The sequence below is a fragment of the Kitasatospora aureofaciens genome, from assembly GCF_019192735.1.
Lineage (GTDB): Bacteria > Actinomycetota > Actinomycetes > Streptomycetales > Streptomycetaceae > Kitasatospora > Kitasatospora aureofaciens_A.
Window position 1 is genome coordinate 1 of the sequence record NZ_JAHTKP010000055.1, and the last position, 51,966, is coordinate 51,966.

A 51,966-nucleotide genomic window follows, 5' to 3' on the forward strand; every position below is an offset into this window, starting at 1 on the left:
CACAGCCACCACCCGGAAATGATCACTGGAGAGCCGTGTGCGGGGAAAGCTCGCCAGCACGGTTCGGGAAGGGGCCGTCGGAAAAGGACCCGAACCACGGGCACCTCGTCGGCGGCCTACTTCACTCGGCGGGAGGCCGCGCGGAAAAGGACCTGCTCAGTCAGGCACCTCGCCGCGCGGCCGACCCAACTGCCTGGCAGAACGCCTTCCACCGCCTTGCCCGTTGCTTCGAGCGCCGCGCCACCGTGATCGATGCCTTCTTCGACCTCGCGGACTCGATCCTCATCATCCGCAGTCTTGTCCGACGGGCCTGGACCACCTACCGCTGGCAGAGCCGTCCCCGCCGCCGCCCGTGAACACCGGCACCCATCCCTGTGGACGTTCGGTCAACAGCGGGTCAGCACCGCAATCTCGTGGCCGAAGCCGACCACCAGCTGGCCATCCGGTGCCATGGCCAGGGCCCGGACCGGTGACGGGAACATCAACGGTCGGCCGACTTGCTCACCCGTGGTCAGGTCCCATACCCGCACCAGTCCGTCCCGGCTGCCGGTGACAACATGAGGCCGTCCGTCGAGCACCGCCGTCACCACCGCTGTCACCGTCTTCTGGTGGCCTTCGGGCAGGGGCGCGTGCACCTGCTCACCCGTGGTCAGGTCCCACAGCCGCGCCCCGCCGTCGCAGAGGTAGTCACCGCCGTAGCCACCGCCGGTGACGGCGTGGGGACGGCCTTCGACCAGCGCCGTCGCCACCGACCTCACCCCGCCCCGGTGTCCGGTCAGGGGCTCGCGGACCTGCTCTCCGGTGGTCAGGTCCCACACTCGCACCGTGCCGTCTGCGCCGCCGGTGATAGCGCACGTGCGGCCGTCGACCACGGCTGTCGCCACCGCGCCCACCCGCCCGTCGTGACCGGTGTGGGATTGACCGAGCGGTTCGCCAGTGGTCGGGTCCCACACCCGCACCCTTCCGTCCTCGCCGCCGGTGACCACCACGGGACGGCCGTCGAGGACTGCCGTCGCCACCGCGCTCACCCTGTTGGTGCGATGGGTGAGGAACTCACAGACCTGCTGGCCAGTCGTCAGGTCCCACACCCGCACCCTGTCATCGTCGCCGCCGGTGACAGCGCATGCGCGGCCGCCGAACACCGCCGTCGCCACCTCCCAGACGCCGCCCACCTCGTCGGCCAGGGGCTCGCCGGCCTGCTGGCCGGTGGCCAGGTCCCACACCAGCACCGAACGGTCCCAGTCGTCACTGCCGGTGACGACGCACGCGCGGCCGTCGACCACCGTCGTGGCCACCGCACGCACCTCCCCGCCGGGGCCGGTGAGGGGCCGTGCGACCTGCTCCTCGACCGTCAGGTCCCACACCCGGATCGTCCCGTCGTCCTCGCCGCGCAGGAGGGCGTACGTGCGGCCGTCGGCCACAGTTGCCGCCACCACGTGCACCTCCCCGTCGTGGCCGCCGGTAAGGGGACGGCCGACCTGCTCGCCGGTGGTCAGGTCACACACCAGCACCGTCCCGTCCGAGCCGCCCGTGATTGCGTGGGGCCGGTCGCCGATCACCGCCGTCGCAAGCGTCCGCACCCCGTCGTCATGACCGTCCATGGGCCGGCCGACCTGCTGACCGGTGACCAGGTCCCACACCCGCACCTCGTCATCGGCGCTGCCGATGACAGCACAGGGGCGGCCCTCGACCACCGCCGTGGACACCATTGCCAGCGCGTCATCGTGGTCACTCGGGAGCTCGCTCACCTGCTCGCCGGTGGTCAGGTCCCACACCCGGACCCTCCCGTCCCAACCGCCGATGACAACATGAGGCCGTCCGTCGAGCACCGCCGTCGCCACCGCACGCGCCTTGTCGCTGTAACCGGTGAAGAACCCGCCGATACGCCGGCCGGTGGTCAGGTCCCACAGTCGCACCGTCCCGCCCATGCCGATCGTGACAGTGTGCGGGCGACCGTCGACCACCACCGTCACCAGCGACGCAACACCGCCGTCGTGGCCGTTCAGGAACCGGCTCACCTGCTCGTTGGTAGTCAGGTCCCACACCCGCACGGTGTCGTCCGCGCCGCCGGTGACAGCGTGAGGCCGGCCGTCGAGCACCACCGTCGCGACCACGTACACCGCGCCGTCGTGTCCGCCGAGGGACCCACCGACCAGCTCACCGGTGGCCAGGTCCCACACCCACACCCTCCCGTCGTCACCGCCCGCGACGGCACAGGAACGGCCGTCGACCACCGTCGTCGTCGCCTCCCACAGCCTGCCGTCATGGCCGGCCAGGGTGAAACGGAACCGAGGGTCGACCGATGAACCGGTGGCCCACCGAACGTGCCACTCAGCGGCGGGTTCGCCCTCCACCGGTATCGCGAGGATCCGCGCCGCCAGCGCCCGATCCCCGTACCGGGCCGCGTCCAGGGCCAGCAGCTGCCGCCGCACCCCCGCACCAGCGTCACGATGCAGATGCGCCGACGCCCGGTACACCGCCGCCCCCAACCGTGCCCCGGGGCCCGAGGCCGCGTCCAGCAATCGCACCACTCGCCCCGGATCCCCGCTCACCAGGAACCCCGGATCCGCCAACCACCCGTCCACCACGGTGGATCCCTCGTATGAGCTACCGTCCTGCAGGTCACCAGACATGACCAGCACCGTAGCCGCCCCTGCCGACACGCAACCCGCGCGACCACCGGCCCCCTGCCCTACAGCACGGCAGGACACGAACACCGCCCCCACGCTTACAAGGCGCCACAACTCAACACCTCAAAAACCGGGACCGCGCCTGCAACCCCGTAAGGACCCCCCTCTGCCTATCCGCGCGAGTTCGTAAGTAGGAATCTCCCGGCCTCGGCCGGGAGAGCACTTCAAGAGCACCCGCTCGGCGACTGGCCCGCCGACCGCACCGGGCTGGTGGACCTGTCCACCATCGAGATCCCGGCCGGCGCCACCGCCTACCTGTGCGGGCCGCTGCCCTTCCTCCGCGCCGTGCGCGGCCAGCTGCTCGCCGCGGGCGTGCCGGCGGCGGACATCCACTACGAGGTCTTCGGGCCGGACCTCTGGCTCGGCGCCTGATCTCCTTCGGTGACGCCGGTCCGCTCGGTACGATCGCGGGCGGGCCGGCCGGTCCTGCCGACGAAGGGAGTGCCGATGCGGGTCGCGCTGTTCGCCACCTGCGTCAACGACGCGCTGTTCCCCGCCACGGCGGTCGCCACCGTCCGGCTGCTGGAACGGCTCGGCGTCGACGTGGACTTCCCGCCGGAGCAGAGCTGCTGCGGGCAGCCGCAGTACAACACCGGCTACCGGCGGGCCTGCGAGCCGCTCGTCCGCCGGACCGCGCGGGCCTTCGCCGGGTACGACCACGTGGTGACGCCCTCCGGTTCGTGCGTGGCGATGGTCCGCGACAACTACCCCCGGATCGGCGCGAAGGCCGCCACCGAGGGACGCGGCACCGGACTCGCCGACGCCGCCCTCGGCCTGGCGCCCCGGGTGTACGAGCTCACCGAGTTCCTCACCGACGTGCTGGGCGTCGAGGACGTCGGCGCGTACTTCCCGCACACCGTCACCTACCACCCGTCCTGCCACGGCCTGCGCGTCCTCGGCCTCGGCGACCGGCCGCTCCGGCTGCTGCGCGCCGTCAAGGGGCTGGAGCTGCGGGAGCTGCCCGGGGCCGACGAGTGCTGCGGCTTTGGCGGTACCTTCGCGGTGAAGAACGCGGCGGTGTCGGCCGCCATGGCCGAGGACAAGCTCGCGAACGCCCTCGGCACCGGCGCCCAAGTGCTGTGCGGCGCCGACAACTCGTGCCTGATGCACCTCGGCGGCACGCTGCGCCGCCGGGGCGAAGCGCTGCGCCCCTTGCACCTGGCCGAGATCCTGGCCAGCACCGAGGACGACCCTTGGAGGGCGGCATGAGCGAGCGAATCATCGAAATCAGCGCATGGGCGAATGCCCATGCCGAGCGGTGGGGGCACCTCCCAGCCGCCAAGGCTGGGGGAGAGGTGGGCGCATGACCGGCACCTTCCTCGGCATGCCCGCTTTCCCACAGGCCGCCGAACGCGCCGTCCGGGACGGGCAGTTGCGCGCCAACCTCCGGCACGCCACGCACACCATCCGCGACAAGCGCGCCCGCGCCGTCGCCGAACTCCCCGACTGGGCCGAGCTGCGCGCCGCCGGCAAGGCGATCAAGGACCACACGCTGCGCCATCTCGACCGGTATCTCGTGCAGTTGGAGGAGTCCGTCACGGCGGCGGGCGGCACCGTGCACTGGGCGGCCGACGCCGAAGAGGCCAACCGGATCGTCGCCGATCTCGTCCATGCGACAGCTGAGACCGAAGTCGTCAAGGTCAAGTCCATGGCCACCCAGGAGATCGGGCTCAACGAGGCACTCGCCGCCGAGGGCATCACCGCGTACGAGACCGATCTCGCGGAGCTCATCGTGCAGTTGGGCGACGACCGGCCCTCGCACATCCTGGTGCCCGCGATCCACCGCAACCGGGCCGAGATCCGCGAGATCTTCGCCGAACGGATGGCCGACTGGGGCCGCCCCGCGCCCGAAGGCCTCACCGACAGCCCCGCCGAACTCGCCGAGGCGGCCCGGCTGCACCTGCGGGAGAAGTTCCTGCGCGCCCAAGTCGCCGTCTCCGGCGCCAACTTCATGGTGGCCGAGACCGGCACCCTGGTCGTCGTCGAGTCCGAGGGCAACGGCCGGATGTGCCTCACCCTCCCCCGCACCCTGATCTCCGTGGTCGGCATCGAGAAGGTCGTCCCCACCTGGCGGGACCTGGAGGTCTTCCTCCAGCTGCTCCCCCGCTCGTCCACCGCCGAGCGGATGAACCCGTACACCTCGCTCTGGACGGGCACCACAGCGGGCGACGGCCCGTCCGAGTTCCACCTCGTCCTGCTCGACAACGGCCGCACGGCCGTGCTCGCCGACCAGGTCGGCCGCCAGGCGCTGCGCTGCATCCGCTGCTCGGCCTGCCTCAACGTCTGCCCGGTGTACGAGCGGGCCGGCGGCCACGCGTACGGCTCGGTGTACCCCGGACCGATCGGCGCCATCCTGACGCCCCAACTGCGCGGCACCACAAGCCCGGTGGATGCCTCGCTGCCCTACGCCTCCTCGCTCTGCGGGGCCTGCTACGACGTGTGCCCGGTGGCGATCGACATCCCCGAGGTGCTGGTCCACCTGCGCGAACGGGTCACCGAGCAGGGCGGGCACCCGATGGAGCGGGCCGCGATCGCCGCCGCCGGGTACGTGCTCGACCACCCGGCGCTGCTCACCGCCGCCGAGCGGCTGGCCGGACGGACCCGGGCCCTGCACCCGCGCCGGCTGCCCGGCCCCGGGCGGGCCTGGACCGACACCCGGGACCTGCCGGAGGTGCCCGCCGAGCCGTTCCGCGACTGGTGGAGGAAGAACCGCCCGTGACCTCACGAGACTTGATCCTCGGCCGGATCCGCGCCGCCCTCGGCGAGCCCGCACCGCCGGAGGAACAGCCGCTGCCCCGGCACTACTTGACCACCCACGCCCCGGACGAACCGGCGGCGCTGCTCGACCTCCTGCACCGCAACCTCGCCGACTACCGGGCCCGAGTGCACCGCTGCACCGACGTCGAACTTCCTGCACGAATCGCGGAGTTGCTCGCCACGCGCGGCACCCGCACGGTCGCCGTGCCGCCGGACCTGCCGCCCGACTGGCTCGGCGCCGTCACCGCCGAACGGCTGGCCGACGACGGCACGCTCACCGCCGCCCGCCTCGACGCCGTCGACAGCGTGGTGACCGGCTGCGCGCTCGCGATCGCCGAGACCGGCACGATCGTGCTGGACGCCGGCCCGGGGCAGGGCCGCCGGCTGCTGACCCTCGTCCCGGACCACCACGTGTGCGTCGTCCGCGCCCCCGAGCAGGTCGTCGCGTCCGTCCCGCTCGCGCTGCCCCGGCTCGACCCGGCCCGGCCGCAGACCTGGATCTCCGGACCGTCCGCGACCAGCGACATCGAACTCGACCGCGTGGAGGGCGTGCACGGCCCGCGGACGCTGGAGGTGCTGCTCGTCACGCCGGCCTGAGCTCCAGCGTGCAGCACTTCGCCCCGCCGCCGCCCTTGAGCAGTTCGGACACGTCCACCGGGATCGGCTCGTACCCGTACTCGGCGAGCCGCCCGGCCAGGCTCTTCGCCGCCTCCGGCAGCAGCACCCGGCGCCCGTCCGAGACCACGTTCAGACCGAACACCTCGGCGTCGGCCCGGTCGGCCAGGATCGCGTCCGGGTAGAGGCCGCGCAGCACGGCCCGGCTGTCCGCGTCGAAGGCCTCCGGGTAGTACATGACGTGGTCGTCGTCGAGCACGGCCAGCGCGGTGTCCAGGTGGTAGAAGCGCGGGTCGACCAGGGTCAGGGTGACCACCGGCACGCCGAACAGCTCGCCCGCCTCGGCGTGCGCGGCCCGCGAGGTCCGGAAGCCCGTCCCGGCCAGCACGCGGCGGCCGGCCACCAGGTGGTCGCCCTCGCCCTCGTTGACGTACCCGGCCCGGCGCACCTCGCGGTACCCGCGCGCCCGGAACCACGCCTGGTACGCGTCGGACTCGGCGGCCCGCTCCGGGTACCGGAAGGTGGCGACGAGCGCCCGGCCGTCCAGGACGGTCGCGCCGTTCGCCGCGTACACCATGTCGGGCAGACCCGGCACCGGCTCGATCAGCTCGACGGTGTGCCCGAGGCGGCGGTACAGCCAGTACAGCCGCTCCCACTGCCGGACGGCCAGCGCGGTGTCGGTGGGCTGTGCCGGGTCCATCCACGGGTTGATCGCGTAGTCCACGGTGAAGTACGTCGGTCGGCACATCAGGTAGCGCCGCGGCCGCGCGGTGCGCTCCGGAGTCTTGGTTGGCATTTCTCCACCGTCCTTGAACTGCAAGGGTGTTCGGGTCCAGTTGCGGTTGCCCCGGCGGCGCCCTTCGCACACCCGCGCAGGCGCCCCCACCGGGCGCAACCCCCCGCGCACCCGGCGCGAGCCCCGGCGCACGGGGTGCCCCTGCCGACGGCACGTGGCCCATCTCACGTGCTGCCGAGGTCACCTACGGTGGCGTAGGTCACTTGATTCAGTGAAGTATTTTCTTCATGCCGAACCTCCAGGAGACCCTTGACCTCAGTTCGTACGCCGCCCTCGGCGACAGTTTCACCGAGGGCCTGAACGACCCCGGGCTCGACGGCGCCTTCTTCGGCTGGGCCGACCGCCTGGCCGGGATGCTCGCGCAGGGCCGGCCGCCAGGGCGGTTCCGGTACGCCAACCTCGCGGTGCGCGGGCGGCTGCTGGACCAGATCGCGGCCGAGCAGGTGCCCGAAGTACGGCGGCTCCAGCCCGACCTCGTCACCTTCTGCGCCGGCGGCAACGACATCCTGCGGCCCGGCAGCGACCCGGACGAGGTCGCGGAGCGCTTCGAGGCCGCCGTCGCCCAACTCGCCGACTCCGCCGGGACGGTGCTGATCTGCACCGGCTTCGACACCAAGGACGTGCCGCTGCTCAAGCACCTGCGCGGCAAGATCGCCACCTACAACGGGCACATGCGGGCGGTCGCCGACCGCAACGGCTGCAAGGTGGCCGACCTGTGGTCGCTGCGCTCGGTGCACGACCGCCGGGCGTGGAGCGAGGACCGCCTGCACCTGTCCCCCGACGGGCACCAGCGGGTCGCGCTGCTGGCCGCGCGCTCGCTGGGCCTGCGCACCGAGGAGGACCCGGAGGCGCCGTGGCCGGCGGCGCCGGTGCTCTCCGCCGCCGACCAGCGGCGCGAGAACATCCAGTGGGCCCGCGAGTTCCTGCTCCCGTGGGTCGGCCGGCGACTGCGCGGCGAGTCCTCGGGCGACCACATCGAGCCCAAGCGGCCGGACCTGATGCCACTCTGATGGATAGTCAGTGCGCGCGTGCAGCGGCTTCGAGACCTTCACCTGCTGCCAGGACCTCGGTGAGAGCAACGCGAGCTGGCTGGAGACGCTGCCGCACATGGCCGGGTACGTCGAGTCCCGGCGCGGCTGGATGCTCATCGACTTCCCGGTCGACAGCGGCCTCGCCTTCCTCGCGGCTGTGGCGAACTCCGGCCCGCGCGACGCCTTCTACGTCCGGATGACGCACTGGGCGGCTCCGGACGCGTGGGACGTCAACGTCAAGCCCATGGACGTCGCGATGCGTCATGAGCAGGTGGAGTCGCAGTTCCACCTGCGGCTGCTCCAGGTGAGCTTCCCCGCGTACGACCTGCCGGAACTGGTCCGACGCCTCGGCGAGCACGCTGCGGGCCGTTCGGTGGCACCCGCGCCGGCCGACTGGAGCACCGTCGGCCGGTAGTTCAGCCGGCCAGGAACGGCGCCACCGCTGCCACGTACTCGGCCGGCCTGGCGCTGTGCACCAGGTGGCCGGCCTCGATGGTGACCGTGCGGCAGTCCGGGATCAGGCGGGCGAGTTCGGCGATCCGGTCCTGCGGGACGTGGCTCGTCGGGCCGCCCGCCACCACCAGGGTGGGGGCGGTGATGGCCGCGAGGCCGTTCCGCCAGGCCGCATCGGGGGTGTCCAGCTGGGCCTTGAGCGGCCGGACCGCCGCCCAGTCGAAGTCCACCGGCTCGTCCGGCGCGTCCGGCACGACGCTCGCCGGGCGCGGGTGCAGCGCCGGGATCTCCTCCAGCACCAGCCGGGCGACGCGCTCCGGCCGGGCCTGGGCGACCAGGTAGGCGACCGCGCCGCCCAGCGAGTGGCCGACCAGGTCGATGCGGGCGAGCCCGAGCGCGTCGAGGAAGGCGAGCACGTCGTCGCGCATGGCCTCCAGGCTGTACTCGGCGGTGCGACCGCTGTCGCCGTGGCCGCGCAGGTCGAGCGCGTACACGTGGTGGCCCGGTGCGAGGGCGGGCAGCACGACGTCCCAGTCGGCGGCGCGCTCGCCGAGGGCGTGCAGGAGCACCAGCGGCGGGCCGTCGGGCCGGCCGCTCTCGCGGTAGGCGATCGCCACGTCGGGCAGGTCCACGATCCGAACGTCCGTCATAACGATCACCGTACGCCCCACCACCCCGCTACCGGACGCCTGTTCGCCCACGGCTCACCGCCGTCGCCTCGGCCGCCTCCGCCGGCACCGCGCGCGCCGTCGCCCGGCCCGCGCAGACCGAGGCCAGCACCGCCAGCCCGGCCAGGGCCGCGCACACCAGGCTCGCGTACAGGTACGCCGAGCGGTGCCCGCCGCCCCCGGCCGTCGACCGCAGGTAGACGCCGGACAGCGCCGAGACGCCGACCGCCGCCGCGATCCGCTGGGCCATCTGCAGGATCGCCCCGCTGACCCCGGCCGCCTCGGCGGGCGCGTGGCGCAGCACGAACGCTTGGTTGGTGGCGCCCATCAGACCGACCGAGGCGCCGCCGAAGAGCTGCAGCAGCGCCAGCAGCCACGGCAGGACGGCGGACGGCGCCCAGTGCGCGACCAGTCCGCTGGTCAGCATCACCAGCGCCGAGCCGGTCATGCCCGCCGTGACGGTCCGCCGGCCGAAGCGCTGCACCACCCGCCACGCGAGCGCGGAGGCGACCCCCATGGCGACGGCCGAGGGCAGCGCCACCAGGGCCGCGCCCATCGGCGAGAGCCCGAGGCCGTCCTGCAGGAACATCGTCAGCACCAGCCCGGCGGCGAGCGAGGAGCCGAACTGGGCCATCGCGGTCGCCGTGCCGAGCGCGTACGGCGCGGAGCGGGTGAGCGCGGGGTGGATCAGCGGGTGGCCGCCGGAACGGGCGTAGCGGCGCTGCCACCAGACGAGGGCGCCGAGCAGGGTCGCGGCGACGGCGGCGAAGGCGAGCCAGCCCGTCCACCCGGGCGGCTGGACGAACGGCAGCATCAGCGCCAGCGTGAGCGCGCCGACCAGCAGCAGCCCGACGAGGTCGAGGTCGGCGTGCCGGGCGCTCGGGCGGGGCCGGGGCAGGTGACGCACCGCCAGTGCGACGGTGGCCAGGCCGAACGGCACGTTGAGCAGGAAGGTCAGCCGCCAGCCCTGTTCGGGGCCCACGGCGGCCAGCACCGCGCCGCCGATCGGCGGGCCGAGCGCGAAGGCCAGTCCGCCGGTCACCGCGTACATGCCGAGCGCCCGGGCGCGCAGCTGGCCGTCGAAGACGTCCTGGAGGGTGCCGATCATCTGGGAGTTGACGAGCCCGGCGCCCGCGCCCTGGAGCAGCCGGGCGGCGATCAGCACCCCGGGGTCGGTGGCGGTCGCGGAGACCAGGCTGACCGGGGAGAACAGCGCGAGGCCGGTGACGAAGAACCACTTGCGGCCCTTGACGTCGCCGAGCCGGCCGCCGGGGATCAGCGCCAGGCCGAAGGCGAGCGAGTACCCGGCGACGATCCACTGCAGGTGGGCGGGCTGGGCGTGCAGGCTCTCGCGCAGGGCGGGGATGGAGGTGTTGAGGACGGACTGGTCGAGCAGCGTGGTGAAGCCGCCCGCGACACAGACCAGCAGGACGCGGCGCCCGGCGGCGTCGAAGCGCTCGCGGGGCGCGCCGGATATGCCCGATATACCGGAACTCACGACTCCACCACCACCAGCGCGTACCGGGCCTCGCCCGGGCCGAGGCTGCGGAAGCGGGAGGTCGAGGTGACGTAGCGCAGGCAGTCGCCGGGATGGAGCCGGTGCGGTTCGCCGTCGACGGTCAGCTCCAACTCCCCCTCCAGCACCCATAGATGGTGCTCCATGCCGGGCACGCACGGGCGGTCGTACGCGATGTCCGCGCCGGCCGGGAGGCGGCCCTCGATGATCTCGGCGCGCAGCGAGTTGTGCGGAGGGGACACCGAGCGGCGGACGAACCCGCTGGACTCGTCCCGCCAGATCCGCTGCTCCCCGGCCCGGACCAGCCGCGCCGGGGCGGACTCGACCTCGGCGAGCAGCCGGGACATGGTGCGCCCGTACACGCCGCAGAGCCGCCCGAGCAGCGCGGCGGTCGGGCTGACCTCGGCGCGCTCGACCCGGGAGAGGGTGGAGCGGCTGACGTCCGCGCGCTGCGCCAACTCCTCCAGGGTCCAGCCGCGTTCGACCCGCAGTTCGGCGAGCCGGGTGGCGAGCCGCTCGTCGGCGGCCGATTCGATTCCCATATTCGCGATGCTATCCCGGAAATGAGATCACTCCCAGAGGCAGAACGAGGCATCGATCGACCCCTCGGCCGAAGACGGCCGCTGATCATATGATGTGCGCCGAATCAGGGCCGGTCAGCGGCCCGCAAGGCGCGATGGGGGATCATGTTCGGCATCATCAGACCGTGCAAGCACCGGCTGTCCGAGCGGCTCCAGACCTCCTGGATGGCGCACCTGTGCGGACTCTGCCTCGCGCTGCGCGACGACCACGGGCAGCTCGCCCGCACCGCCACCAACTACGACGGTCTGATCATCTCGGTTCTGGTCGAGGCCCAGACCGCCCGCGACGACGCCTCCTGGCGGCGCACCGCCGGGCCGTGTCCGCTGCGCGGCATGCGCACCGCCTCCGTCGCCAAGGGCGAGGGCGCCCGGCTCGCCGCCGCCGTCTCGCTCGCGCTCGCCTCGGTCAAGATCCGCGACCACGTCGAGGACCGGGACGGCGTCTTCGCCCGCCGCCCGGTCGCCGCCGGGGCCCGTGCCGTCACGCGGCGCTGGGACCGGCAGAGCGCGGGCACCGCCTCTGCGGTCGGCTTCGACACGGCCGTGCTGCTCGACGCCGCCTCCCGCCAGGGCGAGTTGGAGCGTTCGCTGCGGCCCGGCGGCTCCGTCCTGCTGGTCACCGAGCCCACCGAGAGCGCCACCTCGGCCGCCTTCGCCCACACCGCCGTGCTCGCCGGACGCCCCGGCAACGCCGCCCCGCTCGCCGAGGCCGGACGGCTGTTCGGCCGGCTCGCCCACCTCCTCGACGCCGCCGAGGACCAGGCGGCCGACGCCGCGAGCGGCGCCTGGAACCCGCTCACCGCCACCGGCACCGACCGCGCCGAGGCCGAACGCCTCTGCCGCGACGCCGTCCGCGGCATCCGGCTCGCCCTGCGCGAGGTCGAACTCACCGACCGGGCACTCGTCCACGTCCTGCTCGCGCACGAGACCGAGCGCGCCGTCGAACGGGTCTTCGGCCCGGCCGCCCACGCCGCCACCTGCCGCACCCGGACACCGTCCGGCGACCACCCCCACGACGCGCCCCCGCGTCAGGCGCCGGACGGAACCCCGGTTTCCCCGTGGATCCCGCAGGGTCCCGGCTTCGAGCCGATCGGCCCGAAGCCGCCGCGCCCGCGCAACCTGCCGGCCGGCTGCGCGGTGTGGGCACTGATGGCCTGCACGTGCCAGCTGCTGTGCTGCGACCACAACGACCCGTTCAGCCGGGAGCGCCGCAAGGGCTTCTGCGAGCGGCACGACTGCGACTGCGGCGATTGCGACTGCGGGTGCGGCGGCTGTGGGTGCATCGACTGCAGCGGGTGTGGCGACTGCTGCCAGTGCTGCGACGGTTGCGACTGCTGTGACGGGTGCGACTGCGGCTGCGACTGCTGATCACCCGTCCCGGCGCGCGACCGCCGGGACGTCCCGCTCGACCACGACCGCCGGCACGACCACCGGCACGACCACCAGCCTTTCCACCGGCCCGGGTTGCTCCAGCAGCAGCCCGGGCCGTTCTGCGCACGCGTTGAGGTGATCTCGCCAATCCTCTTGGCCTGTCGGTGGGTTGATGGTTCAATACCCACCTGTTAGGAAAGTTTCCTAACGAGATAGGAAGCCACTCCCCGATGTCCCCCCACGGAGAGGACGACTCCCCCATGAGTCGTAGCACCATCAGGACCTTCATCGCCGGGGCCGCGGTCGCCGCCCTCCTGCCCCTCGCCGGGGCGCCCGCCGGAGCGAGCACAGCGGGCAGCGCCGCAAGCATCACCGCGGGCAGCCACGCCGCCGCCCGTCCGTCGGATGCCGCGTTCCAGCACCCCGGCGTCCTCGTCGGCAACCAGCAACTCGCCTTCCTCAAGGGCCAGCTGGACGCCGGGGCCGAGCCCTGGAAGTCGGCGTTCGCGGACCTGCAGTCCAGCAAGTTCGCGTCGCTGGACTGGCAGCCCCAGCCCCGCGCGACCGTCGAGTGCGGCTCCAGCTCCCACCCCAACAACGGCTGCTCCGACGAGCGCGACGACGCGATGGCCGCCTACGCGCACGCCCTCCAGTGGGTCCTCACCAAGGACCAGCGCCACGCCGAAAAGGCCATCCAGATCATGGACGCCTGGTCGGGCGTGATCCAGGAGCACACCAACAGCAACGCCCCGCTCCAGACCGGCTGGTCGGGCAACAACTGGTCGCGCGCGGCGGAGCTGATCCGCTACTCCGGCGCCGGCTGGTCCGCCGCCTCGATCGACCGCTTCTCGACCATGCTGCGCACCGTCTACGTGCCGCTGCTGACCCCTGGCAGCCCGCGCAAGAACGGCAACTGGGAGCTGATCGAGACCGACGCGCTGATGGGCATCGCGGTCTTCCTCGACGACCACGACCTCTTCAACCAGGCCGCCACCATGTGGCGCAACCGCCTGCCCGCCTACATCTACCTGTCCTCCGACGGCCCGCTGCCGGTGCCCCCGCCGAACGCCGGGATCGACGGCCAGGACGCCATCGTCAAGTACTGGCAGGGCCAGTCCACCTTCGTCGACGGGCTCTCGCAGGAGACCTGCCGCGACTTCGGCCACACCGGCTGGGGCCTGGAGGCCGCCGCCCAGACCGCCGAGACCGCCCGCCTCCAGGGGCTCGACCTGTGGAGCGAGGGGCGCGAACGCCTCGTCAAGGCACTGGAGTTCCACGCCGCGTACGACAACGGCGCGAGCATGCCGGACTGGCTGTGCGACGGCTCGGTGAAGACCGGCCTCGGCCCGACCGTGCAGATCGCGTTCAACGAGTACCACGGCCGGGAGGGCATCGCGATGCCGCAGACCGAGCAGTTCGTGGGCGCGCACAGCCCGTTCGGGGCGAACTACTTCATCGGCTGGGAGACGCTGACGCACACCAGTGCGCCACTGGCCGCCGGCCCGGCCTGGGTCGCCACCTCGGCGCACGCGGCCCCGGCCCTCGGCGCGGTGTCCGCGACCGCCGCGCAGGCGCTGGACGCCGGCGGCATGACCGCCGACCAGCGGCGCCGGGCCGACCAGTTGATCAGCATCTTCGAGAACAGCACCACCGTGATCCAGTACGGCTATGCGGAGAACATCAACGACGGCCGCGGCGTCACCGCGGGCCGGGCCGGGTTCACGACCAACGACGGCGACGCGCTCAAGGTCGTCCGCGCCTACACCGCGGTCTCCCCCGACAACCCGCTCGCCCGCTTCATCCCCGAGCTGGAGCGCCTCGCCTCCTCCGGCAGCGGCGACACCAGCGGCCTGCCCGAGAGCGACTACATCGCGGCGTGGAAGCAGGCCGCCGACGACCCGGCCTTCCGTCAGGTCCAGGACGACCAGGTCGACCAGCGCTACTTCTCCCCCGCCATGAGCCAGGCCGACCAGCTCGGGCTCACCGGTGCGCTCGCCCGCGCCGAGCTGTACGACGCCTCCATCCAGCACGGCAACGGCAGCGAGTACGACGCCCTGCCCGCGCTGATCAGCCGCACCAACGCCAAGGTGGGCTCGCCCGCCGGCGCCGGCGAGAACGCCTGGCTGGAGGCGTTCTTCGACGTGCGGATCGATGACCTGAACAACCCGGCCAATGGCTCCACCGCCGACGAGTGGCGCAAGTCCGTCGACCGCGTCGAGTGCCTGCGCCGGATCGCCGCCACCGGCAACCACAACCTGGACGGCCCGCTCAGCGTCACCGCGTACGGCTCCGGTTACACGATCAGCTGACACCGCGCACACCGCCGGTGGCGGCGGGGACCCCGGACTCCCCGCCGCCACCGGCGTTTCCCGCCCCGGTCAGCACGCGTCCCACCGCGCCGCCCCGTCTCGTTCGTCGCCTGACCGTGCCATACCATCGGCCGAATGAACGCAGCAGGACGGAGAACGGCCACCGGCGCCCCACCCGACCCCGCCTCACCCACGGCGGTGTCGGTCCACGGGCAACAGCCCTGGAACCGCCAGCGGTTGCGCAGCAACAACGAGTGGCTGCTGCTGGAGCGGCTGCGCCTGCACGGACCGCTCTCCCGCGCCCAACTCGCCCGCGACACCGGCCTGTCCAAGCCCACCGTGTCCGCCGCCCTGGCCGCCCTGGAACTTGCCGGACTGGCCCGCGAGGCCGGCCGCTTCGCCCCCGACCGGGGCCGCACCGCCGTCCTGTACGAGGCCGACCCGGCCGCCGGGCACGTACTCGGCCTCGACATCGGCCGGGCCCGGCTGCGAGTCGCCGTCGCCGACCTGTCCGGGCGGATCGTCGCCCGCCGCGACCTGCCCAACCGGGGCCGCTCCGCCAACGCGGTGGCCGACGCCGTCGTCGCGGCGGCCCGGGAGACCATCGCCGAGGCCGGGCTCACCGCCGCCGGCATCGCCCGCACCGTGGCGGGCTCGCCCGGCGTCTGGGACGAGCAGCGGCGCAGCGTCCAACTCGCCGCCAACCTGCCCGGCTGGGGCCGCCCCGGCCTGTTCGACCGGATCGCCGAGAGCCTCGGCACCGGCGTCGCGGTGGCCAACGACGCCAACCTCGCGGCCGTCGGCGAGTACACCTACGGCGCCGGCGCGAGCAGCCGCCTCTTCGTCTACCTCCTCGTCGGCACCGGGCTCGGCGTCGGCGTCGTCAAGGACGGCGAACTCCTCACCGGCGCCCACGGCGCGGCCGGCGAACTCGGCCTGCTCCGCCTCCCGGGCTGCGACGCCACCCTCGAACAGACCGCCTCCGCCGACGCCGTGGTCCGCACCGCCCTCGGGCTCGGCATGCGGCGGCCGCTGACGGCGGAGAAGGTGTTCGCCAGGGCCCGCTCCGGCGATCCGCTCGCGACGGAGACCGTCCGGCAGGAGGTGGACCGCCTCGGCACCGCGCTCGCCGTGGTGTCGGCGCTGCTCGACCCGGACGTGGTCGTCCTCGGCGGCGGCATCGGCCGCAGCGCGGACCTGCTGCTCCGTCCCCTGGAGGAGGCCCTGCACGAGCGCTCGCCGCTGCGCCCCCGCCTGGAGGCCGGGCGCCTGGGCCAGGACGCCGTCCTGCTCGGGGCCGTCGCCACCGCCCTGGAGACCGCCCGCCTCGACGTCTTCGAGCGGCGGACGGCCGCGATCGCCTGAGCACGCGTCAACGGGCCTGGTCGGCAGCGGCTGACCAGGCCCGTTGCGTTACGTCAGACCGCGGTGGGCGCCAGCAGCACGCGGGCGGCCTCCTTGGCCTCGGCGGCGGGGGTGCTGTCGCCGCGGATGGCCGCGGTGGTGATGGCGCCCTCGGCAAGGAGGGCGAGGTGGACGGCGGTGGCGGGTGGGGCGCCGGCGGCCGTGGTGAGGCGGGCGAGGTAGGCGGCGAACTCGGCCTTGTGGTGGCGGGCGGCGGAGGCCACGGCCAGGGAGGATGCGCCGAGTTCGCCGAAGGCGTTGACGAACGCGCATCCCCGGAACGCGGGTTGGGCGAACCATATGGCCAACCAGTCGAAGACCGCGAGGAGTTGCTCGCGCGGCTCGACGGCGGCCTCGTCGACGTAGGCCGCGAGGTCCGCGCGCCAGCGTTCGTCGCGTCGCAGGAGGTAGGCCTCGACCAGGTCCCCCTTGGACGGGAAGAGCTGGTACAGGCGGCGCAGCGTGACGCCGGAGGCGGCCCGTACGGCGTCCATGCCGACGGCCTGGATGCCCTGCCCGTAGAACAGGTCCTCGGCCGCGTCGAGGATGCCGTCCGCGGCGCGGTCCCGTGTGCCGTCGTGGTCCATCTGCCGTGCCCTTTGCGTGAGAACGATGGTTCTCCTAGGGTAGCCGAGGAGGCGAGAACGGTCGTTCTCGCCCGAGCCCGTGCTCGATGGAGGCCAGTATGTCCGCTATGTCCGCACAGCGCCCGCCCCTGCCCCCGTTCACCGAGGAGACCGCCCGGCAGAAGGTCCGGGCCGCCGAGGACGGCTGGAACACCCGCGACCCGCAGCGTGTCGCCCTCGCCTACACGCCGGACAGCCGGTGGCGCAACCGCGCCGAGTTCGTCACCGGGCGCGGGGAGATCACCGCCTTCCTGACCCGCAAGTGGCACCGCGAACTGGAGTACCGCCTGATCAAGGAGCTGTGGGCGCACGACGGCCACCGCATCGCCGTGCGCTTCGCCTACGAGTGGCGCGACGACTCCGGGCAGTGGCACCGCTCCTACGGCAACGAGAACTGGGAGTTCGACCCGGCCGGCCTGATGACCCGCCGCCACGCCTCCATCAACGACCTGCCGATCGCCGAGGGCGACCGCCTGTTCCACTGGCCGCTCGGCCGCCGCCCCGACGACCACCCCGGGCTGAGCGACCTCGGCCTCTGAGCCGCCCGGGGCTGGGTCATAGCCTGACGCGCCGTAGCCTGGCGCCCATGGAGAAGATGGAGACGATCGTCACGTACCTGGAAATGACCGACCCGGCCGACCTCCGCCCCTCCCCCGAGGTCCCCGCGCTCGCCCTGCTCCGCGCCGACGGTTCCTCCTCCGCGGTCCAGGACGTCCAGGCGCGGGTCGGGGCGCCGCACGGCTGGCGCAGCACCGCCCGCACGGCCGGGGACTGGGCGGCGCACCTCTCCGAGCACCCGCGGCGCCAGTACTGGCTGGTCACCCACGACGGCGAGCCGGCCGGCGTCGCCAACCTCGAACCCCACCCGGGCGGGGACGTGGAGATCACCACCTTCGGCCTCGTCCCGGAGCACGTCGGGCGGGGCCTCGGCGGTTACGCGCTGACGCTCGCGCTGCGCCAGGCCTGGGCCACCGAGCCGCTCGACGCCGACGCCGTCCGCCGCGTCTGGCTGCACACCAACTCCAACGACCACCCGAACGCCCTGCGCAACTACGAGAAGCGCGGCCTGCGCCCCTACAAGGTCCAGAAGGTCCGGAAGGTCCAGGCCGGGACGGACTGAGCTTCCTGCGGGTGAGTTCCCCTCGGGCGGGGCTGTTCCACGGTTGTGACGCTCCGTGGACGCGGTGCGGAACTGGGGCTGGGAGGCTCCTTGGTGAAACGAGCAGCGCACGAGGGGGACCTGGAAGATGTCCGTTCGCAACAGAGTTCGCAACCGGTTCGGCACGGTCGCCGCCATCGCCCTGATGACCACCGCCGGTACCGTCCTGGTCTCCGCCTGCGGCCCCAACGACTCCGGCAACGGGCCCGAGCCGACCGCCGGCGCCCCGATCGCCACCGCCCCGGGCACGGCCGCTCCGGGCACTCCGGCCCCCGGCAAGAGCGGCGGCACGGGCGGCACGGGCGGCAAGGAGACCAACGGGACCACCGCGGCCAACCACCTGACCATCAGCACCGGCGCCCAGACCGTGGTGATGAACGGCACCACCGTCGACTTCGGGACGGTCGTCCGCGACCTCGCCTGGTCGCCGGACGGCAAGAAGGCCGCGTTCGTCAACGGCAACGGCGACCTCGTCACCGCCAACCCGGACGGCAGCGGCAAGGTGACCGTCGCCAAGAACCCCGGCGGGGAGACCTGGTCCCACCCGAGCTGGCAGCACGCCGAGCCGAGCGCGAGCATCAGCGACAGCCCCGAGTTCAAGGAGCGGTTCAACACCATCGTGTTCTCCGCCTCCAAGGCCAACGTCCTGCGGCTGGAGAAGGTCTCCGCCAAGGGCGGCGCCGCCCCCGCGGTGCTGACGCCGCGCAACTCGGAGGATGGCGTCCCGGGCGGCACCCCGCAGCCGCCGGAGACCGGCAACACCTGGTCGAACGCCGGCGGCACGCACGGCGAGGTCGCGTACGCCAACACGCCCGCCGGCGAGGTCTACATCTACGACGACTACATCCGGCCCGCGACCCGCGACCTGGGCAAGGGCTCGCAGCCGGCGCTCTCCCCCGACGGCGAGCAGATCGTCTTCGTCCGCGCGGTGAACGGGCACGACCACCTGTTCACCAAGAGCGCCCAGGGCCAGAGCAAGGCCGAGAAGGACCTCACGCCCTCGGCGACCGCCGACTACACCGAGCCGGCCTGGTCCCCGGACAGCAAGACCATCGCGGCCCGCACGCCGGACGGGGTCAGCACCCTGCCCGCCGACGGGTCCGCCGCCCCGGCGCCGGTCTCCACGTTCAAGGGCCTGCCGGCCTACCGGCCGTAGGCTCCGCCGGCCCTGTCGGAACCGTCGGGCGCGTCGAACCGGGCCAACTCGGCGCGCAGCTCGGCGAGATGCGCGTCCGCGTGCTCGTGCGGCAGGTACTCGACCACGTCGAGGAAGCGGAACAGCACCCGGGTCTCGGTGACGGCGTACTCGTAGTCACCGAACCCCACCACCGCCCCCGTGCCGCCGCGGGCGGCGCCCCGGACGGCGGCGGAGGTCAGCTCGTCCGGGGCGCCCTCGGCGGTGTTGCGGCGGCGGGCGTTGGGCCGGGCCAGGTAGGGGCAGACCATCGCGGCGTACAGCATGCAGGCGCGGTGGCCGGGCCCCTCCATGGTCGGCGCGAGGTTGCGGTACGGGCGCCCGGCCGCCAGCGCCTCCGCGATCGCGGCGCTCTCCGCCGCGCCCACCACGCGCCAGACCGGGCCCTGCGGCATCAGCCGGTCGCACACCGAGCAGCGGCGCTCCAGCGCGCAGTCCGCGCTGCGCCCGTGGTCGGTCAGCGCGAACTGCGGCTCGTCGCCCTCCCACGGGGTGATCGCCGGAACGGGGTAGCCGCGGACGTCGCGGGGCCGGGCCTCGACGGCCGGCGGCATCGGAACGGAGTCGAAGCGCACGGGCCATGCTTACCAGGCGGCCGGTGAGCACGTCGAGCCGTCAGCGCGTGCCTGCGCGGGGACGGCGCCGGGACCGGGTGTGCGGAGGGTCGGCTCCGCCGCCGCAGTGGTGGCGGAGCCGACCCGGGACCGGTACGGGCCCGAACCCGTGCGGCTCAGTTCCAGATGCCGGTGATGTCGCCGGCCGTGGCGGCGTTGCCCGCGTGGGTGCTCAGGCCCGCCAGGTCCTCCAGGGTGCGCAGGACGTTGTAGTGGTTGTAGGTGGTGGCGGAGGTCTTCCCGGGTGCCACGTGGGCGCCGTACAGGACGGTCGGGATGCGGTTGCCGGCCAGCCGGTTGTCCTCGTCGAAGGTGACGAGCAGCAGGCTGTTGTGGGCGGCGGCCCAGGTGGCGTAGGCGCCGAGGTTGCTCTTCAGCCAGGTGTCGCCGGTCTTGACCGAGCAGTCGTGCATGTCGTTGCACAGGTTCGGCACGACGAAGGACACCTTCGGCAGGGTCGTGTAGTCGGCCGGGAACTGGGTGAAGGTGTACGCCGAGTTGAGCGCGACGTTGCCGAAGCCGAACCACGGGTTGTGCTTCTGTGCGTAGTTGCCGCTGCTGCACGTGGTGCTGCCCTGGGCGGGCAGCGACTCGTTGTAGCTGGCCCAGGTCTTGCCGGCGGCGGTGAGCTCGGAGGCCAGGTTGGGGGCCTGGAGCGCGCCGACCGTCACGCAGCTGTCGTTGGTGATGCCCTGGGTCGAGCCGGAGAACAGCGCGTAGTAGTTCGGCTGGCTCGGGTGTGTGAGCGCGTACGACTGGGTCAGCGTGGCGCCGCCCTTGGCCAGGGAGTTGATGTACGGGGCGCTGCTGCTGCCGATGACCTGGCTGTACGCGTGGTTCTCCATGACGACGACGATCACGTGGTCGGGCGTCGGCAGGGCGGCGGCCTGGGCCGCCGGGGCGGTGGCGGCCCAGAGGCCGACGGAGGTGGCGGCGAGGGCGGTCGCCGAGGCGAGGGCCGTCGCCGTGCGGCGGGATCGCGGCCTTAAGGACGAAGGCATGGGAAGTCCTCTAGTAGGGAAGGCCGTTGGCGAAGTCGGTGGCGAAGGTGGACTCCAGGGTGCTCAGCACCCCGGCGTCGGTGGTGATCAGGCCGAGCTCGCGGTTGTTGTTCAGCGAGTTGTCGGAGAAGTTCTCCGAACCGGCGAACACCTTGGCCGAGGACGTGCCGTAGTCGGCGACGATCGTCTTGGCGTGGATGTAGAGGCTCGTCGTCGTCGAGTAGGTGACGATTCTGCCGCCGGCCGCGGTCACCTGGTCGAAGTAGGTGCCGTAGTAGCTGGGGTTCATGCCGACGACGCGCACGGTGACCCCGCGGCCGGCCGCCGCGGCGACGGCGTCCACCAGGGCCTGGTCGCCGAACTCCAGCTGCTCCAGGTCGAGGCTCGTCTGCGCGCCGTTGATCAGGGCGAGCAGGCGGCTCTCCGAGTCGGTCGGCGACCAGACCAGGTTGTCGCCGTCGGAGGGGGTGATCGCGGTCTTCGCGTAGTCCGCGGCGAAGACCTGCTCGATCGCGGCAACGTCGTTGGCGTCGGTGTCGAAGACGCCGAAGTCGCGGCCGGTCGCGTAGTAGTTGGCGTCCAGGTTGCCGGTCATGACGAGGGACTTGACGCCGTCCACCGTGACGGTCTTCTGGTGGGTGTAGACGTACGCCGACGAGGAGTACGTCACCCCGGCGCCCGCGCTCCGGAGCGCGGAGAAGGCGGCGCCGTTGACCGAGGTGTGCTTGCCGTCCAGGATCACCCGGACCTGGACGCCCGCCCGCTGGCGGCCGATCAGGGCGTTCACCGCGCTGGTGTCGCGCAGCTCGTACATGGTCACGTCCACCGACGTGGTGGCGGAGTTGATGAAGTCGTAGACCAGGCTGTGACTCTGATCCGGGAACACCACTGCCGAGTAGGTGGCGGCGGTGTCGGCGTGGGCCGTCCCGGATATCGGGAGCAGGCCGACGGCGGTCAGCAGCAGTGCGCCGGCGCGGCGCGCGATTCGGGCCAGGGGCATACGGAACTCCTCCGTCGCTGAACGGGGTTGGGGCTGCACGGGGGGCGTGCAGGGAAGCGCCGAATCAGGATGGAGCCCGCCGGTTTACGCGGGTAGACCCCTGGAGGTAAAGCCTTGGCCGCCGTTCGGGAAACGGACGGTGCGTAAGATCGGGTTCACATTGCCAGCCGGTGCCCGCGCCGGAGATAGTGGATCTTCGATCGGCGCGGCCACACGCCGCGTCAGCTGACAAGAGAACCGAGGAACATGGCGAAGATCAGGCTTCTGCGTCCCCTGGCCGTGGCTGCGGCCGGTGTGGTCCTGCTGGCGACCGGCGCCGCGAACGCCGCGGCGGCCGACCAGGGCACCCCGAGCGCCCCCGTCCCCGACACCGCCGCGGTGCTCGCCGCCCTCCAGACCACCATGAACGCGGGCGCGCCCGGCGCCTTCGCGGTCATCCGCGACCACGGCGACCCCGGCCTCGACCGGTCGCTGACCGTCGGCAAGGCCGACCTCGACGGCACCCCGATGAACGCCGACTGGCGCTTCCGGGTCGGCAGCAACAGCAAGATGTTCGCGTCCGTCCTCGTCATGCAGCTCGCCGAACAGGGCCTCATCGACCTCGACAAGCCGCTGCGCGACTACCTGCCCGCCGGCACCCTGCCCGACGCCTGGACCATGACGGGCCGCCAGGTCATGGAGCACCGCGCCGGCATCTACGACCACACCAACGACCTGCTGGAGCAGGCCGGCGAGGAGACCACCGCCGCCTTCGAGGCACGCATCCGCACCAACGTGTACGACCCGCGGGACCTCGTCGCGATCTCCGTCAAGCACGGCATCCAGTACCCGCCGGGCACCAAGTACTCCTACTCCAACACCGACTTCGTGCTGATGGGCCTCGCCGTCGAGAACCTCACCGGCCGCCCCTACGCCGACGTCCTCAAGGACCGGATCCTCGAACCGCTCGGCCTGCGCCACACCTCCTTCGTCGTCCCCGACGACGAGATCCGCGGCGCCCACGTCACCGGCTACCTCACCAACGACGACCGCACCAAGCCGCTGCTCGACTCCACCCAGCAGACCGCCTCCTGGCTCTGGGCCGCCGGCGGCGTCACCTCCTCCGCCGAGGACCTCGACACCTTCCTCACCGCCCTGGTCGCGGGCAGCGCCGGCGGGCTCGTCTCCGACGACTCGCTCAAGCAGATGAGCGCCGCCCTGCCCACCCCCACCGCGAAGATCAGCTACGGCCTCGGCCTGCGGCGCATCTCGCTCTCCTGCGGGGACGTGTACGGCCACGGCGGCATCGTCCAGGGCTACCAGACCCAGTCCTTCACCGCCCCGGACGGGCACCGCACCGTCGTCGTCTTCGCCAACGCCTCCAACAACGGCGCCGTCACCCAGGGGCTGATGGGCGCGCTGGAGCCGGCGTTCTGCGGCAAGAAGCCGGCCACCGCCGCGCCGCGGACCAACCTGCGGTCCGCGGTGCCGGGTGCGGTCCCGGGCAGCACGATCCCGCGCAGTACGATCCCGGACACCACGATTCCGGCGGTCGAGGACAGCCGGATCTGACGGGCCTCAGCCGCCTGCGCCAGTGCCCGGGCGGCGGCGGCCCGGACGGCCGTCCGCGGTGAGGTCCGTGAGCGCCTCGGTGAGGAGCTCACGGGCCTCGTCGGCGCGGCCCTGCTCGATCAGGGCCGTGCCGAGCTCGGTCAGCGCCTTCGTCATGCTGTCCGGGCGGCCCACCGCCTCGTAGTGGGTCAGCGCCTGCCGGTACGCCTTCTCCGCGGCCGGCCAGCGCTTCAACGCCGCCCGGTCCAGACCGAGTTCGTGCGCCGTCATGGCCGCCATGAAGTGCATCAGCGGCGACTCCCAGCGCTCCACCAGCTCCAGCGCGCCCGCCAGCGCCAGCCGGCGGGACTCCACCGCCTCCTCCGCCCGGCCCGAATCGCGCAGGCAGCTCGCGGCGCCGCGCAGCGTCACCAGCCGTCCGATCCGGGCCGCCCGGTTGTCCACCAGCGCGAAGGCGTCCCCGGCCCGGTGGTAGGCGTCGATCGCCTCCTGGTGGCGGCGCAGCGCGCGCAGGCCCGAGCCCAGGTACGTCAGCGCCCAGCCCTCCTGCTCGTGGTCGCCGATCCGGCGGGCCAGCTCCAGGCCCTCACCGGCCAGTTCCGTGCCCCGCTGGTAGCGGTGCAGGCAGGTGATGTACGTCCACGCCAGGTAGTTCAGATGCACCGTCTCGGCATGCGGGTCCCCGCACGCGCGGGCCGAGTCGACCGACAGCTGGAAGACCTCCGCCCAGATGTCCCAGCTCAGCAGCCGGTCCGAGAACCAGTGCATCGCCTCCGCGGTGTCGATCACCTCCCGGTGCCGGCCGGACTCCGCCGCCCGGTACATCGCGGCCAGCCACTCCTGGCTCTCCTCCTCCAGCCAGCGGGCGGCGTCGGAGAGCGTCACCGGCGCACTCGTCGGATCCGGGTCCGCCGACACGTCCTCCCCGGTGCTGTCCGGGTCGAACCGCAGGCCCGCCGCAGCGGCCCGGCGCAGCAGCCAACTCCCTGCCTGCGCGCGGGCGTCCGCCACCGCCTCGGCCGTCTCCTCGTCCGCCAGCCGCTCCCCCGCGTACAGCCGGACCAGGTCGTGCAGGCGGTACCGCTCCGGGGTGGTCAGCTGGACCAGCCCGGCGTCCGTCAACTGCTCCAGCTGGCGCTCCGTCCGCACCACGGACAGCCCCGTGTAGGCGGCGGCCACGGCGGCCGTGAAGTCGTGCCCGGCCGTCAACGCGCAGCGGCGCAGCACCAGCTGCGACTCGGCGGGCAGCCGGCGGTACGAGAGGGCGAACGCCGGTCGGACCGCCAGATCGCCGGTCTCCAGCAGGTCCAGGCGGTTCTCCTCGGCCGCGAGCTGTCGCACCAGGTGGCTCACCGGCTGCTGCCGGCGGGCCACCAGGCGCTGCCCGGCGATCCGCAGCGCGAGTGGCAGGTAGCCGCACAGGCGGGCCAGTTCGGCCACGGCGTCCGGTTCGGCGGCGATCCGCTCGGGGCCGGCGATCCGGCCCAGCAGGGCGGCGGCCTCGGCGGGCGCGAGGGCGTCCAGGCTCAGGCGGTGCACCGACTCCAGGCCCGGCAGGGCGCTGCGGCTCGTGACGATCGTCACGGCAGGGCCGGAGCCGGGCAGCAGCGGGCGGACCTGCGCCTCGTCGGCGGCGTTGTCCAGGATGAGGACGAGGCGGCGCTCCCGCACCAGCGCGCGGAACAGGCCGGCGCGCTCCTCCGTCCCGGCGGGGACGGCACCGTCGGCGACCCCCAGGGCGCGAATGACCTGGCCCAGCGCGTCGCGGGCGGACAGCGGGGTCGGCGCCATGCCGCCGAGGTCGAGGGAGAGCTGCCCGTCGGGGAACAGGCGGGCCAGGGAGTGCGCGGCGTGCAGGGCGAAGGCGGTCTTGCCCAGGCCGGGCTGACCGCTGATCAGCACGACACGGGGGTGCGCCGGCTCGTCGTCCCGGGCCAGCTCCTCCAGCAGGGCGAGGGCGTCCTCGCGGGCCGTGAAGTCGGCGATGTCCCGGGGGAGGGCGAGGGCGCCGGGGAGGGTGGCGGGAGCCGGGGCCGGTTCGCGGGCCGGTTCGGGGGCCGGGGGCGCTTGTGGGGGGACGGTGTGCGGGGGGACCGTCGCGCGGGTGCCGCGCGGGCGGCCGGACTGCGCGGCCTGCTCCAGCACCGTCGTCCGCCCGGCATCCAGCCGCAGCGCGGAGGCCAACGCCCGCACGGTCCGCCGCTGCGGGCCGCGGGTCCGCCCGCGCTCCATGTCCCCCAGCGCCCGCAGACTCACCCCGGCCGCAGCGGCCAGCTCCTCCTGCGTCAGCCCGGCCCGCACCCGGTACCCGGCCAGCAGGCGGGCGAACTCGCCACCCTCGTCCACCGCATCCGTCATGTTTCCCGCCCTTGTTACTGCCGGTACTTCTGCCATCGGTTGTGTCCCAACCACCACACGCAGGCAGAAGTATGCCCGGTTCCCGCCGAGGCGACGTCATTGCACCCCAGCTCAGGTGCGGTGCCGGGGAAGTAGGAGGAGTGGAGAGGCACAACGGCGGCAGAGGCGCGGCTGCCGGCAGAACTGCCCATAGTTCTGCCTGTCCTCGGCCGGCAGATCCTCGGCAGGCAGAAGTCGAGCAGCCGTCCGGGCCCGCAGTGGACGCCGCATACGTGGTGGGCTCAGGTGGTGCCCGAGAGCAGCGCCTCGGCCTGGTGGCGGGCGGCGGCGGCCTCGGCGGTGCGGCCCACGGCCTGGAGGAGGTCGGCCAGGAGGGTGTGGGAGCGGGCCTGGAGAGGGGCGTCGGCGACCGTGCGGCCGAGGGCGGCGGCGAGGTCGGCGCAGGCCAGGGCGGCGCCGGGGCGGCCGAGGGCGTGGAGGGCGCGGGCGCGGCTGTGGGTGGCGCGGACGGCGTCGGGGCCGGCGGGGCGGCTGGTGGCGAGTTGGACGGCCTCGTCGGCGTGGGCGAGGGCGGGGCCGGGTGAGCCGGCGAGGACGAGAGCGTCGGCGAGGTCGGTGAGGGCGCGGGCGAGGAGGTCGGCGGCGGCGGGGGTGCGGGCGGCGGCGACGAGGCCGGTCAGCAGCGGGATCGCCCGGTCGTGGCGGCCCGCCCGGACCAGCGCGTCCGCGACCCTGGCTCGGCATCGGTGGCGCAGGATCGGGTCTCCGGCGGCGGCCGCGACGGCCCGGTCGAGGTGATCGCCGGCCGTGCGGTGGGCGCCGCGGTCGACGAGGAGGACGGCGAGGTCGGTGGAGAGCCGGGCGACGGCGGCCGGGTCGGCGCAGGTGCGGGCGGCGCGCAGGCCGGCCTCGGTGGTGGCGCGCCAGTGGGTGCGGTCGTGGTCGGTGTGTTCGTAGAGCGGGCCGGCACGGTGGGCGAGCTGCCAGGCGGCGACGGTGCGGCCGTGCTGTTCGGCGCAGAGGACGACAGCCCGTACGGCGCTCTCCTCGCGGCGGAACCAGGCGGCCGCCTCCCCGCTGCCGGTGGGCTGGGCGGCGGTGGTGGCCAGGTAGTGGGCGATGAGCCGGTCCAGGGCGGCGAGCCGTTCGTCGCAGCCGAGGTCGGCGGCCTGCCGGGCGGCGTAGCGGCCGATCAGGCCGCGCCGGGCGTAGCGGCCGGGGGTGCGTTCCTCCAGCAGGTGGAGGGCGTCGAGGCGGGCGAGGAGGGCCCGGGTGGTGGCGGGCGGGAGGTCGGCGAGGGCGGCGGCGGTGGCGGTGTCGATCTCTGTGCCGGGGTGGAGTCCGAGGACGGTGAAGAGCCGGGCGGGGGCGGGGTCGAGGGTGCGGTGGGTCCGGTCGAGGGTGGCGGCGATGCCGAGGGGGCCACGGCCGGTGCCGGTGAGGGTGGCGAGGGTGGCCTGGTCGTCGGCGAGTTCGGCGGCGAGTTCGGCGAGGGTCCAGCCGGGGCGGGCGGCGAGGCGGGCGGCGGCGAGGCGGAGGGCGAGCGGCAGGTGGTCGCAGCGTTCGGCGAGTTCGGCGGCGGCTTCGGGTTCGGCGGCGAGGCGGGCGGGGTCGAGGGTGCGGGCGAGGAGGGCGGCCGCGTCCTCGGGGGTGAGGGCGTCGAGCGGCAGGGGGATGCCGCTCTCCCGGACGAGGAGGTCGCGCAGCCGGTGCCGGCTGGTGACGACGGCGACAGGGGCAGCTTCATGCGGCCCGGTGGGCGGCTCGGGCAGCAACGGTATGACGTGCTCGGCGGAGCGGGCGTCGTCGAGCACCACGAGGATCCGACGGCCCGCCAACAGCTCGCGATAACGCTGGATCCGGTCGTCGAGCGCGGCGGGGACGGTGTCCTCGCCGAGGGCGGAGAGGAGGTCGCCGAGGACGTCGGCGGGCTCGCGGGGGCCGGTCTCGTCGAAGCCGCGCAGGTCGGCGTAGAGGCGGCCGTCGGGGAAGCGCTCGGCGGCCCGGTGGGCCCAGTGCTGGACGAGGGCGGTCTTGCCGACGCCGGCGGGGCCGGTGACCAGGACGGGCCGGCCGGTACGGGCGAGGGCGACGGCTTCGTCGAGGCGGTGCAGATCGGCCGCGCGGCCGACGAATCGGCGGTCGGCGGTCGGCAGTTGGGCGGGTCCGGGGTCGTCCCGGAGCAGGGGGACGCGGGCGGCGGCGGGCCGGCGGGCGATCAGTTCGCCGGCCCGCCGCAGCTCCGGTCCGGGCGGGCCGGCCAGCCCGGCGACCGCCCGGTCGTACCAGGCAGCGGCCTCGTCCCGGCGCCCGGCCTGGTCGAGGCAGGTGACGAGCCGGGCGGCGGGCCCCTGCCGGGTGGGGTGGGCGGCAACGGCCTCGGTGAGTTCGGCGACGAGTTCGCCGCCGCGGCCCTGCCGGCAGAGCCCGTCGGCGAGCCGGTCGAGGGCGCGCAGCCGCAGGTCGGTGACGTACGGGACGGTCCGCTCGCGCAGCAGGGCGGAGCCGCAGTCGGTGAGCGCGGGGCCGTGGCACAGGTCGAGGGCGGCGCGCAGCAGCGGGAGCGCCGGATCGTCCGGTCCGCCGGGCGGGCGGGCGGCGCTCGGGCCGCCGGGCAGTAGCACGCCGGCCAGGTCGCAGAGGTCGCCGAAGCGCAGCAGGTCGACCCGGTCGCGGTCGCCGGTGAGCACGTAGCCGGTGCCGCGGGTGCCGAGGGCGAGGTGGTCGCCGCCCAACACCTGGCGCAGCACGGCGACATGCCCTTGCAGGGCCGCGCGCGCGGTGGGCGGCGCGGCGCCGTCCCAGACCAGCTCGATCAGGTCCTCGGTGGCCACCACCTGGTTGAGCCGGACGGCGAGCGCGCTGAGCAGCGCCCGCCGCTTGGGGGCCGAGGGCGTGACGACCGTCCCGTCGTCCCGCCGGACGGCGACCGGCCCGAGCAGGTCGATGCGCATGCGGCCATTCTCCTCAGCATGATCGGGGTGCCGGTCCGGGCGCTGGTCCGGTTCGTCCGAGGACCGGATCGTCCGAGGATAGGCCCTCCGTGCCTGGTCCGCGCCGGGCGTCTTCCTGCTGGTTCGTCCGCTTCCGGCCCGGGCGGCTTCTGGCATTACACTGCACCACCCGGGAGCGGCCCGGGGTGTGGTGGGGCGAAGTGGGGCGACGGGTGGGGATTCGACTCCTCGGGCCGGTGGAGCTGCGGACCGGGGGCGGCGGGTTCACCGAGCTGCAGGGGGCGCAGCGGCGGGCCGTGCTGGCGCTGCTGGCCCTGCACCTGGGACGGGTCGTCGGGGTGGATGCGTTCTGCGAACTGCTGTGGGGCGACTGGCCGCCGCCGAGTGCGCGCGCGGCGCTCCAGGGGCATGTCGCGGCGCTGCGCAAGCTGCTCGCCGAGAGCCCGTTCGTGCTGCACACCCGGGCTCCCGGCTATCTGCTCACCGGGCCGGCCGAGGCGGTGGACGCGCTGCGCTTCGAGGCGTTGGCGGGCCGGGCCGCAGAGTTGGCCGGGGCGGACGGCGGCACGGCGGTCGCGGAGGCGATCGCGCTGCTGGAGCAGGCGTTGCGGCTGTGGCGGGGCACGGCGCTGGCCGACCTGCCCGACACCGCGCTGCGCGGCACCGTGGTGGACCAGTTGGAGCAGGCGCAGATCGCAGCCCTGGTCACCTTGGCCGGGCTGCGGCTGCGGCAGGGCACCGGCGCCGCCGCCGTGGCCGCCCTGGAGCAGAGCGTGCGGACGAACGGACTGCGCGAGGAGGTGGTGGCGCTGCTGGTGCGCTGCCTCCATCAGGCCGGACGGGCGGCGGACGCGCTGACGGCCTACCACCAGGCCCGGGTGCGGCTGGACCGGGAGCTGGGCATCCGGCCGGGACCGGCGCTCCAGGCGGCGCTCGCCGAGGTGCTGGCCGGGGACCGGGACGGCGGCGCTGTGACACCCCCCGCCGGCCTGCCGCCTTCTCCCCCGCCGGCTCCTCCCGCGCCGACGCGTTCCGTGCCGCGCCGACTCCCGCGCCGGCCGGTGGACTTCGTCGGCCGTGAGCCCGAACTGCACTGGCTGGACCGCGAATGCGGCGCGGAGCGTGGCGGCGACGGGCTGGCGCTGGTGGTCGGCCCGGCCGGGGTCGGCAAGAGCGCGCTGGCCGTCGCCTGGGCGCACCGCGCCGCCGGGGGCTTCCCGGACGGGCAGCTCCACGCCGACCTGCGCGGCCTCGGCCCGGCGGACCCGACGGAGGCAACGGAGGCAACGGAGGCAACGGAGGCAACGGAGGCGGCTACTGGGGCTACGGAGCAGCGCGGGCCCGCCGACCCGGCCGAGGTGCTCGGCCGGTTCCTGCGCGCACTGGGCGTCCAGGAGTCCGCCGTCCCCGCCGACCGGGCCGGGCGCGCCGCGCTCTACCGCGACCTGACCCGGGATCGGCGCCTGCTGGTGTTGCTGGACGACGCGGCCGACGCCGACCAGGTCGCCGACCTGCTGCCGGCCGGGCCGGGCTGCGCCGCGGTGGTCACCGGCCGGGGCCCGCTGGAGGGCCTGGTGGCCGCCGAGGGCGCCGCCCTGCTGCGTCTGGCCGCGCTGCCCGAGGCCGACGCCCTGCGGTTGCTGGACCAGGTGCTGACGTCCGAGCGGGTTCAGGCCGAACCGGCCGCCGCCGCCCGCCTGTCCGGGCTCTGCGACCACCTGCCGCTCGCTCTGCGGACCGCCTCGGCCCGCCTGGCCACCCGGCCGGACTGGACGATCGCCGGGCTGGCCGACGACCTCGCCGACGAGCGCACCCGGCTGGCCGTCCTGGCGGGCGACGGCCCGATCGGCGCCTCCGGCGAACTGCGCCGGACGCACGGCAGGCTGACGCCGGGGGCGGCCGAGCTACTGACCGTCCTCGCCGCACACCCGAGCCCGGAGGTGGACGTCCTGGCGAGCGCGGCGCTGCTCGGCGCCGACCCGGCCGCCGCCCGCCACGCGCTCGGCGAGCTGACCGCCCACCACCTGCTGGCCGGCACCTCCCCCGGGCGGTACGGCCGGTCGGACCTGGTGCGCCTGTTCAGCGCGGAGCTGCTCGCCGAACGGCCGGAGCCGGCCCGGCGGCTGGCCGCCGAGCGGCTGCTGGACTACTACCTGGAGGCGGCGCGGGCCTGCGCCGAGCTCCTGGAGCCCGGGCAGGAGACCTACGGCGACCGCGCCTACCTCCCGCCGGCCCTGCCGTCGCCGGCCGGCCCCCGGGCGGCGATCGACTGGTTCCGGGCCGAGGAGCCCGCGATCCGCGCGCTGGTCACCGCCGCCGCCCACACCGACCCGCAGCGGTCCTGGCAGCTGGCGGCGGCCTGCGAGCCGCCGTACTACGCCTCGGGGCTCTTCGCCGAGTGGCTGAGCTGCATGCAGGCGGGCCGGGAGGCCGCCGAGCGGTGCGGTGCCCGGGTGGGCGCCTCGCGGATGGACGGGGCGCAGGCGGCCGCTCTGCTCTGCCTGCGCCGCTTCCAGGAGGCGGTGGACCGGGCCCGTCGCGCGGTGGCCGGCACCCGCCCCGCGGACGGACCGGCCCACCTCCGGGCGCTCAACTCGCTGGCGGTGGCGACCGCGCTGGTGGGCGGCACGGACGAGGCCGCCCGGCTGTCCGCCGCCGCGATCGCGCTGGCCGGGCAGACCGGCCAGCCCGGGCGGCTGTCCGCCACCCTGGCCCACAGCGCCCAGGTGAGCCTGCTGGCGGGCGACCGGGAGGGCGCCCTGCGGCAGGCCCGCGAGGCACGGGAGCTGCTGCCGGGGGCCACGGTCACGATCTGTCACCTCTGGTCGATGCTCACCGAGGCGCACGCCCTCCAGCCGGTCGCCCCGGAGGAGACCTGCGAGATCGCCTGGCACCGCGCGCTGGCGGGCTGCGAGGAGGCCGGCCTGCTGCACCTCCAGGCGGTCGGTGAGCAGTCCCGCGCCACCTTCCTGGCCTCCCGGGGCCGCGCTCCGGAGGCCGTCGGACGGCTGCGCTCGGCCCTCGACCGGTTCCGCGCCAACGGGCGGCTGCCGGCGTCGATGGGCGTGTTCGTCACCTCGATCGAGGAGCAGCTGGACTCCCTGGCTCGACGGCTCATGTGACGATCCATCACCCTGCGGAGGACGTCGCCCGTGCGGCACGCTCGCCCCTCGGGGCGTACCCGTGCTCGGCCGCCAGGACCGGGCGCATGGCGCGGATCGCGTAGAAGTTGCGGGACTTGACCGTGCCCGGCGGCACCCCGAGGTTCGCCGCGGCCTCCACCACCGAACGGTCCTTGAGGTGCAGCTCGACCAGCACCTCGCGGTGGTGCTTCTGCACCCGCCGCAACGCCAGGGCCATGTCCCGGGAGGCGACCACCCGCTCGTACGGGTCGTCGGCGACCGGCCGCTCCTCCAGCGGCTCGCCGATCACCTCGGTGGCGCGGGCGGCGGCCATCCGGTAGTGGTCGATGGCGATCCGCCGGGCCACCGTGAACAACCAGGGCCGGCTGTGCTCGGGCCCGGCCTTCAGCGCCTCGGGGTGCTGCCAGGCGCGCAGCAGGGTCTCCTGGAGGATGTCCTCGGCCTTGCCGCGATCGCCCCGGGTGGTACGGAGCAGCACGTTCAGCAGATAACCCCCGTGCAGCCGGAAGATCTCGGCGAGATCCTGCGGGTCGAGGGTCGGGCGGGCCGCGGGCGCGGCGGCGTCCGCCGACGGAACGGCGGGGTCGGCGGGCGGAACGGCGGGGTCGGCGGGCGGAACGGCGGGGTCGGCGGGCGGAACGGCGGGGTCGGCGGGCGGAACGGCGGGGTCGGCGGGCGACGGGTCCGCGGGCCGCTGGGCGCCGGAGGCGATCGGGGCGACAGGCTGCTTGGACACGTACTACCTCACAGATCGGTCGGGGTCACGGCACAGACCGGCCGGTTCCCCCCCGGCGGCTGTGGCAGCAGACTGTCAACGGCCGCCAAGGATGCACCAACTCCGCACCAACGTCCCTCCCCCGACGGAGCCGGGACCTGGCGTCAGGCGGCGTTCCGCCCTTCGTCGAGCGCCCGGATCAGGTCCTGCACGCCGTCCTCGCCCCGGTGCTCGATGAGCACGGCGACCCAGGTGGTGACCCGCTCCCGTTCCTCCGGCGTCCAGCCCGGCGCGGACGGGTGCTCGTCCACCACCAGGGCCTCCGCGAGCCGCAGCAGCCCCGGCGACGACACCGGCCGCCACCGCCCCGGCGGCAGCCCGTCCAGGGCCAACCGCCGGGCGACGGCGATCACGTCCTCCGCCGCCGCCGCCGGCGGAACCGGGAGCGCGGGCAACCCCGGCAGGGACTCCGCGCCCTCGGCCAGCAGGGCCGCGATGAGTTCGCGCGGCTCCGCGCGCTCGGTTGCCATGTCTCGTTGTCCTCCCCCGTCCCGACCCCGGGACTCGCACCGTTGATCTGTCGAGGCGGCCCGGCACGGGCCGGCCGTCCCCCCGGAGACGGTACCGACTGGCAGCCCGGTCCCGTCGAGGGTTTTCGGACAGCCGAACCGGCCGGCCGGGCCATGCGGCCGCCCGGCCGGCGAGTGGGGCCGTGCCTGGCGCCTAGTAGGTGGTCCAGTCGTTGGTGTCCGGCGTGCCGAGCGTGCGGATCCGCTCGCCGTCGCGGTCGTCGAAGGTGTCGGTGGCGATCTTGAACTCGCCGTTGGGCCCGATGCCGTAGAGCACGACCTGCTCGTTGCTGATGCCGGTCAGCGTCAGGTGCGTGCACTCGGCCGGCGGGACCACGACCGTCGAGAAGCCGCCCCGCTTCGGGAACACCGCGTACGACGAGTAGGTGCCCTTCGAGCACAGGACGAAGTTGAAGGCGGGCCGGCCCGGCTTGGCGGGGACGCCCGGCTTGGCGGGGACGCCCGGCTGGACGGGGACGCCCGGCTTGGCAGGCACGCCCGGCTGGACGGGGACGCCCGGCTGGGCCGGGACCCTCGGCACCCCGGGGACGGTGGCCGCGTGCGCGGCGGTGACGCCGGTGAGGCCGACCAGGCCGGTGGCCGCGAGCAGCAGGCCGCCGGCGCGGGTGGCTCGACTGGTGGTGCGCATGGGGTTCCTCCAAGCGTGATCCGGACGCGCGGTGCGTCCTGCCCCGCTCAACGGGACTTATCGCAAAGGCGGTTCACCGGGAGCCGGGCGAGGCGATCAACGCGCACGACTGAACCGGAAGCGCACCGGGCTCCGTAGTTCCGGCTGGGCGGGCCGACCGGAGCAGGCGGACGGACGGCCCGGCGGCGGATCACGAACCGGAAGGGACACCCGATGACTCTCTCCGACGGCACCACCGGCACCACTCACCACCCCTCCGCTCAGGCCGGCTTCCAAGTGCCTTGGACCGAGCTGCTGTTGGGTCCCGGCCCGGACGCCCGGCCGGACTACACCCCGGCCACCTGGCCGGTGCCCGTGCCACTGCTCGAACTCCACCCGCCCGGCCCGCCGGCCGAACTCCCGCTCTTCACGCCCGGTGCCGAGGCCGTCGGCGCGCCCGGCATCCCTGCCGCCCCCGCCCGACCTGCGGTCACCCGGGTCTCGCAACTGCGCTTGCCACGGGGCCGTTCGCCGACAGGGCGGAGGCGCAGCGCCTGGTCGAGCGGATCCGCACTCCGCTGCCGGCCTGCCACCGGATCGCGTTCCTGGGCTCTCCCGCCCCGGGCGAGGGTCCCGCCGGGCTCGCGGTCGCGCTCGGCGCCCTGCTGGCCGGGCACCGGTGCCACCAGGCGGTCGTCCTCGACCTCGCACCACCACACCCGGACGCCGCCGCGCCGACGCCTCCGCACGCGCTCGGCGACCTGTTCACTGCCGCTCCCCTGCCGGACGCCTTCCGGCACGTGGGCGGCCGGCTGACGCTGCTGACGGTCCGTCCCGACGGCCCCTGGCCCGGCGTCGGCGACGCCGGCTACCGGCAGGCCCTCACCGGCCTGAGCGGCCACTACCCCGTCGTCCTCAGCGACGCCACCGGCGCGCCTGAGGACGCCCGGCAAGCCGCGGTGGCGCTGGCCGACCAGGTCGTGATCCGCGCCGACGCCTCGGTCGCCGGGGCGCGGACCGCCTCCGACCTGCTGGACCGGCTGGCCGCCGAGGGCCGCGGCGAGTTGGCCCGGGGCGGGGTCGTGGTCTTCGCCCCCGCCCGGTCCGGGGTCCCGGGCACCGACGGCCGGGCAGTGGCCGTGCGGCACCTGGTCGCTCACTTCCGCACACGCTGCCGCGGCGTCGTCGTCCTGCCCCGCCGACGGACCAGGGCCCGGGCGGCGGCGGTGCTCGAACTGGCCGCCCTCACCGGCGACGCCATGGCCGACCGCTGACCGCCCGCCCGGTTTGACGTCTCCCGAGGGCAGGTGATCGGGTCGGGCCATGGAGACCAGCACGATCGGCGATCGCATACCCGAAGAAGCGGTGCAGCTCCTTGAGGCACTCCTCAAGGACGACGAACCCGTTGCGCGCGCCCTGCGCGCGCAGATCCCCCACCTGCGAGTGACCGGCCACTGCCCGTGCCCCTGCCCCAGCATCGACTTCGCCCCGGACCGGGCGACCGTGGCCGCCGCGCCGGTGACGGGGAATCCCGTCGTCGAGGCCGAGATGCTCGACGCGGACGGCCGGCCCGTCGGAGGCGTGCTGCTCTTCGCCTTCGACGGGTACCTGTCCAACCTGGAGATCTACTCCTGGGCCGACGAGCCGATCACCGAGCTCCCGCCCCCGGACCGGCTCGCCTGAGGGACGTCCGGGATCCGATCCGGTAGCGCAGTCGCGGCCACTGCCAGGGGGCGGTGGAGGCCGGACGACCGGGGCGCCGGCCCGCCCTGGGAGCCCTACGACCCGTCCTCGGCCTTCGCCGGCTGCCAGCGGCGGGCGCGGCCGCGAGGGGCGACCGCGCCCGCGAAGGCGACCAGACCGATCACGCCCAGTGCGGCCAGGGCCACGGTCGCGGCCTGGCCCGGGGCGGCGGAGGCCGGGCGGGCGTGCGGCATCGCCAGTGCCGCCGTGGGCGGGGTGGCGGGTGCGGGAGCCGGTGTCGTCTCGCGGTCGAGCACGCCCGTCACGGCCGCCACCAAGTCCAGTGTGCCGAAGCCGAGCTGCGGGTCGGGCAGGGGGCCGCCCGAGCGGTAGGCGGTGGACTCCAGGTCGGCTATGTCCAGGCGCGACAGCCGCCCCGCCTGGCGGGTGATCATCGCTTCCAGGACCTGCCGGGCGAACCGGCCGTTGCCGAACGAGCGGTCGCGCGGGACGGCGCGGAACAGTTCGCCGAGGGCCGCCAGGGTGTCCGGGGTGCAGGTGTAGCCGGCGGATTCGGCCTGGACGCGGACGATGGTGATCAGTTCGTCGTCCGCGTAGTGGTCGAAGGTGATCTCGCGGGAGAAGCGGGAGGCGAGGCCGGGGTTGGAGGCGAGGAAACCGCGCATCTCCTCCTGGTAGCCGGCGACGATCACCACGACCTCGTCGCGGTGGTCCTCCATGAGCTTCATCAGGGTGTCGACGGCCTCCTGCCCGAAGTCGCCGCCCCCGCCGTGCCGCGGCGTCAGGGTGTACGCCTCGTCGATGAACAGGACGCCGCCGCGGGCGCGTTCGAAGGCGTCGCACCGCCATGAGCTACTCACGGGTAAGCTGCGGCTCTACCAGCGAAATGACGGCAGGACGGAACGCATGGGGATACGGCTGCTCGGCCCGGTGGAGCTTCGGCTCGACACCGGCGCCCCCACCACCGTCGGCGGTGCACAGCGACGGGCGGTGCTCGCCCTGCTGGCGCTGGAGCTGAACCGGACGGTCGCGGTGGAGCGCCTCGTCGAGCTGCTCTGGGACGACGAACCGCCGGCGCACCCCAAGGCCGCCCTGCAGGGCCACATCGCCGCACTGCGCAAGGTACTCGCCGCCTCCGCCTTCGAGCTGACGACCCGTTCCCCCGGCTACCACCTCACCGGCGACCCGGCCGCCGTGGACGCGCTGGCGGCCGAGGAGCTGGCCGCCCGGGCTGCCGCGACGGACGACGACGCCACCGCCGCCGCGCTCCTCGAACAGGCCCTGCGCCTGTGGCAGGGCGCCGCGCTCGCCGATCTCCCGTCCACCGCGCTCTCCGCCGCCCTCGCCCGCCGGCTGGACGGGACCCGCACCGAGCTCCTCACCGCGTGGGCGCGGCGCCAACTCCGCCTCGGGCGCGGCTTCGCGGCCGTCCCGGCGCTGGAGCAGGCCGTCGCCGCGGACGGGCTGCGCGAGCCCGTCGTGGCCCTGCTGGTCCGCTGCCTGCACCAGAGCGGCCGCACCTCCGCCGCGCTGGACGCCTACCACCGGGCCCGCGCGTGCCTCGCGGAGGAGCTGGGCGTCTCCCCGGGCCGCGAGCTCCAGCAGGCCCTCGCCGACGTCCTCACCGACGGGCAACCGGAGCCTGACGGGCAGCCGGACGAGCCGCCCGTGCCGGCGCTATCCGCCGCACCGGACCAACTCCCCACCCCTCCCCGCGGCTTCGTCGGCCGCGAGACCGAGGAGCGCTGGCTCGACGCCCAGTGCGGCCCGGACCGCACCGGGGACGGCCTGGCCGTCGTGGTCGGCCCGGCCGGGGTCGGCAAGACGGCGACGGCGGTCCGCTGGGCGCACCGCGCGGCGCCCGGGTTCCCGGACGGCCGGCTCTTCGTCGACCTGCGCGGCTTCGACCCGGCCGGGCCTGCCGATCCGGCGCACGCCCTCGGGCGCTTCCTTCGCGCGCTCGGCGTGCCCGAGCCGGCGATCCCCGAGGACCGGTCCGCCCGCGCCGCGCTGTTCCGGGAGCAGACCCGCGGGCGCCGGATGCTGGTCGTGCTGGACAACGCGCGCAGCGCCGACGACGTCGCCGACCTGCTGCCGGCGGGGCCCGGCTGCGCGGCCGTCGTCACCAGCCGGAACAGCCTGGAGGAACTGGTGGTCGCCGACGGCGCGGCGATGCTCCAGGTCGACGTGCTGCCCGACGCCGACGCCCGCCGCCTGCTCGAACTCCGCCTCACCGCCGAGCGGGTGGCGGCCGAACCGGACGCCGCGCGGCGGCTGGTCGAGCTGTGCGACCGCCTCCCCCTCGCCCTGCGCATCGCCGCCGCCCGCCTCACCGCCCGCCCGGGCTGGCAACTCGCCGACCTGGTAGCCGAGTTGGCGGACGAGCGGACCCGCCTGTCCACCCTCGCAACCCCGGACGGCTCCATCGGCGTCCACTCGGCACTGACGCTGACGTACCGTCATCTACCCTCCGACGCAAGGAATCTCCTCCCCCTCCTCGCGCCCCACCCCGGAATCGAAGTCGACCTCTGCGCGGCCGCCGCACTGCTCCGCAAGGGCACCGACGCGACCCGGCTCGCGCTCGGCTCCCTGGCCGCCCACCACCTGCTGACCGAGACCGCCCCCGGCCGCTTCGCCCGCCACGACCTCGTCCGCCTCTACGGCGCCGAGCTGTTCGCCGAACTGCCCGCCGCCCACCAGCGGGACGCGTTCCACCGCCTCGTCGACTACGAGTTGCTGGCCGCCGGCGCGGCCATCCGCCGCCTCAACCCCTACCACGAGCCGTTCCGGCCCCCGGGCACCGAGCACCTCGCCCTCCCCCGGCTCACCGACGCCCGCGCCACGCTCGCCTGGTGCCACGCCGAGGAGCCGGTGCTCCGCGCGCTGGTCACGGTCGCGGCCGACCGCGGCGAGTACGACCGCGCCTGGCGGCTGGCCCGGGCCACCGCCACCCTCTACTACGGCGCCGGGCGCGTCCACGACCGCCTCTCCTGCCTGCGGGTCGGACTCCACGCCGCCCGGCAGAGCGGCGACCGCGAGGGCCTGGCCGCGATGGAGGCCGCGACGGCCTGCGCCCTCGGCTCCAGCGGGCGCGTCGCCGAGGCGCTGCCCCTCGCCGGGCAGGCCGTCGAGCGCACCACCCCGGACGACGGCGACCTGCACATCCACGCCCTCTCCGTCCGCGCCTCGATGACCGCCCTCACCGGCGACCAGGCCGGGGCCGACCGCCTCTCCGACGCCGCCCTGGCCCTCATCCGGCGCACCGGCCTGCGCGAGCACGCCGCCACCGTGCTGAGCAACGCCGCCGCCCTCAAGGTCGCCCTCGGCGCCCCGGCCGCCGCGCTCGACCTCGCGCGCGAGACGCGCGACCTGCTCTCCGCGCAGCCGACCTCCAACGCCTACATGTGGGCGATGGTCAACGAGGCGTTCGCGCTGCACGCGCTGGACGACCCCCACGGCGCCGAACTGGCCTGGCGCGAGGCGCTGCACCTGTGCCGCTCGTCCGGGAACGTCCGCCTGCACGCCCTGGCGTGCCGTCACTTCGCCGAGTTCCTCGCCTCCTTGGGCCGTTCCACCGAGGCCGCCGACCACCTCCGCACCGCCGCCGAGCTGTACACCGAGCAGGGGGACGGCCAGCTGGCGCAGAACCTCGACCGGTTGCTGTCGCGCAACCCCGCATCCCCCCAACCCCTGGAGGCGACATGACCGTTCACCACCTGGACTGCGCCACGATGTGCCCGCTCGGCGGCCGCGCGCTGATGGGCGGCGGCGGGCGGCTGATCGGCCGGCTGGCCACCCACTGCCTGCTGATCGAGAGCGGCGACGGGCTGATCCTGGTCGACACCGGCTTCGGCACCGAGGACGTCGCCCACCCGCAGCACCGCCTCGGCCGGCGCTTCCTCGCCACCGTCCGTCCCCAACTGACGCCGGCCCGAACGGCGTTGCACCAGATCCGCGCTCTCGGCCACGACCCGCGGGACGTCCGCGACATCGTGCTCACCCACCTCGACCTCGACCACGCCGGCGGCCTCGGCGACTTCCCGCACGCCAGAGTGCACGTCCTCGCCGACGAACTGAGCGCCGCCCGCGCCCAGGCCACTCTCGGCGAACGCGACCGCTACCGCCCGGCCCAGTGGGCGCACGGCCCGCACTGGGTCGAGCACCGGCCGGACGCCGCCACCGAGGACTGGTACGGCTTCCGCGCGATCCCGATCCTCCCGGACGCCACCCCCGACCTCCTCCTCGTCCCGCTCGCCGGACACACCCGCGGCCACTGCGGCGTCGCCGTCCGCACCGACGACCGCTGGCTGCTCCACGCCGGGGACGCCTACTTCAACCGCGCCGACATCGCCCCCGGCTTCCCCCGCCGCCCGCCCGGCCTCACCGCCTTCCAGCGCCTCATGGCCATCGACAACCCGGCCCGCCTGCACAACCTCAACCGCCTCCGCGCCCTCCACCGCACCCGCCCCACCGACGTCCGCATCATCTGCGCCCACGACCCCGCCGACCTCCCGCGCCCGTGAGGCGTCCCTGATCCGACGGCATGACCGAACTCGCCCTCTCCTGACCCCGACCGGCTGCCCCCGTACGCCCCGTGCGTCCGACTTGTGGCGGGCGGGGTGGAGGCCCGAGCATGGCAGGCAGGCCGAGGAACGACGGGGGTGGTCGGGTGTGGGCGGTGCACCGGTGATCGGCTGGGATCCGCAGTACCGGGGAGCTCACTCGACTCCCCAAGTCGTGGAGCGGTACGGGCAGTTCGTTGCCACCCGGGACCCGTCGCGGCTGGCCGCGCTGGAGGCGGTGGCCCTGGGCGACGGCCCGACCGGGAACCTGCACGCGGTGGCGTCGGCGTATCTGGTCGCGGGGCGGCCCATGGAGGCGGTTCCGCTGCTGGAGTTCCTGACCGACCTGCCGACCGCGGATCCGGCCGCCCGCTGCGATCTCGCCTCGGCCTACATCCAGATCGGCACTTCCGCGGTCGGCCCGCCCGACGGCCGACGCTCCCGCCACACCGACCGAACTCCTCGACCGCCTCTTCGCCTTCGACTCCGCGCTCGACCAGTACCTGGTATCCGGAGCTGGCCCGGGCCGCCCTGCCCGTCCTGCCGTCCTGGTTCGCGAACGCCCGCAGTCCGGAACGGAACCGGCACGCCTCCGCCTACGCCGTGATCGGCGTGGTCTGGGGCGGACCGAACGAGCGGGCCTTCGGCCGCTTGATGTGGTCGGCGGTACTGCGGCGCAGGGGGGCGGCGCGGGCCGCGCTGCGCCACCTCGGCCGGGCGGAGCCGGACGGCACGGCGGCCGGGGACGGCCTGCGGATCCAACTGCTCACGGCGCGCACGGCGTTGGTCGAGGCGAGCGGGGACCTGGAGGCCACCGTCCGGCTGGCCGAGGAGGGCCTGGCGGCCGCGACGGCCCACGGCGACGCGGCCGCCGCCCACGGTTTCCACCGGATGCTCGCCGGGTGCCTCCGCTCCCTCGGCCGGACCAGCACCGCACTGTCCCACGCCAACGCCGCCCTGGAGCTGCTGCGCGACGACGGCTTCTTCGCGGAGCAGCGGTCGGGGCTCCTGAACCTCCGCGGCCTGCTCCAGGAGGATCTCGGGGAGTACGACCTCGGCGCGGCCGACTACGCGGCAGCGGTGGCGGAGGCCGAACGCGCCGGGGACGAGCGGCTCCGTTTCGTCGCCGCAACGAACCGCGCCGCGTCCCTGTCGAAGGCCGGGCGGGACCGCGAGGCGCTCCAGGCCTTCGAGCGCCTCCTGGCCGACACCCGCCACCACCACGAACGCCGGCTGTCGGCCACGCTCAACAACATCGTCCAGATCCGCCTCGCCCTGGGCGACGCCGCCGGTGCCCGGGACAGCTTCCGCGACGCGATCAACGCCCGCCCCACGCTCCCGGAGGGCGACGACGGGGAGATGATCAGCTGGTTCGGCCTCGCCGATGCGACGTCCGTGCTCGGCAACGAGGAGAACGCCGAAGCGCTGTACGTCATCGCCCTGACGACAGGGATCACCTCCGGGAACTACCGGACCGCGCTGGCCACCTACACCCTACGCAGCCGGCGGACCCGCGCCGAGGACCACGCGGCCCACCTCCGCCTGCTGGAGGAGGCCGCTGCGCTGTCCGCCACGTGGCTGCAGAAGGCGACCGTCGGCGCGCACCTGGCCCGCGAGCTCATCCGCGCACTTCACCTGCCACGGCTACACCGACCCGGCCCACCCGATGGAGTCCGGTCTCGTCCTCGCGCCCCGCGGCACCTCGACACCGCCCACGAAGCACATCCGCCGTCTGTCGGTAGCGCAGCGCGGCACCACGCTGCTGCGCCCCGCCCGACTCGCCGACCACCCGTCCGTCCCGGCCCTGCTCACCCTGCGGGCCTGCTCCTCCGCGTGGCAGGCCGAGACGAACCGCGGCGACGAGTTCGCCGGGCTGACCAGGGTGTTCCTCCAGGCGGGGGCACGCTCGGTGCTGTCCACGCTGTGGAACGTCGACCAGGAGAGCTCCGGCCGCCAGGTCTCCGCCCTCTACGCCCGGATGACGGCCGATCCGGACGCTCCGCTCTGGGTCTGCTACTGGCGGGCCCAGAGAGACCTGCTCGACCAGGCGGACGCCCCCTGGCTCGCCCACCCTTACCACTTCGCCCCCATGGTCCTCAACGGCGACTGGAGATAACCGATCACCCCGACGACCCCCCTGAACGACCGGGCCCTGGTGCTCGTCCTCCAGGAACTCACCGAGGTGCTGCGCGACGCCCTCGGGCCCGACGCGCAGCTGACCGAGTCCGAGGCCCGGGACGCCCTCCGCGCGCTGACCGCCCCGGCCGACCCGGAGAGCGTCCTCGACGACGACGCCGCAGCCACGGCCGCCGCGCGCCGCCTGCTCACCGTCGCCCTGGCCGACCCCGACACGGCGCCGTTCGCCGAGCCGATCGCCGCCGACCCGCCGGCCGACGACCAGCTCGCCGTGGAGGCCGCCGTCACCGGCCTCGTCCTGCTCGCGGCACTGGTCTCCTGGCTGCAGACCAAGGTGGACATCAAGATCCACCGCAAGGACGGCCGGACGGAGTTCCTCTTCCACCTCCGCAAGGCCGCCGCCGATCCCGACACGCTCAGGAGCGTCACCAGGACGGCGACCCGGGTCCTGACCGGGAGCGACACCCCGGAGTCCTGAGCGGTCCCGTCGCCCGGGCGGCGGAGTGCAGCGCGCGGGGCGGGCGGGAGGCTGCCATCTTCGGAGGGCACCCCGGCCGCGCCGCGCCAAGGCCGGGTCCCGTCGTCCCGAGACCGTGGAGGCCCGGATGTGGCAGGCTCCCCCCGCCCCCGTCGCGAGCGAGTGGCTGCCGGTGCTGGACATGGCGGGGCCCGGGCCGCAGAACCGCTGGACGGTCCTGCTGCGCGCCCTGCTGCTGATCCCGCAGTTCGTCGTGGTCTGGGTGCTGTCGGTGGTCGCGTTCCTCGTCGCGGTGATCGGCTGGTTCGCGGCCCTGGTGCTCGGCCGGCTGCCCGTCTTCGCGGCGGACTACCTGACCGCGTACGTCCCGTACGACACCCGGGTCAGCGCCTACCTGATGCTCACCGTGGACCGCTACCCGCCGTTCCGCTTCCGGACCCCCGACTACCCCGTGCAGGTCGGCCTGCGGCCCGGTGAGCTGAACCGGCTCGCCGTCCTCTTCCGGATCATCCTCGTCATCCCCGCGTCGATCATCCAGAGCCTGCTGTACGCGGGGTGGTGGATGGTGGCGATCATCAGCTGGCTGGTGGTGCTGATCCTCGGCGAGATGCCGCACGCCCTGTACGAGGCAACGGCCGCGATCCTGCGCTACCGGATGCGGTACACGGCCTACCTGCTGATGCTGACCTCCGCCTACCCCAAGCGCCTGTTCGGCGAGGAACCGGGCAGCGAACCCGACGGGCCGGTGTCCGCCACCCGCCCGCTGGTGCTGAGCGGCGCCGGGCGCGCTCTGCTCGTCGTCTTCCTGCTCCTCGGCCTGGTCTCCTGGGCGACCAGCTCGATCACGGCCACCTTCACCTCGGACAACAACGACGACAGCAACAACCCGCCCGAGCGGGTCACCGCGCCCCTCGTCCCCGGCCTCTAAAGACCGCTGGGCCAGTTGTAGCTGCTGGGCACGGTGACCGTGGCGTTCTCGGCGGCCGTGCCGTAGACCAGCGCGACCTCGTCGTGGGCGTGCAGGAGGATCGCCGCCGGATCGCCGCTCACCGGCTTGCCGTCGACGTACGCGGTCAGCGCGTGGGTGGCGTCGGTGCGCAGCCCGCCCAGGTGGTCGGCGGAGGCGGACACCTGCCACTCGGTCAGGAACTGGCCCAGGCTGAAGTCGGCGTTCACCGGGGACTCGACATGGATCACGCCGGTGGTGTCGTGGGTGTGCAGCGGGCTGATCCGCTGGGCGCTCTCGTCGATGCCGACCAGCGCCGGCACGGTGACGGGCTTGCCGTCCGCGTAGACGTCCAGGTGGGCGTGAATGTGCAGGGCCGTGCCCTCCGCGCCGAGCATCGGCAGCCCGGCGGCCTTGACCGCCGCCGCCACGTCGGCCGGCGCGTCCCACGGCGGCGGGGTGGTCCGGCCCTCGGCTGTCATGCGGGGGCGTGCCGGGACTCCGGAGGGACTGGACGAGTTCTGGTTCGTCGCGATCACGCCGGCGATCCCGCCGACCACCGCGAGGGCGAGTACGCCGACCACGCCGCCCACCAGCAGGCGCCGGCGCCGCTCGCGGCGGGCCTCCTCGGCCCGGAGCGCGGCGGCGCGGGCCTTGCGTTCGGCCGGCCCCGGCTTCTGCGCTGACATCGGTGCGGGCCTCCTCGGTCGAGGTAGCTGCCCTCCCAGCCTGGCACTGTCCGCCACGCTCGGCGCGCCGAGCGGTCTGGGCTCAGTGGTGGCCGTGCTCGTGCCCGTCCTCCTGGTGGCCGTGCCCGTGCCCGTCCTCCTCGTGGCTGTGCCCATGCTCGTCGTGCCCGTGGCCGTTGTCCGGCGCGCCGCCCATCATGCGGAGCATCGCCGCCCCGCCGGTCCGGAAGAAGCGCACCAGCAGCGCCGCCGCGAGCAGCAGGAACGCGATGTTCAGCCAGGTCGTGTAGTTCCACGCGACGCCCGCCATCGGGATCTCCGCCGCCCGCTGGTCCGGGACCAACCCGAGCCCGCCGAAGGCGAATTCGACCACGTACCCCGCGACCACCATCGCCGCGTAGAAGGTGCCGAACAGGAACAGTGCCATCCGGCCGCCGTAGTACTTCCGGTAGATGTTCAGGATCGGCAGGATCAGCAGGTCCGCGAAGATGAAGGCGACCACCCCGCCGAAGCTGATCCCGCCCTTCCACAGCACCACCGCGAGCGGCACGTTCCCGATCGAGCAGACGAACGACGCGACCGCCACCAGCGGGCCGATCAGCGGCCCCCAGAGCTTGCTGGCGAGCGGGTGGTCGGCGAAGAAGAACGCCTGCCAGAAGCCGTCCGGCACCCAGGCGGCGATGGCCCCGGCGATCAGCAGGCCGATCACCAGGTCCTTGAGGATGGCCGCCCACTCCATCACGAACACGTGCGAGACGGACGTGACGCCCCGGCGCGACAGCAGCCGCCGGACGAACGGCCCCTCGCCCGGCACGGACATGTCCATCGCCGCGTGGCCCTCCATCGAACCGGCCCGCCCGTGCTCCGCCTGCTCCCGCGCCTCGCGCAGCAGCCGGTCCCGCAGGAACAGCCGGAACAGCAGCGCGAGCACCAGGATCATGATCGGCCCGCCGGCGAACTCCGCCGCCGTGAACTGCCAGCCGATCAACAGGGCCAGGATCACACCGAGTTCGACGACGAGGTTGGTCGAGGCGATCTCGAACGCCATCGCCGCCGTGAAGTTCGCCCCCTTGCGGAAGAGCGAACGGGCCAGCGCGACCGCCGCGTACGAGCACGAGGACGAGGCCGCCCCCAGGGCGGAGGCGACGGCCAGCGTGCGGGGCCGGTCGTCCCCCATCAGCCGGACGATCGTCGACTTGTGGACGACGGCCTGGACGACGGCGGACAGCAGGAAGCCCAGGATCAGCGCCCAGGTGATCTCCCAGGTCATCGACCCGGCGATGGACAGGGCGTGCAGGATCGCATGCATGGTGGTTCGCCTTCCCCAGGGTCTCTCCGTGATCGACGTCAACGACGTGATCGACCCGGATCGTATACCCCAGGACGGTATAGCGACAGGGTCCGTGAGCGTCGGCGCGCCCCCGCCGGGAACGCGTGCGCACGCGCGCCCACGGACACCGGCAGACGGCTTACGATGACCGAATGAGCAGCGGCACCGACTTGGCAGATGCACAGCACTCGCACCAGCGCGCCGAGGAGCGACTCGACGTCGCCGCCGCCGTCCTGGCACTCCTGGCCGACCGCACCCGGCTCGCCCTGCTGGAGCGGCTCGGCCGGGGCGAGGCCGACGTCACCACGCTGACCGAGGCCACCGGAGCCGCGCGCCCGTCCGTCAGCCAGCACCTGGCCAAGCTGCGCCTGGCCGGCCTCGTCACCACCCGGCGGGACGGGCGGCGCGTGGTCTACTCGCTGCGCCACGGCCACCTCCGGCGGCTCGTCGACGAGGCGATGAACGTCGCGGACCACCAGATCCGCCACCTGCCGCCGCACGACTGATCCCCTCCCGCACCCCGCGCGGCAGGGTGCTCCATGCCCAACATGTGCACAGGTACGCACGCATTGCCTATGATGGCCATGTCACCCCACCGCGAACCGGGACGGACCCATGCTCGCCGTGCTGCGCAACCGCGCCTACCGCCACCTCTTCACCGCCCAGGTCGTCGCGCTGGTGGGCACCGGCCTGGCCACCGTGGCGCTGTCCCTGCTCGCGTACGACCTGGCCGGCGCGAACGCCTCGGCGGTGCTGGGCACCGCGCTGGCGATCAAGATGGTGGCCTACGTCGCGATCGCGCCCATCGCCGGCGCGGTCGCCGGGCGAATACCCCGGCGGGCCCTCATGGTGGCGATGGACCTCACCCGCGCCGGGGTCGCGCTCAGCCTGCCGTTCGTCACGCAGGTGTGGGAGGTGTACCTGCTGATCTTCCTGCTCCAGGCGGCCTCGGCGGCGTTCACCCCGACCTTCCAGGCCACCGTCCCGGACGTCCTGCCGGCCGAGCGCGACTACACGCAGGCGCTGTCGATGTCCCGGCTCGCCTACGACCTGGAGTCCCTGTTCAGCCCGGCGCTCGCCGCGTTCCTGCTCACGCTGGTCTCGTACAACTGGCTGTTCGCGGGGACGACGGTGGGATTCCTCGCCTCCGCCGCGCTGGTCGTCTCGGCCGTCCTGCCGAAGCCCACCCCCGTCGAACGCACCGGCGGCAGCTACGCCAAGGCCGCCTTCGGCACCCGCCTGTTCCGGGCGACCCCGAGGCTGCGGGCCCTGCTCGCGCTCGACCTCGCGGTCGCGGCGGCGGGCGCGATCGTCTTCGTCAACACCGTCGTGGTCGTCCGCGACCACTTCCACCGCCCGGCCGGCGCCGTCTCCCTCGCCCTCGGCGCCTACGGGGCCGGCTCGATGCTCGCCGCCCTGCTGCTCCCCCGCCTCCTCACCCGGGCCGGCGACCGACAGGTCATGCTCCCCGCCGCGTTCGCCCTGCCGGCGATCCTCGCCGCCGTCACCGCGATCACGGCCGTCGGGCCGACCGGCTGGGCCTGGGCCGCGCTGCTGACCGCCTGGGCCCTGATCGGCGCCGCCTGCTCGGCCGTCCTCACCCCGGGCGGGCGCCTGATCCGCCGCTCGGCCGCCGACGCCGACCTGCCCGCCGCGTTCGCCGCCCAGTTCTCCCTCTCGCACAGCTGCTGGCTGCTCACCTACCCCCTCGCCGGCTGGCTCGCGGCCGGAGCCGGGCTGCCGGTGACCGCCGTCGTGCTCGGCGCGGTCGCCCTGGCCGCGGCAGCGGGCGCCGCCGCGCTGTGGCCGTCCCGCGACCCGGACACCCTCGACCACCTGCACACCGACCTCCCCGCCGGCCACCCCCACCTGGCCAACGCCCACCCGGCCACGGCGGGCGGCTGGCACCACGGCCACCACTACGTCATCGACCAGCACCACCACACCTGGCCCCGCGCCGCGGCTGGCCACTGACCAGGCCCTCAGCCCCCGGCCGGCGGTCGGCGCGGCAGGGCGAGCGCGAGCGGCACCAGGACCAGCGACAGCACCGCGCACAGGCCGAACCCGGCCCGGAAGCCCGCGGTCGTGTAGTCGGCCGACCCGGAGACGGCCACGACGACCGCGCCGATGACGGCCACACCGATCGCCGCCCCGGCCTGGGCCGCGCTGCCGAGGAGGCCCGAGACCTGCCCGCGCTGGGCATCCGGTGCCAGGTTCTGCGCCACGGTGACGGCGGTGTTGTAGACCGCGGGGATCGACACGCCGTACAGCAGCAGCGCAGGCAGCAGCAGCGGGAAGGAGTGCGCGGGGGCCGCGAGGGCGAGCCAGGCGAAGGAGACCAGCGCGGTCAGAGCGGCGACGAGCGCGGGGCGGCGGGCCCCGGAGCGGTCGACGATCCGGCCGTTGACGGGGGCGACGGCGATGATCGGGCCCAGGGCCAGGGTCAGCGCCAGCCCGGCCGCCAACGGCCTCAGGCCGGCCTCGTGCTGGAGGAACAGCGGGACGAAGACGATCAGCCCCAGGTACACCACGTAGACCAGGAAGACCATGCCGACCGCGCACGCGAGCGGCCCGCGGCGCAGCAGCGTGAGGTCGAACAGCGGCGCCGTCCGCCGCCGTTCGGCCAGGACGAAGACGGCGAGCAGCAGCACCGCCCCGGCGCCCAGCGCCGGCACGGCCGGTGACGCCCAGCCCAGGGCAGGCCCTTCCATCAGCGCGACCACGAGCGCCCCCAGCCCGGCCGCGTCCGTCAACAGCCCGACCACGTCGAGCCGTTCGCGCCGCCGGACCGGCGGGTCCGGGGCGACGGCGAGGGCGGCGACCACGCCGACGGCGCAGGCGAGCGGCACGTTGACCCAGAACACGGCCCGCCAGCCCACCTCCTGGGTGAGGGCGCCGGTCACCAGGGGTCCCACCACGTAGAACACACTGGCCGCGCCGATGTACGTGCCGACGGCCCGTCCCCGTTCGGCGGGCGGGAAGCTTCCGGCGACAATCGTCAGCGCCGTCGGGATCAGGAGCGCCGCGCCCACCCCCTGGACGGCCCGCCAGGCGACGAGCAGCGGCAGGCCGGGCGCCGTGGCGCTGAGCAGCGAGCCTGCGCCGAAGACGACGAGGCCCACGGCGAACACCCGGCGCCGCCCGAACACGTCGGCCAGCCGCCCGCTCGCCGCGACGAGGGCCGCCAGGGTGAGCATGTAGGCGTTCATCACCCAGTGCACCCCGGTCGGTGAGGTGTGCAGTTCGCGGCGGATGGTCGCGAGGGCCACGCCGACGCCCGTCTCGTCGATGAAGGTCATCGCGAGCGCGCCGCTCATCGCCGCCAGCACCCACCAGCGCCTCGGCTCCCGTGTGCCGCCCATGGGCACATCCTGGGCCGGTTCTCCGTCCGCCGCAGGCCTGGGCGCCGCCGGTCCGGGCCGAGTGGCCGCCTGCACGCGATCCGCCGACGATGGTGCCCGTGCCCCGAGGTCCCATGGTCCCGACAGCCGGCGCGCCGACCGGGAGCGGGCGACGGCGGAACCTGACGCTCGCGGTGCTGCTGACCGCGTCGTTCATGGGGATCCTGGACGTCCTGATCGTGAACGTCGCGGCCCCGTCGATCCAGCGGGACCTCGGCGCCGACTTCGCCGACATCCAGCTGGTGATCAGCGGCTACGTCCTCGCCTACGCCGCCGCCCTGGCCACCGGCGGGCGGCTGGGCGACGCGTACGGCCAGAAGCCGCTGTTCCTCGCCGGCCTGCTCGCCTTCACCGCCTTGTCCGCCGGCTGCGCGGCCGCGCCGACCGTCGGCGTGCTGATCGTCCTGCGGATCGGCCAGGGGCTCGCCGCCTCGCTGATGCTGCCGCAGGTGCTGTCCCTCATCCAGGTGATCGTGCCGGCCCGGGAGCGGGGGCGGGCACTGGCGCTCTACGCGGCCACGCTGGGGCTCGGCGCGGTGGTCGGGCAGCTCGTCGGCGGGGCGCTCATCCGGGCGGACCTGTTCGGGCTCGGGTGGCGATCGGTCTTCCTGGTCAACGTGCCCGTCGGGCTGTTCGCCGCGGCCTGCGTCCCGGCGCTCGTCCCGGCCGCCCGGCGCGCCCGGCCGACCCGCCAACGCTTCGACCTGCCCGGGCCGCTCCTCACGGCCACGGCGATGGCGCTGCTCGTCTACCCACTCGTCCAGGGCAGCGACGACGGCTGGCCGCCCTGGGTGTGGCCGGCCTTCGCCGGCTCCGCGCTGTCGCTGGCCGCCCTGTGGCAGGTCGAACGGCGGCGGGAGGCGTCCGGGCGGGTGACGCTGATGCCGCCCTCGCTGTTCCGCGACCGCGGCTTCCGCATCGGGCTGGGGGCGGCGCTGGCGTTCTACTCGGGCAACTACGGGCTCTTCCTGCTGCTCGCCTACGTCTTCCAGGAGGGCCTGCGACTCTCCCCGTTCGCGTCCGGGGTCGGCTTCCTGCCGCTCGGGGTCGGTTTCGCGGCCGCCTCGCTGTCCGGGCGACACCTGGTGAGCCGGTACGGACCGATGGTGCTGCTCGCCGGGGCGGGGGTGGTGGCCGCCGGGTACCTGCTGCTGGTGCTGACGCTCCTGCCCGGACCTGCCGGATCGGGCCGGGCCGAGGCGCTGGCCATGGCGCCCGCTCTGCTGGTCGGCGGCGCCGGCCAGGGGCTCGTCTCGGCCCCGCTGCTCGGCGCGATCCTCGCCACTGTCCGCCCCGGGCAGGCCGGTGCAGGCTCCGGCATCGTGCTGACGGTGAACCAGCTGGCGAGCTCGCTCGGCGTCGCCGTGGTCGGCGCGGTGTTCGTGGCCCTGCTCGGCGCCGACCCGCAGGACCCGTCGGCCCGGCGCTCCGCGGGCGACTACACGGCCGCCCTCGCCGGCTGCTCCTGGCTGCTGCTCGGCCTGGCCCTCGCCACCGGCGTCCTGCTGCGGTTCCTGGTGCCGACCACCCGGGTGCCGGCCGGCGGGAGGCCGGGCGAGGGCGGAAGCAGATGAAACCACTCCTGATCCGTCTCTCGTGTCGATTCCCGGTTGCGCCGTTCGACCTGAGTTGAAGTGCTCTCCCGGCTGAAGGGCCGGGAGATTCCTACTTACCTTGCGGCAGTGGGCTTGACGCGCTTCGCGCGCCTGACGACTGCCCTTCCGGCAGCCGGGATGAGCACGTGGCCCATCCGGTACAGGTGCAGGATGTTCCGGGCGGCATTGTGGTCGGCATTGCCGGACCAGCCGCAGCCGGGGTTCTTGCACACGAACAGGGCCTGGTTCTCCCGGCTGCCGGGTGTGGTGAATCCGCACGCCGAGCAGCGCTGGGAGGTTCCGGGAGCGGGGACCTTGTGCAGGGTGCCGCCATGACTGGCGAGCTTGTACGTCAGCATTCCGACGGTGCGGCCCCATGCCTCCTGGCTGATGGACCGGTTGAGGCCGGACTTCTGGGCGACGTTCTTCCCTGGCTCGTCCACGGTCCCCTTGGCGGACTTGACCATGTTCGTGACCTGCAATGCTTCCACCACGACCACGCTGTAGTGCTGGGCGATGGCGGTGGTGGTCCGGTGCTGCCAGTCGAGGTGGCGGCGCTTGGCTCTTGCGCGCAACCCGGCGATCTGGTCGTAGGTGGTGCGAAGGCGGTTCGAGGTGCGCTCTCCCGGCCTGCGGTGCTGCTTGCGCTGTGCGGCGCGCCGCTCCAGGCGCAGGAGCTTGGCCTGCTCGTCGCCGGTCAGCCAGGTGTTCGGCTTGTTCTTGGTGGACTTCCACTGGTCGTGGGTCCGGTGGTTGCCGTCGGAGAGGGCGAGCGGCACGGTGACCCCGCCGTCGATGCCGACCTCGGGGCCGGTGTGCGGTACGGGCTTCGGCTCCTGCGTCTGGACGCGGAAGGCGATGTGCCAGCCCAGCGGGTCCTTGACCAGGCGTGCGCCGGTGATCCTGTTGTCCGCATTTGCGCGCTTGCCGATGGGTAGATCCTTGGTCCATCGGAACCGGACACGGCCGACCTTGGGAATGTTGACCATGCCCCAGTTGCGGTGCACACGGGTGATGTTCAGATCCCGCCCCTGCGGTACGTCCACGGACATGACCGTGCGGAACCGGGCCTTGAAATTCGGTGCGTCCGTACGGCCTTCCCAGCAGTTCTTCCACGCCTGGACGTATGTCTTCAACACGGCCTGGGCAGCCTGCGCCGGAAGGACGCCGAGCCAGTCGATCTCCTTGCGGGCCCGGCGGATCGCCGCATCCGCGGCGGCCAATGAACGGCGCTCCTTCGGGAGCATCGTCCAGTCGGGTAGCGGTAGCCCGTTGCCGGGCTACCGCCCACTAAGAGTGAAGTAGGCCGCCGACGAGGTGCCCGTGGTTCGGGTCCTTTTCCGACGGCCCCTTCCCGAACCGTGCTGGCGAGCTTTCCCCGCACACGGCTCTCCAGTGATCATTTCCGGGTGGTGGCTGTG

42 protein-coding genes and 5 pseudogenes are annotated in these 51,966 nt (G+C 74.2%); 26 read left to right on the forward strand and 21 right to left on the reverse strand.

Annotated elements, in window-relative coordinates; all coding sequences use genetic code 11:
• Positions 1-356, forward strand: a pseudogene (locus KV557_RS43365) (hypothetical protein); the annotation flags it as partial.
• A gap of 30 nt (positions 357-386) precedes the next feature.
• Here KV557_RS43365 and KV557_RS44605 read toward each other — a convergent pair.
• Complete coding sequence (locus KV557_RS44605; protein WP_218205238.1) at positions 387-2,432, reverse strand: WD40 repeat domain-containing protein; 2,046 nt, start codon at positions 2,430-2,432, stop codon at positions 387-389.
• A gap of 432 nt (positions 2,433-2,864) precedes the next feature.
• Between KV557_RS44605 and KV557_RS33000 the strand changes: the two are divergent.
• The 4 genes and pseudogenes from KV557_RS33000 to KV557_RS33015 all read left to right on the forward strand — a co-directional run.
• A pseudogene (locus KV557_RS33000) lies at positions 2,865-3,062 on the forward strand (hemin transporter); the annotation flags it as partial.
• 75 nt (positions 3,063-3,137) lie between these two features.
• On the forward strand, positions 3,138-3,899 hold the full coding sequence (locus KV557_RS33005) for a (Fe-S)-binding protein (protein ID WP_218205239.1): 762 nt from the start codon (positions 3,138-3,140) through the stop codon (positions 3,897-3,899).
• 94 nt (positions 3,900-3,993) lie between these two features.
• Positions 3,994-5,409, forward strand: a complete 1,416-nt coding sequence (locus tag KV557_RS33010) for a LutB/LldF family L-lactate oxidation iron-sulfur protein (protein WP_218205240.1) — start codon at positions 3,994-3,996, stop codon at positions 5,407-5,409.
• Complete coding sequence (locus KV557_RS33015; protein WP_218205241.1) at positions 5,406-6,044, forward strand: LutC/YkgG family protein; 639 nt, start codon at positions 5,406-5,408, stop codon at positions 6,042-6,044. The genes KV557_RS33010 and KV557_RS33015 overlap by 4 nt, the downstream gene beginning before the upstream one ends.
• Here the strand turns inward: KV557_RS33015 and ddaH are convergent.
• Positions 6,031-6,858 (reverse strand): dimethylargininase, encoded by an 828-nt coding sequence (gene ddaH / locus KV557_RS33020; protein ID WP_218205242.1) that lies wholly within the window; start codon positions 6,856-6,858, stop codon positions 6,031-6,033. The two genes, KV557_RS33015 and ddaH, sit on opposite strands and share 14 nt — an antisense overlap.
• Before the next feature lie 227 nt (positions 6,859-7,085).
• On the opposite strand from ddaH, the gene KV557_RS33025 reads away from it, so the two are divergent.
• Both KV557_RS33025 and KV557_RS33030 read left to right on the forward strand, forming a co-directional pair.
• The gene (locus KV557_RS33025) at positions 7,086-7,868 is read left to right on the forward strand and encodes an SGNH/GDSL hydrolase family protein (protein WP_218205243.1); all 783 of its coding nucleotides are present in this window, start codon (positions 7,086-7,088) and stop codon (positions 7,866-7,868) included.
• A 10-nt stretch (positions 7,869-7,878) separates the two neighbouring features.
• Positions 7,879-8,304, forward strand: a complete 426-nt coding sequence (locus KV557_RS33030; RefSeq protein ID WP_218205244.1) for a hypothetical protein — start codon at positions 7,879-7,881, stop codon at positions 8,302-8,304.
• 1 nt (position 8,305) lies between these two features.
• Here the strand turns inward: KV557_RS33030 and KV557_RS33035 are convergent, their stop codons facing one another.
• The 3 genes from KV557_RS33035 to KV557_RS33045 are packed head-to-tail and all read right to left on the reverse strand — an operon-like array spanning position 8,306 to position 11,068.
• Positions 8,306-8,992, reverse strand: a complete 687-nt coding sequence (locus tag KV557_RS33035; RefSeq protein ID WP_218205245.1) for an alpha/beta fold hydrolase — start codon at positions 8,990-8,992, stop codon at positions 8,306-8,308.
• 28 nt (positions 8,993-9,020) lie between these two features.
• A complete protein-coding gene (locus tag KV557_RS33040) occupies positions 9,021-10,508 on the reverse strand; it encodes an MFS transporter (RefSeq protein ID WP_308130187.1) in 1,488 nt (495 codons plus the stop codon).
• Positions 10,505-11,068, reverse strand: coding sequence for a helix-turn-helix domain-containing protein (locus tag KV557_RS33045; protein WP_218205246.1), 564 nt, complete (start codon positions 11,066-11,068; stop codon positions 10,505-10,507). Before KV557_RS33045 ends, KV557_RS33040 begins: the two co-directional genes overlap by 4 nt.
• A 144-nt stretch (positions 11,069-11,212) precedes the next feature.
• Here KV557_RS33045 and KV557_RS33050 point away from each other — a divergent pair, with 144 nt between their 5' ends.
• From KV557_RS33050 to KV557_RS33060, 4 genes and pseudogenes are all read left to right on the forward strand, one after another.
• Complete coding sequence (locus KV557_RS33050) at positions 11,213-12,475, forward strand: DUF5685 family protein (protein ID WP_218205247.1); 1,263 nt, start codon at positions 11,213-11,215, stop codon at positions 12,473-12,475.
• A gap of 263 nt (positions 12,476-12,738) precedes the next feature.
• Positions 12,739-13,968: pseudogene (locus KV557_RS45005) on the forward strand (alginate lyase family protein); the annotation flags it as partial.
• Between the two features lie 141 nt (positions 13,969-14,109).
• Positions 14,110-14,787: pseudogene (locus KV557_RS45010) on the forward strand (chitosanase); the annotation flags it as partial.
• Positions 14,788-14,922: 135 nt separating this feature from the next.
• Positions 14,923-16,152, forward strand: coding sequence for an ROK family protein (locus KV557_RS33060; protein WP_218205249.1), 1,230 nt, complete (start codon positions 14,923-14,925; stop codon positions 16,150-16,152).
• Positions 16,153-16,205: 53 nt separating this feature from the next.
• On the opposite strand, the gene KV557_RS33065 is transcribed toward KV557_RS33060, so the two are convergent.
• Entirely contained in the window at positions 16,206-16,778 is a 573-nt protein-coding gene (locus KV557_RS33065) for a TetR/AcrR family transcriptional regulator (RefSeq protein ID WP_218205250.1), read from the reverse strand.
• 107 nt (positions 16,779-16,885) lie between these two features.
• Between KV557_RS33065 and KV557_RS33070 the strand changes: the two genes are divergently transcribed.
• From KV557_RS33070 to KV557_RS33080, 3 genes are all read left to right on the forward strand, one after another.
• Positions 16,886-17,356 carry a nuclear transport factor 2 family protein gene (locus KV557_RS33070; protein WP_218205251.1) on the forward strand — a complete coding sequence of 157 codons (471 nt, stop codon included), beginning with the start codon at positions 16,886-16,888 and terminating at the stop codon, positions 17,354-17,356.
• 47 nt (positions 17,357-17,403) lie between these two features.
• Complete coding sequence (locus KV557_RS33075; protein ID WP_256178318.1) at positions 17,404-17,937, forward strand: GNAT family N-acetyltransferase; 534 nt, start codon at positions 17,404-17,406, stop codon at positions 17,935-17,937.
• Positions 17,938-18,064: 127 nt separating this feature from the next.
• Positions 18,065-19,132 (forward strand): hypothetical protein, encoded by a 1,068-nt coding sequence (locus KV557_RS33080; RefSeq protein ID WP_218205252.1) that lies wholly within the window; start codon positions 18,065-18,067, stop codon positions 19,130-19,132.
• On the opposite strand, the gene KV557_RS33085 is transcribed toward KV557_RS33080, so the two are convergent.
• The 3 genes from KV557_RS33085 to KV557_RS33095 all read right to left on the reverse strand — a co-directional run bounded on the left by KV557_RS33085 (position 19,120) and on the right by KV557_RS33095 (position 21,786).
• Complete coding sequence (locus KV557_RS33085) at positions 19,120-19,746, reverse strand: hypothetical protein (RefSeq protein ID WP_308130188.1); 627 nt, start codon at positions 19,744-19,746, stop codon at positions 19,120-19,122. The genes KV557_RS33080 and KV557_RS33085 overlap by 13 nt on opposite strands.
• A gap of 155 nt (positions 19,747-19,901) precedes the next feature.
• Entirely contained in the window at positions 19,902-20,786 is an 885-nt protein-coding gene (locus KV557_RS33090) for an alkaline phosphatase family protein (protein ID WP_218205253.1), read from the reverse strand.
• Between the two features lie 10 nt (positions 20,787-20,796).
• Positions 20,797-21,786, reverse strand: coding sequence for a phospholipase D-like domain-containing protein (locus tag KV557_RS33095; RefSeq protein ID WP_218205254.1), 990 nt, complete (start codon positions 21,784-21,786; stop codon positions 20,797-20,799).
• A 246-nt stretch (positions 21,787-22,032) separates the two neighbouring features.
• On the opposite strand from KV557_RS33095, the gene KV557_RS33100 reads away from it, so the two are divergent.
• On the forward strand, positions 22,033-23,337 hold the full coding sequence (locus KV557_RS33100) for a serine hydrolase domain-containing protein (RefSeq protein ID WP_218205255.1): 1,305 nt from the start codon (positions 22,033-22,035) through the stop codon (positions 23,335-23,337).
• Positions 23,338-23,343: 6 nt separating this feature from the next.
• On the opposite strand, the gene KV557_RS33105 is transcribed toward KV557_RS33100, so the two are convergent.
• Together KV557_RS33105 and KV557_RS44220 are read right to left on the reverse strand one after the other, a co-directional pair.
• Positions 23,344-25,695, reverse strand: coding sequence for an ATP-binding protein (locus tag KV557_RS33105; protein WP_218205256.1), 2,352 nt, complete (start codon positions 25,693-25,695; stop codon positions 23,344-23,346).
• A 281-nt stretch (positions 25,696-25,976) separates the two neighbouring features.
• Positions 25,977-28,649 carry an AfsR/SARP family transcriptional regulator gene (locus KV557_RS44220; protein WP_218205257.1) on the reverse strand — a complete coding sequence of 891 codons (2,673 nt, stop codon included), beginning with the start codon at positions 28,647-28,649 and terminating at the stop codon, positions 25,977-25,979.
• Positions 28,650-28,861: 212 nt separating this feature from the next.
• On the opposite strand from KV557_RS44220, the gene KV557_RS33115 reads away from it, so the two are divergent.
• Positions 28,862-31,771, forward strand: a complete 2,910-nt coding sequence (locus KV557_RS33115) for an AfsR/SARP family transcriptional regulator (protein WP_218205258.1) — start codon at positions 28,862-28,864, stop codon at positions 31,769-31,771.
• Between the two features lie 7 nt (positions 31,772-31,778).
• Here KV557_RS33115 and KV557_RS33120 read toward each other — a convergent pair whose 3' ends face one another.
• The 4 genes from KV557_RS33120 to KV557_RS33135 form a co-directional block, all read right to left on the reverse strand.
• A complete protein-coding gene (locus tag KV557_RS33120) occupies positions 31,779-32,528 on the reverse strand; it encodes a sigma-70 family RNA polymerase sigma factor (protein WP_308130189.1) in 750 nt (249 codons plus the stop codon).
• Between the two features lie 143 nt (positions 32,529-32,671).
• Complete coding sequence (locus KV557_RS33125; protein ID WP_218205259.1) at positions 32,672-33,037, reverse strand: hypothetical protein; 366 nt, start codon at positions 33,035-33,037, stop codon at positions 32,672-32,674.
• 193 nt (positions 33,038-33,230) lie between these two features.
• Positions 33,231-33,725: a hypothetical protein gene (locus KV557_RS33130; protein WP_218205260.1), complete on the reverse strand. Its 495-nt coding sequence runs from the start codon at positions 33,723-33,725 to the stop codon at positions 33,231-33,233.
• 326 nt (positions 33,726-34,051) lie between these two features.
• Entirely contained in the window at positions 34,052-34,453 is a 402-nt protein-coding gene (locus tag KV557_RS33135) for a hypothetical protein (RefSeq protein ID WP_218205261.1), read from the reverse strand.
• Between the two features lie 51 nt (positions 34,454-34,504).
• Here KV557_RS33135 and KV557_RS33140 point away from each other — a divergent pair, with 51 nt between their 5' ends.
• The gene (locus KV557_RS33140; RefSeq protein WP_218205262.1) at positions 34,505-34,978 is read left to right on the forward strand and encodes a hypothetical protein; all 474 of its coding nucleotides are present in this window, start codon (positions 34,505-34,507) and stop codon (positions 34,976-34,978) included.
• 49 nt (positions 34,979-35,027) lie between these two features.
• A complete protein-coding gene (locus KV557_RS33145) occupies positions 35,028-35,387 on the forward strand; it encodes a hypothetical protein (RefSeq protein ID WP_218205263.1) in 360 nt (119 codons plus the stop codon).
• Positions 35,388-35,788: 401 nt separating this feature from the next.
• Here the strand turns inward: KV557_RS33145 and KV557_RS43380 are convergent.
• A pseudogene (locus KV557_RS43380) lies at positions 35,789-36,247 on the reverse strand (AAA family ATPase); the annotation flags it as partial.
• A 67-nt stretch (positions 36,248-36,314) separates the two neighbouring features.
• On the opposite strand from KV557_RS43380, the gene KV557_RS33155 reads away from it, so the two are divergent.
• Both KV557_RS33155 and KV557_RS33160 read left to right on the forward strand, forming a co-directional pair.
• The gene (locus KV557_RS33155) at positions 36,315-39,113 is read left to right on the forward strand and encodes an AfsR/SARP family transcriptional regulator (protein ID WP_218205265.1); all 2,799 of its coding nucleotides are present in this window, start codon (positions 36,315-36,317) and stop codon (positions 39,111-39,113) included.
• Positions 39,110-39,931, forward strand: a complete 822-nt coding sequence (locus KV557_RS33160) for an MBL fold metallo-hydrolase (protein ID WP_218205266.1) — start codon at positions 39,110-39,112, stop codon at positions 39,929-39,931. Before KV557_RS33155 ends, KV557_RS33160 begins: the two co-directional genes overlap by 4 nt.
• Positions 39,932-40,566: 635 nt before the next feature.
• Here the strand turns inward: KV557_RS33160 and KV557_RS33165 are convergent.
• Positions 40,567-40,740: a hypothetical protein gene (locus KV557_RS33165; protein ID WP_218205267.1), complete on the reverse strand. Its 174-nt coding sequence runs from the start codon at positions 40,738-40,740 to the stop codon at positions 40,567-40,569.
• A 788-nt stretch (positions 40,741-41,528) separates the two neighbouring features.
• Here KV557_RS33165 and KV557_RS33170 point away from each other — a divergent pair.
• The 3 genes from KV557_RS33170 to KV557_RS33180 all read left to right on the forward strand — a co-directional run bounded on the left by KV557_RS33170 (position 41,529) and on the right by KV557_RS33180 (position 43,512).
• Positions 41,529-42,086: a CHAT domain-containing protein gene (locus KV557_RS33170; RefSeq protein WP_256178324.1), complete on the forward strand. Its 558-nt coding sequence runs from the start codon at positions 41,529-41,531 to the stop codon at positions 42,084-42,086.
• Positions 42,087-42,125: 39 nt separating this feature from the next.
• Positions 42,126-42,584, forward strand: a complete 459-nt coding sequence (locus KV557_RS33175; RefSeq protein ID WP_218205269.1) for a hypothetical protein — start codon at positions 42,126-42,128, stop codon at positions 42,582-42,584.
• A gap of 127 nt (positions 42,585-42,711) precedes the next feature.
• Positions 42,712-43,512: a DUF4389 domain-containing protein gene (locus KV557_RS33180; RefSeq protein ID WP_218205270.1), complete on the forward strand. Its 801-nt coding sequence runs from the start codon at positions 42,712-42,714 to the stop codon at positions 43,510-43,512.
• On the opposite strand, the gene KV557_RS33185 is transcribed toward KV557_RS33180, so the two are convergent.
• Positions 43,509-44,219, reverse strand: coding sequence for a hypothetical protein (locus tag KV557_RS33185; protein WP_218205271.1), 711 nt, complete (start codon positions 44,217-44,219; stop codon positions 43,509-43,511). The genes KV557_RS33180 and KV557_RS33185 overlap by 4 nt on opposite strands.
• A gap of 82 nt (positions 44,220-44,301) precedes the next feature.
• Complete coding sequence (locus tag KV557_RS33190; protein ID WP_218205272.1) at positions 44,302-45,528, reverse strand: permease; 1,227 nt, start codon at positions 45,526-45,528, stop codon at positions 44,302-44,304.
• 173 nt (positions 45,529-45,701) lie between these two features.
• On the opposite strand from KV557_RS33190, the gene KV557_RS33195 reads away from it, so the two are divergent.
• Together KV557_RS33195 and KV557_RS33200 are read left to right on the forward strand one after the other, a co-directional pair.
• Positions 45,702-46,055, forward strand: coding sequence for an ArsR/SmtB family transcription factor (locus KV557_RS33195; protein WP_218205273.1), 354 nt, complete (start codon positions 45,702-45,704; stop codon positions 46,053-46,055).
• A 109-nt stretch (positions 46,056-46,164) separates the two neighbouring features.
• The gene (locus tag KV557_RS33200; RefSeq protein ID WP_218205274.1) at positions 46,165-47,523 is read left to right on the forward strand and encodes an MFS transporter; all 1,359 of its coding nucleotides are present in this window, start codon (positions 46,165-46,167) and stop codon (positions 47,521-47,523) included.
• An 8-nt stretch (positions 47,524-47,531) separates the two neighbouring features.
• On the opposite strand, the gene KV557_RS33205 is transcribed toward KV557_RS33200, so the two are convergent.
• Positions 47,532-48,911, reverse strand: a complete 1,380-nt coding sequence (locus KV557_RS33205; RefSeq protein ID WP_218205275.1) for an MFS transporter — start codon at positions 48,909-48,911, stop codon at positions 47,532-47,534.
• 113 nt (positions 48,912-49,024) lie between these two features.
• Between KV557_RS33205 and KV557_RS33210 the strand changes: the two genes are divergently transcribed.
• Positions 49,025-50,524 carry an MFS transporter gene (locus KV557_RS33210; RefSeq protein WP_218205276.1) on the forward strand — a complete coding sequence of 500 codons (1,500 nt, stop codon included), beginning with the start codon at positions 49,025-49,027 and terminating at the stop codon, positions 50,522-50,524.
• Between the two features lie 95 nt (positions 50,525-50,619).
• Here the strand turns inward: KV557_RS33210 and KV557_RS33215 are convergent, their stop codons facing one another.
• Positions 50,620-51,792 (reverse strand): RNA-guided endonuclease InsQ/TnpB family protein, encoded by a 1,173-nt coding sequence (locus KV557_RS33215; protein ID WP_218205277.1) that lies wholly within the window; start codon positions 51,790-51,792, stop codon positions 50,620-50,622.
• Positions 51,793-51,966 lie beyond the last annotated feature (174 nt).

Excerpts from the sequence above, each read along its gene's own strand:
- KV557_RS33105 (WP_218205256.1), bottom strand. The coding sequence starts at position 25,695 with ATGACGGATGCGGTGGACGAGGGTGGCGAGTTCGCCCGCCTGCTGGCC.
- KV557_RS33045 (WP_218205246.1), bottom strand. The coding sequence starts at position 11,068 with ATGGGAATCGAATCGGCCGCCGACGAGCGGCTCGCCACCCGGCTCGCC.
- KV557_RS33025 (WP_218205243.1), top strand. The coding sequence starts at position 7,086 with ATGCCGAACCTCCAGGAGACCCTTGACCTCAGTTCGTACGCCGCCCTC.
- KV557_RS33185 (WP_218205271.1), bottom strand. The coding sequence starts at position 44,219 with ATGTCAGCGCAGAAGCCGGGGCCGGCCGAACGCAAGGCCCGCGCCGCC.
- KV557_RS33145 (WP_218205263.1), top strand. The coding sequence starts at position 35,028 with ATGGAGACCAGCACGATCGGCGATCGCATACCCGAAGAAGCGGTGCAG.
- KV557_RS33100 (WP_218205255.1), top strand. The coding sequence starts at position 22,033 with ATGGCGAAGATCAGGCTTCTGCGTCCCCTGGCCGTGGCTGCGGCCGGT.
- KV557_RS33080 (WP_218205252.1), top strand. The coding sequence starts at position 18,065 with ATGTCCGTTCGCAACAGAGTTCGCAACCGGTTCGGCACGGTCGCCGCC.
- KV557_RS33210 (WP_218205276.1), top strand. The coding sequence starts at position 49,025 with ATGGTCCCGACAGCCGGCGCGCCGACCGGGAGCGGGCGACGGCGGAAC.
- KV557_RS33035 (WP_218205245.1), bottom strand. The coding sequence starts at position 8,992 with ATGACGGACGTTCGGATCGTGGACCTGCCCGACGTGGCGATCGCCTAC.
- KV557_RS33195 (WP_218205273.1), top strand. The coding sequence starts at position 45,702 with ATGAGCAGCGGCACCGACTTGGCAGATGCACAGCACTCGCACCAGCGC.
- KV557_RS33130 (WP_218205260.1), bottom strand. The coding sequence starts at position 33,725 with ATGCGCACCACCAGTCGAGCCACCCGCGCCGGCGGCCTGCTGCTCGCG.
- KV557_RS33160 (WP_218205266.1), top strand. The coding sequence starts at position 39,110 with ATGACCGTTCACCACCTGGACTGCGCCACGATGTGCCCGCTCGGCGGC.
- KV557_RS33075 (WP_256178318.1), top strand. The coding sequence starts at position 17,404 with ATGGAGAAGATGGAGACGATCGTCACGTACCTGGAAATGACCGACCCG.
- KV557_RS33200 (WP_218205274.1), top strand. The coding sequence starts at position 46,165 with ATGCTCGCCGTGCTGCGCAACCGCGCCTACCGCCACCTCTTCACCGCC.
- KV557_RS33005 (WP_218205239.1), top strand. The coding sequence starts at position 3,138 with ATGCGGGTCGCGCTGTTCGCCACCTGCGTCAACGACGCGCTGTTCCCC.
- KV557_RS33010 (WP_218205240.1), top strand. The coding sequence starts at position 3,994 with ATGACCGGCACCTTCCTCGGCATGCCCGCTTTCCCACAGGCCGCCGAA.
- KV557_RS33060 (WP_218205249.1), top strand. The coding sequence starts at position 14,923 with ATGAACGCAGCAGGACGGAGAACGGCCACCGGCGCCCCACCCGACCCC.
- KV557_RS33205 (WP_218205275.1), bottom strand. The coding sequence starts at position 48,911 with ATGGGCGGCACACGGGAGCCGAGGCGCTGGTGGGTGCTGGCGGCGATG.
- KV557_RS33065 (WP_218205250.1), bottom strand. The coding sequence starts at position 16,778 with ATGGACCACGACGGCACACGGGACCGCGCCGCGGACGGCATCCTCGAC.
- KV557_RS44220 (WP_218205257.1), bottom strand. The coding sequence starts at position 28,649 with ATGCGCATCGACCTGCTCGGGCCGGTCGCCGTCCGGCGGGACGACGGG.
- KV557_RS33125 (WP_218205259.1), bottom strand. The coding sequence starts at position 33,037 with ATGGCAACCGAGCGCGCGGAGCCGCGCGAACTCATCGCGGCCCTGCTG.
- KV557_RS33215 (WP_218205277.1), bottom strand. The coding sequence starts at position 51,792 with ATGCTCCCGAAGGAGCGCCGTTCATTGGCCGCCGCGGATGCGGCGATC.
- KV557_RS33070 (WP_218205251.1), top strand. The coding sequence starts at position 16,886 with ATGTCCGCACAGCGCCCGCCCCTGCCCCCGTTCACCGAGGAGACCGCC.
- KV557_RS33190 (WP_218205272.1), bottom strand. The coding sequence starts at position 45,528 with ATGCATGCGATCCTGCACGCCCTGTCCATCGCCGGGTCGATGACCTGG.
- KV557_RS33180 (WP_218205270.1), top strand. The coding sequence starts at position 42,712 with ATGTGGCAGGCTCCCCCCGCCCCCGTCGCGAGCGAGTGGCTGCCGGTG.
- ddaH (WP_218205242.1), bottom strand. The coding sequence starts at position 6,858 with ATGCCAACCAAGACTCCGGAGCGCACCGCGCGGCCGCGGCGCTACCTG.
- KV557_RS33090 (WP_218205253.1), bottom strand. The coding sequence starts at position 20,786 with ATGCCTTCGTCCTTAAGGCCGCGATCCCGCCGCACGGCGACGGCCCTC.
- KV557_RS33095 (WP_218205254.1), bottom strand. The coding sequence starts at position 21,786 with ATGCCCCTGGCCCGAATCGCGCGCCGCGCCGGCGCACTGCTGCTGACC.
- KV557_RS33050 (WP_218205247.1), top strand. The coding sequence starts at position 11,213 with ATGTTCGGCATCATCAGACCGTGCAAGCACCGGCTGTCCGAGCGGCTC.
- KV557_RS33155 (WP_218205265.1), top strand. The coding sequence starts at position 36,315 with ATGGGGATACGGCTGCTCGGCCCGGTGGAGCTTCGGCTCGACACCGGC.